General features: G+C 56.8%; 64 protein-coding genes and 1 tRNA gene (1 of these 65 running past the window's edge). 49 read left to right on the top strand and 16 right to left on the bottom strand.

Annotated features, from left to right (window positions below; all coding sequences use genetic code 11):
- The 4 genes from ssb to H5P28_RS01005 form a co-directional block, all read right to left on the bottom strand.
- A protein-coding gene (ssb, locus tag H5P28_RS01020) for a single-stranded DNA-binding protein (protein WP_185673856.1) crosses the window boundary here: on the bottom strand, positions 1-118 show its beginning. The gene continues 335 nt to the left of window position 1, outside the view; 118 of the gene's 453 nt are visible here — the first part of the coding sequence; its start codon is at positions 116-118; its stop codon lies beyond the left edge, outside the window.
- A 66-nt stretch (positions 119-184) separates the two neighbouring features.
- Positions 185-490 (bottom strand): 30S ribosomal protein S6, encoded by a 306-nt coding sequence (locus H5P28_RS01015; protein ID WP_185673845.1) that lies wholly within the window; start codon positions 488-490, stop codon positions 185-187.
- Positions 487-1,077, bottom strand: a complete 591-nt coding sequence (gene pth / locus H5P28_RS01010; protein ID WP_185673844.1) for an aminoacyl-tRNA hydrolase — start codon at positions 1,075-1,077, stop codon at positions 487-489. The genes H5P28_RS01015 and pth overlap by 4 nt, the downstream gene beginning before the upstream one ends.
- Before the next feature lie 33 nt (positions 1,078-1,110).
- Positions 1,111-1,737 (bottom strand): 50S ribosomal protein L25, encoded by a 627-nt coding sequence (locus H5P28_RS01005; RefSeq protein WP_185673843.1) that lies wholly within the window; start codon positions 1,735-1,737, stop codon positions 1,111-1,113.
- A gap of 555 nt (positions 1,738-2,292) precedes the next feature.
- On the opposite strand from H5P28_RS01005, the gene H5P28_RS01000 reads away from it, so the two are divergent.
- Positions 2,293-2,367, top strand: a tRNA-Asn gene (locus tag H5P28_RS01000).
- 339 nt (positions 2,368-2,706) lie between these two features.
- Here the strand turns inward: H5P28_RS01000 and H5P28_RS00995 are convergent.
- On the bottom strand, positions 2,707-3,840 hold the full coding sequence (locus H5P28_RS00995) for a LacI family DNA-binding transcriptional regulator (protein ID WP_221773320.1): 1,134 nt from the start codon (positions 3,838-3,840) through the stop codon (positions 2,707-2,709).
- 232 nt (positions 3,841-4,072) lie between these two features.
- Between H5P28_RS00995 and H5P28_RS00990 the strand changes: the two genes are divergently transcribed.
- The 16 genes from H5P28_RS00990 (at position 4,073) to H5P28_RS00915 (ending at position 22,116) form a co-directional block, all read left to right on the top strand.
- The gene (locus tag H5P28_RS00990) at positions 4,073-5,371 is read left to right on the top strand and encodes a hypothetical protein (protein ID WP_185673842.1); all 1,299 of its coding nucleotides are present in this window, start codon (positions 4,073-4,075) and stop codon (positions 5,369-5,371) included.
- An 11-nt stretch (positions 5,372-5,382) separates the two neighbouring features.
- Positions 5,383-6,108: a prepilin-type N-terminal cleavage/methylation domain-containing protein gene (locus H5P28_RS00985; protein WP_185673841.1), complete on the top strand. Its 726-nt coding sequence runs from the start codon at positions 5,383-5,385 to the stop codon at positions 6,106-6,108.
- A 63-nt stretch (positions 6,109-6,171) separates the two neighbouring features.
- On the top strand, positions 6,172-7,011 hold the full coding sequence (locus tag H5P28_RS00980; RefSeq protein WP_185673840.1) for a hypothetical protein: 840 nt from the start codon (positions 6,172-6,174) through the stop codon (positions 7,009-7,011).
- Positions 7,012-7,166: 155 nt separating this feature from the next.
- Complete coding sequence (locus H5P28_RS00975; protein ID WP_185673839.1) at positions 7,167-7,853, top strand: DUF6250 domain-containing protein; 687 nt, start codon at positions 7,167-7,169, stop codon at positions 7,851-7,853.
- A 372-nt stretch (positions 7,854-8,225) separates the two neighbouring features.
- The gene (locus H5P28_RS00970) at positions 8,226-11,480 is read left to right on the top strand and encodes a glycoside hydrolase family 2 TIM barrel-domain containing protein (RefSeq protein WP_185673838.1); all 3,255 of its coding nucleotides are present in this window, start codon (positions 8,226-8,228) and stop codon (positions 11,478-11,480) included.
- A 57-nt stretch (positions 11,481-11,537) separates the two neighbouring features.
- A complete protein-coding gene (locus H5P28_RS00965) occupies positions 11,538-12,926 on the top strand; it encodes an MFS transporter (protein ID WP_185673837.1) in 1,389 nt (462 codons plus the stop codon).
- 16 nt (positions 12,927-12,942) lie between these two features.
- Complete coding sequence (locus H5P28_RS00960) at positions 12,943-13,950, top strand: hydroxyacid dehydrogenase (protein WP_185673836.1); 1,008 nt, start codon at positions 12,943-12,945, stop codon at positions 13,948-13,950.
- Between the two features lie 130 nt (positions 13,951-14,080).
- A complete protein-coding gene (locus H5P28_RS00955) occupies positions 14,081-14,455 on the top strand; it encodes a hypothetical protein (RefSeq protein WP_185673835.1) in 375 nt (124 codons plus the stop codon).
- Between the two features lie 288 nt (positions 14,456-14,743).
- Complete coding sequence (locus tag H5P28_RS00950; RefSeq protein WP_185673834.1) at positions 14,744-15,736, top strand: ATP-binding protein; 993 nt, start codon at positions 14,744-14,746, stop codon at positions 15,734-15,736.
- The gene (locus H5P28_RS00945) at positions 15,733-15,936 is read left to right on the top strand and encodes a hypothetical protein (RefSeq protein WP_185673833.1); all 204 of its coding nucleotides are present in this window, start codon (positions 15,733-15,735) and stop codon (positions 15,934-15,936) included. Before H5P28_RS00950 ends, H5P28_RS00945 begins: the two co-directional genes overlap by 4 nt.
- On the top strand, positions 15,933-16,370 hold the full coding sequence (locus H5P28_RS00940) for a DUF669 domain-containing protein (RefSeq protein WP_185673832.1): 438 nt from the start codon (positions 15,933-15,935) through the stop codon (positions 16,368-16,370). Before H5P28_RS00945 ends, H5P28_RS00940 begins: the two co-directional genes overlap by 4 nt.
- On the top strand, positions 16,357-17,865 hold the full coding sequence (locus H5P28_RS00935) for a DEAD/DEAH box helicase (protein ID WP_185673831.1): 1,509 nt from the start codon (positions 16,357-16,359) through the stop codon (positions 17,863-17,865). Before H5P28_RS00940 ends, H5P28_RS00935 begins: the two co-directional genes overlap by 14 nt.
- Before the next feature lie 35 nt (positions 17,866-17,900).
- Positions 17,901-20,030: an AAA family ATPase gene (locus tag H5P28_RS00930; RefSeq protein ID WP_185673830.1), complete on the top strand. Its 2,130-nt coding sequence runs from the start codon at positions 17,901-17,903 to the stop codon at positions 20,028-20,030.
- 88 nt (positions 20,031-20,118) lie between these two features.
- Positions 20,119-20,538, top strand: a complete 420-nt coding sequence (locus H5P28_RS00925; RefSeq protein ID WP_185673829.1) for a hypothetical protein — start codon at positions 20,119-20,121, stop codon at positions 20,536-20,538.
- Positions 20,495-21,202 carry a hypothetical protein gene (locus H5P28_RS00920; RefSeq protein WP_185673828.1) on the top strand — a complete coding sequence of 236 codons (708 nt, stop codon included), beginning with the start codon at positions 20,495-20,497 and terminating at the stop codon, positions 21,200-21,202. The genes H5P28_RS00925 and H5P28_RS00920 overlap by 44 nt, the downstream gene beginning before the upstream one ends.
- 275 nt (positions 21,203-21,477) lie before the next feature.
- Positions 21,478-22,116: a hypothetical protein gene (locus H5P28_RS00915; protein WP_185673827.1), complete on the top strand. Its 639-nt coding sequence runs from the start codon at positions 21,478-21,480 to the stop codon at positions 22,114-22,116.
- 3 nt (positions 22,117-22,119) lie between these two features.
- Here H5P28_RS00915 and H5P28_RS00910 read toward each other — a convergent pair whose 3' ends face one another.
- Entirely contained in the window at positions 22,120-22,482 is a 363-nt protein-coding gene (locus tag H5P28_RS00910) for a hypothetical protein (RefSeq protein ID WP_185673826.1), read from the bottom strand.
- A gap of 63 nt (positions 22,483-22,545) precedes the next feature.
- Between H5P28_RS00910 and H5P28_RS00905 the strand changes: the two genes are divergently transcribed.
- The 6 genes from H5P28_RS00905 (at position 22,546) to H5P28_RS00880 (ending at position 26,264) form a co-directional block, all read left to right on the top strand.
- Positions 22,546-24,357, top strand: a complete 1,812-nt coding sequence (locus H5P28_RS00905; protein WP_185673825.1) for a terminase gpA endonuclease subunit — start codon at positions 22,546-22,548, stop codon at positions 24,355-24,357.
- A gap of 75 nt (positions 24,358-24,432) precedes the next feature.
- Positions 24,433-24,648 carry a hypothetical protein gene (locus H5P28_RS00900; RefSeq protein WP_185673824.1) on the top strand — a complete coding sequence of 72 codons (216 nt, stop codon included), beginning with the start codon at positions 24,433-24,435 and terminating at the stop codon, positions 24,646-24,648.
- Positions 24,649-24,668: 20 nt separating this feature from the next.
- Complete coding sequence (locus H5P28_RS00895) at positions 24,669-24,947, top strand: hypothetical protein (protein ID WP_185673823.1); 279 nt, start codon at positions 24,669-24,671, stop codon at positions 24,945-24,947.
- Positions 24,948-24,975: 28 nt separating this feature from the next.
- Complete coding sequence (locus H5P28_RS00890) at positions 24,976-25,314, top strand: hypothetical protein (protein ID WP_185673822.1); 339 nt, start codon at positions 24,976-24,978, stop codon at positions 25,312-25,314.
- Positions 25,315-25,419: 105 nt separating this feature from the next.
- The gene (locus H5P28_RS00885) at positions 25,420-25,782 is read left to right on the top strand and encodes a hypothetical protein (protein WP_185673821.1); all 363 of its coding nucleotides are present in this window, start codon (positions 25,420-25,422) and stop codon (positions 25,780-25,782) included.
- Between the two features lie 38 nt (positions 25,783-25,820).
- On the top strand, positions 25,821-26,264 hold the full coding sequence (locus H5P28_RS00880) for a hypothetical protein (protein ID WP_185673820.1): 444 nt from the start codon (positions 25,821-25,823) through the stop codon (positions 26,262-26,264).
- A gap of 79 nt (positions 26,265-26,343) precedes the next feature.
- On the opposite strand, the gene H5P28_RS00875 is transcribed toward H5P28_RS00880, so the two are convergent.
- Positions 26,344-26,781, bottom strand: coding sequence for a hypothetical protein (locus H5P28_RS00875; protein WP_185673819.1), 438 nt, complete (start codon positions 26,779-26,781; stop codon positions 26,344-26,346).
- Between the two features lie 135 nt (positions 26,782-26,916).
- Here H5P28_RS00875 and H5P28_RS00870 point away from each other — a divergent pair, with 135 nt between their 5' ends.
- Positions 26,917-28,242: a site-specific DNA-methyltransferase gene (locus H5P28_RS00870; protein ID WP_185673818.1), complete on the top strand. Its 1,326-nt coding sequence runs from the start codon at positions 26,917-26,919 to the stop codon at positions 28,240-28,242.
- Here the strand turns inward: H5P28_RS00870 and H5P28_RS00865 are convergent.
- Both H5P28_RS00865 and H5P28_RS00860 read right to left on the bottom strand, forming a co-directional pair.
- On the bottom strand, positions 28,208-28,483 hold the full coding sequence (locus tag H5P28_RS00865; RefSeq protein WP_185673817.1) for a type II toxin-antitoxin system PemK/MazF family toxin: 276 nt from the start codon (positions 28,481-28,483) through the stop codon (positions 28,208-28,210). The two genes, H5P28_RS00870 and H5P28_RS00865, sit on opposite strands and share 35 nt — an antisense overlap.
- A gap of 37 nt (positions 28,484-28,520) precedes the next feature.
- Positions 28,521-28,754, bottom strand: a complete 234-nt coding sequence (locus tag H5P28_RS00860; protein WP_185673816.1) for a type II toxin-antitoxin system RelB/DinJ family antitoxin — start codon at positions 28,752-28,754, stop codon at positions 28,521-28,523.
- Positions 28,755-28,820: 66 nt separating this feature from the next.
- Here H5P28_RS00860 and H5P28_RS00855 point away from each other — a divergent pair, with 66 nt between their 5' ends.
- Positions 28,821-29,075, top strand: a complete 255-nt coding sequence (locus H5P28_RS00855) for a hypothetical protein (protein WP_185673815.1) — start codon at positions 28,821-28,823, stop codon at positions 29,073-29,075.
- Entirely contained in the window at positions 29,072-30,490 is a 1,419-nt protein-coding gene (locus H5P28_RS00850) for a phage portal protein (protein ID WP_185673814.1), read from the top strand. The genes H5P28_RS00855 and H5P28_RS00850 overlap by 4 nt, the downstream gene beginning before the upstream one ends.
- On the opposite strand, the gene H5P28_RS00845 is transcribed toward H5P28_RS00850, so the two are convergent.
- Positions 30,487-30,957: a hypothetical protein gene (locus H5P28_RS00845; RefSeq protein ID WP_185673813.1), complete on the bottom strand. Its 471-nt coding sequence runs from the start codon at positions 30,955-30,957 to the stop codon at positions 30,487-30,489. The two genes, H5P28_RS00850 and H5P28_RS00845, sit on opposite strands and share 4 nt — an antisense overlap.
- A 46-nt stretch (positions 30,958-31,003) precedes the next feature.
- Here H5P28_RS00845 and H5P28_RS00840 point away from each other — a divergent pair, with 46 nt between their 5' ends.
- From H5P28_RS00840 to H5P28_RS00830, 3 genes are read left to right on the top strand one after another with little or no spacing between them, the layout of a single operon-like run.
- Positions 31,004-31,801 carry a S49 family peptidase gene (locus H5P28_RS00840; RefSeq protein WP_185673812.1) on the top strand — a complete coding sequence of 266 codons (798 nt, stop codon included), beginning with the start codon at positions 31,004-31,006 and terminating at the stop codon, positions 31,799-31,801.
- The gene (locus H5P28_RS00835; RefSeq protein WP_185673811.1) at positions 31,798-32,208 is read left to right on the top strand and encodes a hypothetical protein; all 411 of its coding nucleotides are present in this window, start codon (positions 31,798-31,800) and stop codon (positions 32,206-32,208) included. The genes H5P28_RS00840 and H5P28_RS00835 overlap by 4 nt, the downstream gene beginning before the upstream one ends.
- A gap of 44 nt (positions 32,209-32,252) precedes the next feature.
- Positions 32,253-33,161 carry a hypothetical protein gene (locus tag H5P28_RS00830; protein ID WP_185673810.1) on the top strand — a complete coding sequence of 303 codons (909 nt, stop codon included), beginning with the start codon at positions 32,253-32,255 and terminating at the stop codon, positions 33,159-33,161.
- A gap of 108 nt (positions 33,162-33,269) precedes the next feature.
- Here H5P28_RS00830 and H5P28_RS00825 read toward each other — a convergent pair whose 3' ends face one another.
- Positions 33,270-33,881: a hypothetical protein gene (locus H5P28_RS00825; protein ID WP_185673809.1), complete on the bottom strand. Its 612-nt coding sequence runs from the start codon at positions 33,879-33,881 to the stop codon at positions 33,270-33,272.
- A gap of 59 nt (positions 33,882-33,940) precedes the next feature.
- Positions 33,941-34,249, bottom strand: coding sequence for a hypothetical protein (locus H5P28_RS00820; RefSeq protein ID WP_185673808.1), 309 nt, complete (start codon positions 34,247-34,249; stop codon positions 33,941-33,943).
- A 190-nt stretch (positions 34,250-34,439) separates the two neighbouring features.
- Here H5P28_RS00820 and H5P28_RS00815 point away from each other — a divergent pair, with 190 nt between their 5' ends.
- The 15 genes from H5P28_RS00815 (at position 34,440) to H5P28_RS00745 (ending at position 46,516) form a co-directional block, all read left to right on the top strand.
- Complete coding sequence (locus H5P28_RS00815) at positions 34,440-34,757, top strand: hypothetical protein (protein ID WP_185673807.1); 318 nt, start codon at positions 34,440-34,442, stop codon at positions 34,755-34,757.
- Positions 34,754-34,981: a hypothetical protein gene (locus tag H5P28_RS00810; RefSeq protein ID WP_185673806.1), complete on the top strand. Its 228-nt coding sequence runs from the start codon at positions 34,754-34,756 to the stop codon at positions 34,979-34,981. The genes H5P28_RS00815 and H5P28_RS00810 overlap by 4 nt, the downstream gene beginning before the upstream one ends.
- Before the next feature lie 25 nt (positions 34,982-35,006).
- Positions 35,007-35,585, top strand: coding sequence for a hypothetical protein (locus H5P28_RS00805; RefSeq protein ID WP_185673805.1), 579 nt, complete (start codon positions 35,007-35,009; stop codon positions 35,583-35,585).
- On the top strand, positions 35,582-36,016 hold the full coding sequence (locus tag H5P28_RS00800) for a hypothetical protein (RefSeq protein WP_185673804.1): 435 nt from the start codon (positions 35,582-35,584) through the stop codon (positions 36,014-36,016). Before H5P28_RS00805 ends, H5P28_RS00800 begins: the two co-directional genes overlap by 4 nt.
- Before the next feature lie 3 nt (positions 36,017-36,019).
- Complete coding sequence (locus H5P28_RS00795; protein ID WP_185673803.1) at positions 36,020-36,562, top strand: hypothetical protein; 543 nt, start codon at positions 36,020-36,022, stop codon at positions 36,560-36,562.
- A 3-nt stretch (positions 36,563-36,565) separates the two neighbouring features.
- Positions 36,566-37,627 (top strand): leucine-rich repeat domain-containing protein, encoded by a 1,062-nt coding sequence (locus H5P28_RS00790; RefSeq protein WP_185673802.1) that lies wholly within the window; start codon positions 36,566-36,568, stop codon positions 37,625-37,627.
- A 27-nt stretch (positions 37,628-37,654) separates the two neighbouring features.
- Positions 37,655-37,939, top strand: a complete 285-nt coding sequence (locus tag H5P28_RS00785; RefSeq protein ID WP_185673801.1) for a hypothetical protein — start codon at positions 37,655-37,657, stop codon at positions 37,937-37,939.
- Positions 37,872-38,255: a hypothetical protein gene (locus H5P28_RS00780; RefSeq protein WP_185673800.1), complete on the top strand. Its 384-nt coding sequence runs from the start codon at positions 37,872-37,874 to the stop codon at positions 38,253-38,255. Before H5P28_RS00785 ends, H5P28_RS00780 begins: the two co-directional genes overlap by 68 nt.
- Positions 38,256-38,422: 167 nt before the next feature.
- Complete coding sequence (locus tag H5P28_RS00775) at positions 38,423-38,614, top strand: hypothetical protein (protein WP_185673799.1); 192 nt, start codon at positions 38,423-38,425, stop codon at positions 38,612-38,614.
- 6 nt (positions 38,615-38,620) lie between these two features.
- On the top strand, positions 38,621-40,849 hold the full coding sequence (locus H5P28_RS00770; protein ID WP_185673798.1) for a phage tail tape measure protein: 2,229 nt from the start codon (positions 38,621-38,623) through the stop codon (positions 40,847-40,849).
- Positions 40,850-40,853: 4 nt separating this feature from the next.
- Positions 40,854-42,047, top strand: coding sequence for a hypothetical protein (locus tag H5P28_RS00765; protein ID WP_185673797.1), 1,194 nt, complete (start codon positions 40,854-40,856; stop codon positions 42,045-42,047).
- A complete protein-coding gene (locus H5P28_RS00760; protein WP_185673796.1) occupies positions 42,044-43,516 on the top strand; it encodes a phage BR0599 family protein in 1,473 nt (490 codons plus the stop codon). The genes H5P28_RS00765 and H5P28_RS00760 overlap by 4 nt, the downstream gene beginning before the upstream one ends.
- Positions 43,517-43,603: 87 nt before the next feature.
- Positions 43,604-44,059, top strand: coding sequence for an NlpC/P60 family protein (locus H5P28_RS00755; protein WP_185673795.1), 456 nt, complete (start codon positions 43,604-43,606; stop codon positions 44,057-44,059).
- Positions 44,056-46,032, top strand: coding sequence for a hypothetical protein (locus H5P28_RS00750; protein WP_185673794.1), 1,977 nt, complete (start codon positions 44,056-44,058; stop codon positions 46,030-46,032). Before H5P28_RS00755 ends, H5P28_RS00750 begins: the two co-directional genes overlap by 4 nt.
- Positions 46,033-46,051: 19 nt before the next feature.
- A complete protein-coding gene (locus tag H5P28_RS00745; RefSeq protein WP_185673793.1) occupies positions 46,052-46,516 on the top strand; it encodes a hypothetical protein in 465 nt (154 codons plus the stop codon).
- A gap of 125 nt (positions 46,517-46,641) precedes the next feature.
- On the opposite strand, the gene H5P28_RS19845 is transcribed toward H5P28_RS00745, so the two are convergent.
- Positions 46,642-46,767, bottom strand: a complete 126-nt coding sequence (locus H5P28_RS19845) for a hypothetical protein (RefSeq protein ID WP_281398086.1) — start codon at positions 46,765-46,767, stop codon at positions 46,642-46,644.
- A gap of 80 nt (positions 46,768-46,847) precedes the next feature.
- On the opposite strand from H5P28_RS19845, the gene H5P28_RS00740 reads away from it, so the two are divergent.
- Genes H5P28_RS00740 through H5P28_RS00730 form a run of 3 tightly spaced genes read left to right on the top strand, consistent with a single transcriptional unit; the run spans position 46,848 to position 49,070 of the window.
- Positions 46,848-47,351: a DUF2924 domain-containing protein gene (locus tag H5P28_RS00740; RefSeq protein WP_185673792.1), complete on the top strand. Its 504-nt coding sequence runs from the start codon at positions 46,848-46,850 to the stop codon at positions 47,349-47,351.
- The gene (locus H5P28_RS00735) at positions 47,341-48,681 is read left to right on the top strand and encodes a recombinase family protein (RefSeq protein ID WP_185673791.1); all 1,341 of its coding nucleotides are present in this window, start codon (positions 47,341-47,343) and stop codon (positions 48,679-48,681) included. The genes H5P28_RS00740 and H5P28_RS00735 overlap by 11 nt, the downstream gene beginning before the upstream one ends.
- On the top strand, positions 48,678-49,070 hold the full coding sequence (locus H5P28_RS00730) for a hypothetical protein (RefSeq protein ID WP_185673790.1): 393 nt from the start codon (positions 48,678-48,680) through the stop codon (positions 49,068-49,070). The genes H5P28_RS00735 and H5P28_RS00730 overlap by 4 nt, the downstream gene beginning before the upstream one ends.
- 4 nt (positions 49,071-49,074) lie before the next feature.
- Here H5P28_RS00730 and H5P28_RS00725 read toward each other — a convergent pair whose 3' ends face one another.
- The 3 genes from H5P28_RS00725 to H5P28_RS00715 are packed head-to-tail and all read right to left on the bottom strand — an operon-like array spanning position 49,075 to position 52,708.
- The gene (locus H5P28_RS00725) at positions 49,075-50,688 is read right to left on the bottom strand and encodes a type I restriction-modification system subunit M (RefSeq protein WP_185673789.1); all 1,614 of its coding nucleotides are present in this window, start codon (positions 50,686-50,688) and stop codon (positions 49,075-49,077) included.
- Positions 50,685-51,791, bottom strand: coding sequence for an AAA family ATPase (locus H5P28_RS00720; RefSeq protein ID WP_185673788.1), 1,107 nt, complete (start codon positions 51,789-51,791; stop codon positions 50,685-50,687). The genes H5P28_RS00725 and H5P28_RS00720 overlap by 4 nt, the downstream gene beginning before the upstream one ends.
- Entirely contained in the window at positions 51,788-52,708 is a 921-nt protein-coding gene (locus H5P28_RS00715; protein WP_221773319.1) for a restriction endonuclease subunit S, read from the bottom strand. The genes H5P28_RS00720 and H5P28_RS00715 overlap by 4 nt, the downstream gene beginning before the upstream one ends.
- A gap of 88 nt (positions 52,709-52,796) precedes the next feature.
- Here H5P28_RS00715 and H5P28_RS00710 point away from each other — a divergent pair, with 88 nt between their 5' ends.
- Positions 52,797-53,063 (top strand): transposase, encoded by a 267-nt coding sequence (locus tag H5P28_RS00710; protein ID WP_185673679.1) that lies wholly within the window; start codon positions 52,797-52,799, stop codon positions 53,061-53,063.
- Positions 53,057-53,971, top strand: coding sequence for an IS3 family transposase (locus H5P28_RS00705; RefSeq protein WP_185673678.1), 915 nt, complete (start codon positions 53,057-53,059; stop codon positions 53,969-53,971). The genes H5P28_RS00710 and H5P28_RS00705 overlap by 7 nt, the downstream gene beginning before the upstream one ends.
- Positions 53,972-54,023 lie beyond the last annotated feature (52 nt).

The raw sequence follows: 54,023 nt of genomic DNA, 5'->3' as shown, positions 1-54,023 counted from the left end.
TGAAGTTGCGGTTCACGGCCAGTCCAAATTTACAGATGGACATACCGCCGGGTGTGACGCGCACTTCAGGGTCGCGAGTCAGATTACCGAGAAGAATAACTTTGTTGTATGAGGCCATGAAAGGAGCCTGAAGACCCGCCAGCGGCGGGTCAACTGTCATTCAAATTGCCGGAGCGATTTCCGCTCAGTCCTTGGACTGGACGAGGATGCGGTTGACCTGCTTGTCGAGGCGGAACTTCTCCTGGATCTGGGTCGAAGCCGCGGCCGGGCCGGTCAGCGCGTACTGCACGAAGATGCCGCCCTGAAAGTGGCGGTCAGTAGTGCGGACGAAGTCCTTCTGGCCGAGGTTTTCGACCTTGCCGACTTCAAAGCCGATGGCGGTGAAGCCGTCCTTGATCTTTTCGATCAGGGTTTCAACCGCGTCGGTGTAGTTGCGGGTGTCGAGGATGACGGTGGCCAGGTACTGGCTCTGGGTTGCTGTGTCGCTCATGCTGGTTCGGAATGGGATCGGGTGTTAAGTTGATTCATGGCCGTTTCGACGCCCCGTGACAGGAGCAGATGCAGGCCTTTCAGGTAGTCGGGCATCCGGGCAGTTATGAGGGCGTTTTCCGCCTCGGTGAATCTGCCCAGGACCCAGTCTTTTAAGTCCATCGCCGGGTGGCTCTTGCCGCCGATACCGATGCGGTACCGGAGGAATCCCGCCCCGGCATCTCGCAGCAGGCTGGAGATGCCGTTGTGCCCGCCGGCGCTGCCGTTGAGGCTGAGCTTGAGCCGCCCAAGTTCGAGATTGATCTCGTCATAGGCGACAATAGCTGCGGAAGCCGGTTGCCGGTGGAAGCGCAGCCACGCCCCGAGGGCGCGACCACTGTCGTTGACATAGGTCAACGGCTTCATCAGCACCACAGACTGGCCGGCGAGGGAGACCTTGGCGGTTTCGGCCTGGAATCTTTTTTCGTTTTTCCAGGCCGCTCCCTGTTCGGTCGCGAGGGCGTCAACCACCGCGAAGCCTATATTGTGGCGGGTACCGCTATACTCCGGTCCGGGGTTTCCCAGGCCGACGATAACGGCGATAGACATGACTGTAAAAGAACGTGAAGAGGGGAGGGAGGCTTAAGCCTCTTCCCCGGGTTTTTCGCCTTCGGCGGTTTCTTCGCCTTCGGCGGAGTCGGTTGCCTCCTCGGCCATCGGGGCATTGCAAATGACCACAACGGTTTCAGGGTCGCCCTGGTAGGTCACGCCCTTGATCTCGGGGAGTCCCGCCACGTGGATGGTGTTGCCGATGTCGAGGCCGGAGACGTCCAGGTCGATCTGCTCGGGCAGGTCCTTGGGCAGGCAGGAGACTTCCACTTCGTGGAGGGAGATCTCAAGTGAGCCGCCGCCCGTCTTGACGCCCTTGGCTTCACCGTGCGTGTGCACCGGGATGTGGGCGGTGATGGTCTGGTTGGCGCTGACTTCGAGGAAGTCGATGTGTTCGAAACGGTCGGTGCGCGGATTGCGCTGCACGGCCTGGATGAGGGTGGTGGTCTTGCCACCCTTGTCGTTCTCAAGGGTCACGATGGTAGCGGAGCCACCGATCTCGCGCATGAGCAGCAAAAAGTCTTTCTCGGTTACGGCTAGTTTGTTGGAGCCGCTTTTTCCGTAGATGACTGCAGGGATGCTGCCCTGTGCGCGCAGGCGGCGGGCAAAGCCCCGGCCTTGGCCCTCGCGTGTGGATACGGATAGGATGTGTTCTGACATAATCGTTTTTCTGTTGACCGGCCGAGCCGGCGATGTGGAAAAACGGGAAAAGGTAAGGGCTCGACGCCGAAAAGCAAGGCAAACTTTTTCACCGAAGCGAGGGCTGTGTTCGCGTGCAGTGCTTGCCTGGAGAATTCTCGCGTCAATTGTGGCGTTTAAGTTTTTGGCTGCTGTTAGCTCTTGGGCCTTATACTGGCCTGGATGGCTGGACTACGCTGGAAGGGGATGGCGAGAGAAGGTTTGAGGGTGATGTTTCACCACCGATTTCGATTGCTTCTACCCTTGTGCATAATGCCCGGTTGAGACTGGTAGTGGTCTTATTCCATCTGTAGTATCCTACGTATGGTTGGCGGGCTCCCGATGTTGAGAGATTTACTTCGTGAATCCTTAACTGCTTTCAATTCGCCCTTTAGGCGCTCTATTTCCGAGGGATGAATCTCTCGGTATTCGTGACTATAAGGCTCTGGGAGCGCTGTTTTTTTGAAAAATGAAAAATTCATGCTTGCCAAGCCCTTGTGCCTCCCGTTTCTTTTGCCGCTTCCGCAATACAAGAGTTGCCCGGTAGCTCAGCGGTAGAGCAGGTGACTGTTAATCACTTGGTCGCTGGTTCGATCCCAGCCCGGGCAGCCAAGTTTTCCTTTCGGAAACTCTCCCCGCTTCCGATTGACTCCAGAGACCCGAGACCACGTTTGGCTCGGGATTTTTTATATCCCGCTGTCAGCAAAGGGTTACGAAACCCGCCCGCATGGCCACGCCCTCCCTCTCCCCGCCATCGGAGAACCCGGCCTGTTAAGCACTTTTCGCCCACAGTCCCCAAAATGGCCGTTTTTCTCCGTTTCTCAGCCAGAGACCCAAAATAAGTTAACAAGGCGTCAGCCTCGCCCCGAGCCTGCCTGTTTCGGAAGCCATTTTTTGTCGTTATCCAAAGGCGCTTGAAATCAACTATTCTACAGAGTCCCCCGTGACAAGCTATCTCGATTTTATTGTTTTTCCATAGCGCCAATTACCACGGATCAAAGTTTCGTGGAAGATCTCAGGCGGTCCGATTTGATTCGTTTGAAGCATGGTGATTAATTCGCGGACTGCCTGGGCACCAATGTGCCGCTTGTTCTGCCAGATTCCGGCCCAGTCCGCACAGTCGTCATCCAAGGCCAGGTGGGCGACACCAATATCATTGGGTACGCATAATCCGAGTTCAATTAACCACTCTATTATACTCTGGTTCTGCACGACAATGGCGTCTGGATGCTCCTTTGCTATCCAGTCCCTGAGCATACCCAATGGCTTTGCGCGTAAATTTCCCTGATCTGGTTTCTGACTTTCCTCGGCAGCCCATTTGGAAAATTGAATTTCATTGGGAAGCCCCCAGATACTTTTGAAGGTTAAAGGCCGTACCTGCTCATGCTTGGGGAGGTCTTTTTGAAAGTAATGCAGTGCTGCCAAATAGGTGTTTTGGGAACGGCGGTTCTCAAGATTATGCATGAACAAGCCAATACGCCTATAGCCATTTAGGCGTAATACTTTTAGGGCAAGCATTAGGTTGTAGTGATAAGAGGGTGCGACACGGTGAAGGCGAGGGGAATGAAGTGCGCTCTCAAAGGTGATGCCGCATAAGCGTTCCCAATCGAAGGCCAGGTGGGAGACACCCAGGATAGTGGGCGCGGGCGTAATAATGACTCCGCGAATGCCACGATTGATCAGTATCTGCGACATCCGCTTTTCTGTCATGCCAGGCTCATACAGCCAGAAATCGTCCAGCCGGTATCCCAACGCTGCACACTCTTTTTGAGCCCCTTCCATGTAGGGGGTCAACCATTTGTAGTCCCGCCAATACCACCGTTCGGGGGAGGCGTTGAGCCAAGCAAGGGGCTCCTGATAGCGCTTTTTTGCTGCGCGTACGCTTGCCATCACTGCGGAAACACGCGGATCGGGGACATAACCCAATTCGGACGCTTTTTTTCTGATGATAGCGGCGGTACTGGCTTTGACCTTGGGCGAGGAGCGCAGAGCGCAGGAGACCGTAATGCGTGAATAGCCAGTAGCTTCGGCAATGTCCTTGAGACCTACGTTTTTTTTGGAGGCACACATGGCTGATTCCTTCATAAGCCATAACACCCAAGATCTAGGCAAGCATTAAAATCGTATGTACGATTCTGAGTCACTCGACAATTTGCGAAGAACTAGGCTTAATGGCGTAGTAATCACCAATAACCCCATTGCTTGAACATATACCTAGCCGGCCTTTTGGGCAAATACATGATATTCTACGACCTGCAACTGCTTGTATGCGCAGTCAACAGGGCCGTGCGGTAATACATCAACCGACCCCACTCCAATGAGAAAACATATCAAACGCTTAATATCTCCCAGCCTGATTGTAATAGCCTGTTTACTCGCTGGTAAGGCGTTAGCATCTTCCGCGTCCGAATCTGTCAAGGGATCGATGGCCCGGTTGGATGCAATTTACGCGGACACGGTTCCTTGGATACTGCATCTTTATGACGAGGAAACAGGTGGATTCTATCAGGCTGAGAGCCTTAAAGACGGCACCGAAGATCAGCCCTATGAGCCAGACATCCAGTCTACCTTTCAGGCTGTATTTTTCCTAGATAATTGCGGCCAGCTCTCCGTATTGACTGAGGAGCAGAGGGCCAAAATCATTCAGTTCTTTCAAGTGCGGCAAGATCCGGAGACTGGGTACTTTTCGGACCCATTTTACCCTCAGATGAAAGACAATCCCCGTGTTATGGGGCGTGCGCTCATGTTTTCTCTACATGCGCTACGCATACTTAAGGCGGAGCCGCTCTATCCTCTGCCTGGTGACAAAAGCAGGAACACCGAAGGGGAACCGCAGGCGAATAACTCGGTCGATCAGTTGAATTCCAATGGCTCAGATGATGCCAAGGAAGCCTCGCAATCGTCCAACAGAAAAACTAGCAAACAAGCCAATATCCCAGGTTTCCTCGAAAGCAGGGAGGCCTTTCAACTATGGTTGAATGAGCTACCTTGGGACAACTCGTGGAAGGCTCTGGATGCGTTGAGTTCGCAAGCAAGCTTAATCCAAACCCTGGAGCCATCCACTAGGGACGCACTAATAGAACTGGCGTTGGAAAACGTCCGTGATCGTCAGGATCCGCTTACAGGTTTGATTGGTGTCGGTTCATACAATGTGCGTATTTCCGGATCGTTTAAGCTTATAGCCTTTTGTAATAAGCTAAAGCAACCCATTCCACGAGCCAAAGAGTTAAGAGCTTCTGCCTTAGGGTGGTTCAATGGAGACTTGGAGACTGATCAGATACTATTTATTTTTAACGCAACCGAGATGCTGTCCGCCTTGGTAAAGGAGACGGGTGAGCCGCTAAGTGACGAAGAGATTGTAACTGTTATCAATGTAGCCTCCCGAGAGTTGGAGAAATATCGTAGTTCCGACGGTGCATTCCACAGGCGATTGAGTGGTTATCGGATTAGTCCAAATGACCTGTTTTGGCGTACCTCGAATTTTCCTGGCCAGGGAGGCATGAATGCGGTTCATGCCGCACGGGGAGTGCGGGAATCTCTTTATAAGTTAGCGGGGATGTCTCCTCCTCCCCTCAAGGTTGTTGCTCAGAGGGAAGAACAATTCAGTCAAAATTGAGTTTGAAAATAATGAAAACCGCCAAAAGACACTTTGCGACGGGCAAGCGGGGTTTTACTCTGACGGAATTCATTGTTGCGGTCGCAGTGATTGTTGTCCTTACGGCAATTGCCATTCCAGCAATATCGGGGATTATATCAAATGCTCGCATGGCTGGATGTAGCAGCAATCTTCGCCAACTTGGTGCCGCAGGGCTGCTTTATGTGCAGGACAACGGTGGAAAAATGTTTCCTTATCGCAGTGGAGACAACCAGTCCATGGGGTGGAATTGGCTACTGATGCCATACGTCGGCTTTAATAAAAGCCAAGGATCTACCAAAGAGTGCGAGGTGTTTATATGTCCGGAGCGGACGCTGGATGTAAAAAAACCGACATACTATTTGAGGTTTACATACTGTATAAACAATACCTTGGTGGCTGGTCCTGAGGATTCTTCGCCTCCTCTTTTAAATGCGATAACAAGTCCACAGAATGTCATTTTCTTTGCCGACAGCGGACAGGTTCCGCAGTGGTCAGGTAGCTCTTCTTATGCATTTAGGTGGAAAAGAAATCCGCCTCCGCCAGACCCTAAAGGTATATTATCTCCCAAAGCAGATCCGGATGTCGATGATAGTTCAAATTATGGATATTTTAGATACCGTCACAATGGATCATGTAATGCTGTCTTTATTGATGGCCATGTGGATTCTTTTAGGCCTGGTGAGGTATTAAATGAAAATTATTACTCATCATATTGAGTGTATTTTTTTGATAAACTATTTGTGGTAGAAAATATATAAAACAACAAAAACCCTAAGACTATGAGCATTATGAATATTAAATTAGTGAACGTTATCGTTTTATCCGTTGTCATTGCAACAGCAGCCAATGGAGCAACGATTCTAGATGGCGGCTGGTATTGGGTCTCCGGGAGCGATACAAGCGACAGCTCAGTTAGCGAATCGTCTGGAAGCTTGGAGATAAATTTTCCGACTCGCCAGACAGTATATTCAGGAGTTGTAGCTTACTTTCCTGAAGTCTCACTCCAGAATACAGGCGATAGTGTTACCTTGAGCTTTTCACTTACGACCCCAAGTGTTTCTTTCCCTGGCGGAGGATGGGGCAATACCCTCTACTCAGGCCTTTATAATTCCGGCGGCAAGCAATTGACCTCGGACGCTACCACATGGGGGCCGTCTACGGGTAACTTGTTTAAAAACTATTCTGGCTTTGTAACCCAAGGGCCTATTGGAGCTGTGAGCGATATGAGCATTAATTTTCAAGAGCGTAGTTCAGATTCCGGCTACTCTGGTCTTCTTTTTGGGGCGACTACCATTGATTCTGTGAATTACCCCAGTGGTACAATTTCAACAAGCTCCACGTATGATTTTTCCCTTACTTTGACAAGGACATCCAACGGGTTGTCGTATACAATTGCATATGCAGGCGTCAGTTTTTCTGGAACCGATATCGATCCTGTTACCTACGATTTCGATACGTTCTTACTTGGATTTAATCAGCAAGCGTTTGCAAATGATTCGGTGTTTATTCTAAGCGATGTTTCGGTTTCACCGATCCCCGAACCCGCAGGTGCAATGGCTATTTTTCTCAGTGTTGCATTGATTTTGACTCTAGCAGTACGGGTGAAACGCAAGTCGTAAGAGATACTGGTTTTAGGGTAATAACGCCGTTTGGTTGCGTGCTGTTTGTGCGCAACCAAATGGTGCTAATAGGAATATCTCGACCTTGAGGTTGGGATGATGTTATTCGTTGGTGTTGGTGGTGATTCCGTTGTGAATTTTAATGCATTTTAAATATGCTACGTTTATTTAGTTTGGTTTTTATTGCCATGAGTACGTGTGTTGTGAGTTTCGGAGAATGCAAATGGGGCGATAGCTTCGAAGGAGGATTGAATAATTGGGTCATCGAGCAAGCGGGGGACGGAGACATCATATCAGGAGATGGCTGCTTAGAAATCAAAGATAAAGAAGGATGTACTGTATGGTTTCGATACCGATTGAACGCCCCGGTTGTTATTACATACGATGCTGAGGTAATTGACGCCGGAGGTGATTATGACCGATTGTCAGATTTAAATTGTTTCTGGATGGCCAGTGACCCACGTCATCCCAACGATTTATTCTTTGAAAATCATGGCAGGACAGGCGATTTTAAAACATATAATATATTGCAAACGTACTACGTTGGGTACGGTGGGAATGATAATACAACAACCCGTTTTCGCCGCTACTCGGGAAATGGTGAAAAACCCCTTTTGCCAGAGCATGATTTGGGATCCGATGAGTATCTTCTGATGTCTGAAAAGGTTTATCATATTCGCCTGGAAGCTATAGATGGAAAAGTCCGTTATATTAGAGATGGGGACGTGATTTTTGATTTCTATGATCCTGATTTCTTGAAATCCGGATGGTTTGGGATTCGCACTTTTAACAGCCACCTAAAAATAAGAAATTTCCGTATTTTGGCTCATGATCGCAATTAAATAGCTAATGATCATACCATATTTATTGTATGGTATGGTTAGGCAAAGTTGCGATTGGATCTCAGGATTCTGACGGAGGGTAGCGCTGTAATCAATTTGGATTCGTATGTACGATTTAACGTCTATCGACAGTGCCCCTAAATTCCGGCGAAGTAGCGTTATAACCTCCATTAAGATTAATCGTGTGAGCATGAAAAGTCATTCTGAATGTTTATTTGGCGTGTTAGCGTGCCTTTGCATACTCGTTGCATCGTCCAATACCCCCCAATGCAGCCAAAAGGTGGAATGCTTGCGGCAGGAATTCGATTACGGAAAGGGCTGGTCGAGTTTTCTATTTCAGGATTTTGATGCATCAACCGGAGTTGCTCTCCAATGAAAGCATTACTTCGGGATTCGAGTATTTCAGAAAGCTCTGCAAGGACTCACCCTGCGGTCAATGACTCGCTTAAGGGGCTCCCTGAGATTGAGAATCCTCTGGTAACCGGGATCAAAAAACTGCCTCCCCGAAACACCTCGTGGCCAACTCCCGATACGGAATCGGGTTGGGCGAGCACTTATGACCACTCCCCTTGGCTGAAGTCGCTCAACAGCGAGGACGCCTGGTCTTTCTGCTGGTCACCAGAACCTTCGTCCAGACCGGCGCATTTTTACCGGCCAGACTTTGACGCTCAATCGTGGCAGCGTCTGAGAGTACCTGCGTGTTGGCAGATGCATGGCTATGGCGTGCCCATCTATTCGAATCATTGCTATCCATTTCAGCCGGACCCGCCTCGGGTCATGAGCGAGCCTCCTCCTCATTATACTGCGTACACGCAGCGAAATCCCGTCGGCTCCTATCGTCGGTGGTTTGAAGTGCCTGACGATTGGATTGAGGGTAGTGGTGAGCGCGTACTGCTGCATTTTGCTGGAGTGAGCGCTGCCATGTACGTGTGGGTGAACGGACACCTCGTTGGCTACAGTCAGGATTCACGCTCGCCGGCGGAATTCGATATTACTGAATACCTACTCACGCCTGATGTCGGCTCAAACCTATTAGCGGTTGAAGTATACAGCTATTGCGCGGGATCGTATCTGGAGGATCAGGACATGTGGAGGCTCAGCGGTATATTCCGCGATGTCTTTTTATACCGTACGCCAGCGGTTACGGTTTGGGACTTTCATCTCGAAGTTGCATTGGCCGATGATTATGAGGAGGCGTCCATTGCCCTGCATTTTAACCTGAGGCGGTTAGGCCAGAGTATGGCTGCCTTGCTCATCCGCGTATGCCTGCACGACGAGGAAGGTAATGAGCCGTGGGGTGCTCCAGTGATTGCCGAAAAGATTAAGGCCGATGAAGGCGTTAGCAAAAAAGTCACGCTGCAAAATCCCAAGCTCTGGTCCCATGAGATCCCTTACTTGTATTCCGCGCTGGTTGAACTGGTAGATGAAGAATCGGGAATTGTGATCGAGGCAAGGCGAATGGATGTGGGATTCCGCCGTATTGAAGTCCTTGGACAGCAACTTGCGATTAACGGGCGCCCGATCAAAGTCAAGGGCGTCAACCGTCACGAGTCTAACCCGGAAGCGGGCTATGTGGTCTCAGCGGCGGACATGGAGCGGGACATCCACCTGATCAAGCAGGCCAACTTCAATTTCGTGCGCGGATCGCATTATCCAAACGACCCGCGTTGGTACGGGCTGTGCAATCGGCACGGTCTGCTGGTGATGGACGAGGCCAATGTCGAAAGCCACGGGCTGAGTTATCATAAATGTGTACTGCCGGGAGATGATCTGCTGTGGGAGCCGATGACGGTTGAGCGATTGCGCCGGATGGTCGTGCGGGACCGTGGCCAGCCTTGCGTCGTGATGTGGTCGCTGGGTAATGAGGCCGGTTACGGGAAGGTGTTTCTTCGAATGCGTGAGGAGGCGCACCGGCTCGATCCTGAGCGGCGGCTTATCCAGTATGCGGATATGAATCTCGCGGGAGACATCGACAGTCAAACCTACCCGACGACAGAGTGGCTGCTTGATCATTTGGCGGGTAAAGCTGTGCGAAAAGGTGAGCACGGCGAACTTGGTAGTCCGGAGCAGCATGGCATCTATCCCTCGGGGAAGCCTTTTATTGCCAATGAGTACGCGCACGCCCATGGCAATGCGCTGGGAAATTTTAAAGATTACTGGGATATTTTCTATGCGCATCCCGAGTTGTGGGGAGGCTTCATATGGGAATGGGCCGATCAGACGCTGCTCAAGAAGGATGAGGCGGGCAGGCTTTTTCATGCCTACGGCGGAGATTTTGGTGATCAGCCGAACGACGGACGTTTTTGCTGTAAAGGACTGGTAAGCGCCGAGCGGCATCCGCGTCCGCATTATTGGGAGGCAAAAAAAGTCCTTCAGTCGATCAGCTTCCGTTCAAGTTCAGACGATCTTCAGCAGGGGCGGGTACAGATACGCAATCATTACAGCTTTCTTCCTCTTTCGACCTTCTCCGGGGAGTGGGTGATTGAGAAAAATGGATACGCGGTCGCTGACGGAGGGCTTGTTGGTCTGGAGGCCCTGCCCGGGGAAAGTGTATGGGCTACCCTCGATATTTCGCCAGGAGTCATTGACGATCCAATGGCCGAATATTTTTTGACGATGGTCTTTCGCTTGCGCGAGGGGGCATCGTGGGCTTCTGCCGGTCATTGTGTCGCATGGGAGCAAATCCCCCTCCATCTCCCATCGTACTGTGGCGATGGACGATGGGCACCTGCTCTCCTGCGTTTCGACACATGGGAACCGGTGAAGCAAGATGTTCTGCTTTGCGCGGCGGGGGCTGAAGTGCTCGTTGATGCCGCGACAGGCCAAATGTCGTCGATCAAGCTTCAGGGGAAGGAATATCTGCGTGGACCCATCAGACCGTGTTTTTGGCGTGTGCCCACCGACAGCGATATCGGGTGGGAGGTGCCTGAAATAATGGGGGCTTGGAAGATGGCGGCGAATCGGATGACGGTACATGCGTTCGAGCGTGGAGAGGCTGCCGGCGCAGAATCTGTCAGGGTGAGGTTTTTGTTTGAGGACCCTGCTCTGGCTGGCGCATCGATCGCTCTCGTGTATTCACTTTCTCATGACGGTATCTTGAGGATTTTCGGTGAGCTTCGCCTGGGTGAAGGAACGCCAGAGCTTCCACGTTTTGGGCTGGTGCTGCCTCTGGTTTCGCGCTTTAGCCACGCGAAGTGGTATGGGCGGGGGCCACAGGAAAACTACTGCGATCGCCTCAGCGGGGCTCGGGTCGGCATCCATGAGTTGTCTGTGGCGAATTGGCAGACGCCGTACGTGCGCCCTCAGGAGAATGGGCATCGCACCGGTATTCGCTGGCTGGAGTTGTACCCTGAGCAAGGGGAAGATCGACTTCTCCATCTGAAGGCCGCTGCATTACCCTTACTGGGCGTGAGCGTTTGGACCTGTACGGATGAGAATATGGAAAACGCCACGCATGATGCATTTTTGAATAAGGAAGATGCGCTGACGGTTCACGTGGATGGCTGGATGATGGGAGTGGGAGGAGATACCAGTTGGGGGTCGCCCGTGCATGAAGCATACCGGAGCAAGATTCCGGGGACCTATAGCTTTGAATTTGAACTGTCTGCCGGCGCGGGCGCCGGATGAGCCAATCTGACCTAGCTGTATATTCCACGCCGACTTTTTTGACGAACAACTTACATAATGCTCGCGCCTTACAATAAATCGACTCCTCAACAAAGCACGACTACGAGAACTTGGTCTGTCGGGACCCTTGTTTATACCTCGGGCGGATTAGCTATACTTTTCTTCTGGTTGTTGTTGGGAGACTTTTCGTGGTCAATGCGGGATCGGTCTGTCGGGCCATTGTCGCAGTGGTACTTGAGTAGCCTTGAGGTTCCGAATCTAGTATTCGGCCTGATCGTTAGTTCCTTTCCCGCCGCCATCGGATTAATTCTTGGGCCAATTATAAGTGTGAAGTCCGACCGGCATCGTGGTCGCTGGGGACGGCGCATTCCCTTCCTGTTGATAACCACCCCGATGGCAGCCTTGGGGATGATAGGGATCGGGGTGACTCCTTTGATCGCATCTTGGGTACATGGACATTTCCCGGACCAGGAAGAGTGGGTGGTCGCGGTTGCCTGTTTCAGCGTTTTCTGGGCTTTCTTTGAGTTTGCGACCATCGCCGGGCAGGCGGTTTTTGGCGGGTTGATCAACGATGTCGTCCCGAAGGAGTTGTTGGGGCGTTTCTACGGCATGTTCCGTGCCATCAGCCTGATCGACGGGATGATTTTCAACTACTGGATCATGGGCAAGGCTCCTTCGCACTTTACTCTGATCCTGATCGTCGTTGGTGTTTTCTACGGGACTTCTTTCATGCTGGTCTGTTTCAGGGTCAAAGAGGGAGAATATCCTCCTCCGCCGTCCCGAGAAAAAAGCACCTGTGGGATTATTGGGAACTTCTGGAGCGAAGTCAGGTTGTACTGCCGCCAGTGTTTCACCAATCCCTACTACCTGTCCATCTTTGTGATGATGACACTGGCCACGATTTCCTTTTACCCGGTCAACATTTTCGCCCTTCCTTATGCGCGAAGTCTAGATATCAGTATGGATCTTTACGGCAAGGCTCTGGCGTTGACGTACGGGATTTCCCTGTCGATCACTTTCTTTATCGGTTGGCTGGTTGATGTTTTTCACCCGTTGCGTGTGGCCATGGTTTCACTGTTCGGGTATATGCTGGCCACGTTGTGGGGTTCGTTGCTAGCCGATACTCAACAGTCTTTCCTGGTCGCATGGGTCGCGCATGGAGTGCTTTCCGGCTGCTTCTTTACAAGTTCAGCGTCCCTTGGCCAGAGACTGTACCCCCATGAGAAATTTGCCCAGTTTGCTTCGGCTGCCGGTATTTTTACCTCGATGAGTGTGGTGGGAATCGGGCCTCTGGTCGGAACGATCATCGATCTCTCAGGGAATGTCTACCGGTATACATTTACAGCCGGATTGATCCTGTCGGCATCCGCGCTACTGGTCGCATTTTATGTCTATCGCCGATTCACGGAATTGGGCGGCACCGGCAGTTACTCCGCCCCGGAATAATCCACACCCTTTTATCATGAATAAAAAACCTAAAGCCGTTTACCTGCTTCGGCCCTATGCCTACGATCTTATTTATGGGCCGGAGGAACGTCGCGATATTTCCTCACTGGCAGAGGTTTTGGAACCCGTGATGACAATGGAGAACTGGTTGAAATACCCTGGCATATGTCAGCAGGTTGAGGTCATCTTTTCGGGGTGGGACATGCCGCTGGTCGATGAAGTGTTCCTTGGGACGTTTCCCCAACTAAAAGCTATATTCTACGGCGCTGGGTCAATCCGCGGCTTCGCAACGGACTTACTCTGGGACCGAGATATCACAGTCAGCAGTGCTTACCGTGCCAATGCGATTCCGGTGTGTGAATTTACCGTGGCTCAGATTGTTCTAGCGACGAAGCATGCATGGAGGCTCGCATCCGAAACCCGGACGTCGAGACGCTTTGCGGCAAGTAATAGTTTAGTTCTTCCGGGTATGTATAAGTCTGTTATCGGGTTGATTTCGCTAGGTGCCGTCGGACGCATGATAGCCGAAAGACTGAGCCAATATGATGTACAGGTTATTGCTTACGACCCGTTTGTGGAGTCTGCCGAGGCGAAAGCGCTTGGTGTTGATATGTGCTCCTTGGAGGAAGTGTTTCAGCGTTCAGATGTGGTTAGTTGCCATACCCCTTGGATCAAGGAGACGGAAGGTATGCTCACCCATGAGCTTTTCATGTCCATGTCGCATGGGGCTACTTTTATCAATACTGCGCGCGGGGCGGTTGTCGATCAGCCAGGACTAATTGCGGCCCTGTATAAGCGTCCCGACCTCTACGCTATGCTTGATGTGACCTGGCCGGAGCCGCCGCCTCCCGAGTCGCCACTTTATACGCTTCCGAATGTCTGGCTCACACCCCACATTGCGGGTAGCAAAGGGATGGAGTGCCATCGGTTGGGGCGGACGATGGTTGATGAGTTGGAGCGTTATCTGTCGGGAGAACCGCTGAGGTTTCAGATATTGAGAGACAAGGCTATGGTCATGGCTTAAGCGGCATTTAACCCCGCTTTTCTATGTTGATCTATAAAGTAGTTCCTTAGTCGATAGCTTGTTTAGTAATATAATGTGTTAATGAAATAACGCGATTATCATAGCACCTATACGAATACATTCTATTTCTATGAACATTGACAACGAATTGAAACGCCTCGAAGAGGAGAAGAAGAAACTGCAAAAGCAGAAGCAGCAGCTGTTGGAGCAAAAGAGAAAACGGAAGGCGGCGCAGGCCAAGCTTGCCACTCTCGTCAAGCAGAGCGGGTTTGATACGCCCAAGGCACTGGTGGAGGCGTTGATCGAGAAGTATGGCGTTCGTCTTCAGCGTGAGACAGCAGCCCTGCCCCAACGGCGTAAGCACACCAAGGTCACGCCGGAGCTTCGTGATCACATCAAGGGGTTGTTGCATGAAAAGTCGATGAACCGTGTCTCGAAAGAACAGCGGATCAGTTATGCGGTCATCGCCAAGGTGGCTAATGGGGCCTACGACAAGCTCAAGTAAGTTTTTCTTGTTTGTGTCTCATTGTGTCCGGCAGACCACTGGTCGGTAATTCCCGATCATAGACGTATGCCCCCAAGAAAGCCCTTTCGTTGTTCACGGAGGGACTTTTTTGCATACCGACTTCGGGATGTTCAGAGAGCATGGGCATTTCGCCTGTATGTAACCGTGGCTACGCGCCGTTCTAGGTCGGTATTTTGATGAGGCATGGTTGACACCGACCCCGTTACGCCCCGGGCAACTTCTGTCCATGGGTTCCGGGCATATCCGGGCATTCAACCGCCAGTAACCATGCAAGATAACTCCGCAACGGGCCTGCCGCTTATCACCGGTAAGGTCGAAAAACCTCAGCGGGTCGTCATCTACGGCCCCGAAGGCATCGGCAAAAGCACGCTCGCCGCCGCTTTCCCTGAACCGGTCTTCCTCGACACCGAGGGCGGCACTATCCACCTGAACGTTACCCGTTTTGCCCAGCCGCAGAACTGGGAAGACATACTCGACCTCATCGTCCAGCTTGGCCAGAGCGATCACCATTTCCAGACGCTGGTCATCGACACGGTGGACTGGTTGGAGCGCCTTCTGATCGAGCACATCTGCCGCAAATCCCATAAGGACGGCATAGAGGATTTCGGGTATGGCAAGGGCTACACCTATCTATCGGAGGAATTCTCGCGTTTCCTCCAGTCGCTAGAAGCGCTCCGCTCCCGGGGCATGCACCTTGTCATGGTGGCTCATTCCACCATCCGCAAGTTTGAGCAGCCCGACGCCGCCGGGGCCTATGACCGCTACGAGTTGAAGCTCTCCAAGCAGTGCGCCCCTCTCATTAAGGAATGGTGTGACCTGCTTCTGTTCGTGAACTACTTCACGAAGGTCACGGAGACCGATGGAAGAAAGAAGGCTGTCGGCGGCAAGGAGCGCCGCATCTACACTGCCCATTGCGCGGCCTTCGATGCCAAGAACCGTCACGGCCTCGATGATGTGCTTCCGATGGAGTTTGAGGCCATCGCTCATGTCTTCCTTGCAACGGGAACACTGCCTGCTCCCAGTGCGACCCCGTCCACCCCTCCCGCCAGCGGCAAGCCTGCCACTCAGCAACAGATCAAAAACATCCAGGGTCTCTGGCAGCAACTTGGCTGCGGGCAGGAGCAAATGGCCAAGCTGTTCCAGTGGCTAGATGCCGAGGCGTTGGAGGGCGCGGAAAGCTGGGACGATCTCACGATGGAACAGGCCGCCCGGGCCATCAGCTTCCTCTCGAAGAAAGTTTCCGAAGGAGGTGTGGCATGATGGAGGAAGACTTTTACGCCTATGAGCAGCGGGCCGAGCGCCTCCGCGACTACGATCCCGACCTCAGTGAGGCCAGTGCGCTGATGCAGGCCAGATTTGAGGCTCATGGTTCCGGTTCATGCCGGAAAGCAGCGAAGACGGTTGAATCTTCAGCCACCCGGCTGCCCGCCCCCAACTCCAACCCCTCTTCACGGTCATGAAGTACACCTCTCAAAATGCCGACAACCTGCCGCGCTTCGTGCCCAATGGCGACTACCTCGTCACTGTGATCGAGGCGTCGGAGACCCTGTCCAAGGCTGGTGACGAAATGATCAAGCTGAAGCTCGAGGTGGAAGGACACGGCGTCTACCTCTACGATTACCTCGTCGCGACCGAATCGAGTTTCTGGAAGATCGATACCTTCCGCAAGGCCATTGGCGACCGGGTGGTCGAGGGCGAGGAAGTCGAACTGAACGCTTCCGCTCTCGAAGGACGTCAGGGCCATGCCCGGCTTCGCATCGAGGAATACCAGGGCAAGAAGAGCAACAAGGTGGAGTTGTGGATCACGGACAACGTGCCGACTACCACCCTCAAGACAACCCCGCCCGCTACGGCTCAGGCACAACCGAAGGAGGACGAAGATGTCCCGTTTTGACCTTCGCCCTTACCAGCAGGAGTTCCTGTCAGCGGTGCGTCGCGATTTTCGGGAGCATGACCACATCCTCGGGGTTGCGGCCACCGGCGCGGGCAAGACGATCCTCGCTTCTGACCTGATGCGCGGCTGGAACGGCAATTGTCTGTTCCTTGCCGACGCGCAAGAACTCGTCCGCCAGAACGCCGACAAGTATTTCGGGTACGCCGGCGAATTCGCCGGTATCGAAATGGCCGACTCGAAGGCGCTCCTCGGAGACCGGGTCGTGGTGGCCACAACGCAGAGCATCTGCCGCCGCTTGGACAAGTGGCCACGGGATTACTTCGGCCTCGTGATCGTTGATGAAGCCCACCGCAACACGCTCGGGGCGATGGCCGCGCAGGTGCTCTTGCACTTCGAGTCGGCCAAGGTGCTCGGGGTGACAGCCACCCCGTTCCGCTCCGATCGTCGCCAGCTGGGCAGTTTCTATGAAAAGATTTCCGTCGAGATCGGTCTGGCCCGTCTGATCAAGGAGGGCTGGCTTTCGCGCATCGTCATCAAGAGTGTGCCCCTGCCGGTGGACTTGTCGCAGGTGCGCACCACGGCGGGCGATTACAACGAAGGCGATTTGGGCGATGTGATCATGCCCCACTTGCGTCAGGCGGCTCGGCTCATTGCGGAGCACGCTACCGGGCGTCGCACTGTGGCCTTCCTGCCCCTCATCGCCACCAGCCAAGCTTTCGTGAAAGCTTGCCGCGAGGAAGGATTGCGTGCCGTCCACGTAGATGGCAACGACCGCGAGGGACTGCGGGCTTATGAGCGCGGGGAATATGATCTCGTCTCCAACGCCTCCCTCCTGACGACCGGTTGGGATCATCCCCAGACCGATTGCGTCTTCATCCTGCGCCCCACAAAAAGCCTGTCGCTGTTTCAGCAGATGGTGGGGCGCGGCACGCGCATTGCCGAGGGAAAGGAAAACCTGCTTCTGCTCGATCCGTTGTTCCTGAGCGACGATCATTCGTTGATTCGCCCGGCCCGCCTCATCGCCCGTTCCGAAGAGGAGACGACCGAATTAAGCGAACGTCTTTCGGGCGGCGGCGAAGTCGATCTGCTGGAGGCCGAAGAAGAGGTGGAGGAAGTGCGCCAGTCCCGGCTGGAGGAACGCCTCGTTAAGGCCGCTCGCCGGAAGGCCCGCACCATCGATGCCATCGAGTTCTGCCTGAGCCTCAAGGCGGTGGAATTGGCCGACTATGAGCCGGAGCTGCCTTGGGAAGGCAAGCCGCCCAGCGACCGGCAATTGATCACACTAGCCAAGGCGGGGTTCGACACCGATTGCGTGAGCTGCCGGGGACATGCCTCGAAGATCCTCGACCTTTTGTTCATGCGGCGCGAGCACGGCCTGGCTACTCCCAAGCAGTTGAGCTGGTTGCGGAAATTTCACTACCCGGAACCGGAGTTGGCCACCTTCGAGGAAGCCCAGCTTTTCCTCGATGAACATTTTAACCGGAAGGCGATGTGATGACTTATCGTTACACATCGAAGGGCACTTCCGAGATGCCATCCGACTTTCGGCAGGTGGCCGAGGGCGTTGTGGGGCCGGTGGACTGGACCTATGAGCATTCGGGTTATTGCCAGTGCCCCGGTGCCCACAAACATACGACGCCGAGCCGCGAACGCGACTGCCGGGTCTATCTGGACGCCGAGAACGGCTACGCCCCGACGATCCACTGCTTCCACGACAGCTGTAAGGAGGAAATTGCCGCCGCCAACTTTCGGCTGCGCTCCACTATTGGTAAAGTCGCGTTTCGGGCGGGTGATCATCATAACTTCACCCGCCGTCAAAACGGTTTTGACAGCGGGAAGCCCCCCTTTGAAACCTTCCTCAAGGCGTGCTTCAAGGCCGATGATATCCTCTCGCTCGCGCCGGGAACCTTGCCCGATGGCGAGACCCGTGCCATCCCCGAGCACGGCGGCATCAACGTCTTCACCCGCGACCAGTGGTTGGAGCGGGCGGCGGGCAAGGGGGGCATTGAACGCCTGTTCTCCACCCGGCACGGTCTCTACATCCGCATCAACCCCGTCACGCAGAAATCCAACGGCACGGATAAGGATGTGACGGCGTACCGGCACACCCTGATTGAGAGTGACCGCATTCCCAAGGGCGAACAGGAACGCATTCTGCGTGACAGCGGCCTGCCCATTGCCGCGTTGATCGATTCGGGCGGGCACAGCATCCATGCCTGGGTGCGGGTGGAGGCGAAGACCCGCGATGAATACCACGCCCGACGCGAACGCCTCTGGCAGTCACTGCCCGAAGGCTTCGTCATCGACAGCCAGAACCGTAATCCCTCGCGCTTTTCGCGTTGTCCAGGGGGACGACGCGGAGATGCCGTTCAGAAGCTCCTTGCCGTGAACCTCGGGCCACCGTCCTTCGAGGCATGGGAACGCGAGTGCGACGGGCTGGGATTGGCCGATCCCCTACGGGTGTCCCAACTCGGGGACTACGATACCGGCAACGACCCCAACAACGTGCTGGGCAACCGTTGGCTGTGCCGGGGTGGGAGCCTCGTCATTGTGGGCCAGTCCGGCATCGGAAAATCATCCTTCTCCATGCAGCTCGCGGTCATGTGGGCGCTGGGCTTACCCGTCTTCAACATTCGCCCCGTGCGCCCGCTCAAGAGTTTCATCATTCAGGCCGAGAACGATATTGGCGACCTCGCGGAGATGTACCAGGGCGTGCGTATCGGCATGGGCCTGAAGGACGATAACAGCCACCTGCTGGAAGAGAATATCATCTTCTACCGCGACACCATTCACAGCGGTGCGGACTTCGCCAAGACAGCCGACATCCTCATTCAGCGTCACAAGCCGGACCTCGTCTGGGGAGACCCGCTCCTCAATTACATCGGGGACGATGCCAGCCAGCAGAAAGTGATTTCAGAATTCTGCGGGCGACAGTTGAATCCGATCTCCGAGCGCACCGGCATCATCTGGTGCTTCATGCACCACACCGGCAAGCCGCCGTCCGACTCGAAGGCCCGTAGCCATTGGACGGGCTCGGATTATGCCTACAGTGGCCTTGGCTCGTCGGCCCTGACCAACTGGGCGCGGGAAGTCGCCGTGCTCATGCGGGCGAAAGCGCCTGAGGGCCAGCCGCCCACGTTTCGATTTGAGTTGTGCAAACGTCGCCGCCGGGCGGGGATGACGGACACGCAGGGCAACACGACCGAGGCCATCTTCGTGCGCCACGGGCAGACCGGGATCTGCTGGCAGCAATGCGCAGAGCCGCAGGATGAAGAGTCGGCAGGGAAGTACACCGTCGGCGGTAAATCGTCCTCTGGAGGCCGTCCCAAGGCCGTTGCGCCCATCGTGGAATTCGAACGGCTAACCCGTCTTACCCGTGAACGTGAGACGGCTCTTGCTGCCAAATACGACATCTCCACCTCCACCGTTCGCCGTCGCTGGCGCGAGTACCAGCACGAGAATTCTCGTTGCTGTCAAAACCCGTCGTCAAAACCTTCTTACTTTCGACAGCCGCTGTCAAAACCCTCTACTCCCCCCTTAAGGGGGAGTAGTAGGGGTATTTCTGACAGCAGGCAAAACCCTAACCCTTCCGTGACAGCGACGGGAGGTTTTGACAGCGGGGAAAAACCGGAAAGGCAGGTGGGCGATGAGCCGTGGTGATTACGAAGATCGCCAGCGTGAGCGCGATCGTGAGTATGCCGACGCATGGGCCAAGCTCTCGCTCCGGGAGCGCAGACAGCTCGCCAAGATGGGGATCACTGGCCCGGACCTGCCCGTTTACCACACCGGCAAACACGATCAGGACACGCTGCTGGATCGCTGCGGCTCCCCTGTGGTTGCCTCAGTTGATGACGAGGATGTCCATCGGCCTGAGACTGACTTCGGCATGGCCACGGTGGCCCGGCGGATCGTTGGTGAACTCCTCGCGCAGGACAACATCCGCTTGACCGCCGAATGCCTGGCCGTGGTGACCGGTGTGGCCTATGGCGGGAACTCCATGACCGACATCGCACGGAAGTATGGAGTCACCCGTGCTACCGTCAGCAAACGCTGTGTGGCGATCTCCGATGCGCTCGGCCTTCCTCCCTCGCGGGCTCAGCGCAAGTTGACAGCGCGTGCTGTTTATGAGCGAAGAGCACGAGACTGCCATCATCGAGATGACCACTGAATCCTCCGCGTATCGCATCAGTCCTGTTGGCATCGAGTTCCTGTGTGAACTCGACCAGCAGGCCTGGTCCGAACTGGGTGCCAAACTCGGGAAAGCCGGTCGTTCCATCGGCTTCTTGATTGGCGACTGGCTCAACTACGGAGAGGGCAAGGGAGAGTGGGGTAACGCCTACGAGAGCGCCATGCGCATCACCAAGTTGGATTATGGTGTGCTCAGACATTATGCAAGTGTGGCCAAGAACGTCCAATTGTTAACGCGCGTTAACAATTTGAGTTGGGATCATCACCGCAAAGTTGCTCCCCTTAAAACGGAGGAGGAAAAACGGAAATGGCTTCAGGTCGCTTTGCAGGAATGCGACAAGCAAAACGGAAAACCGATGTCTGCCCGCCGTCTGGCCAAGTCCATTCTCCTCGGACGCGTGGCCAAGGTTGAGGAAATGTCAGTCCCGCCGAATGATCGTGGCATTGACAATATGAGTCCCCACGTGACGCGCATCGTTGTGCTGTGGGGAAAGCTCAAACGCTCCGGCTATCTTGAGAACACGTCCATCGATGACATGCTTGATCTTATCGATGAGCTTCAACCGGTGGTGGATATCGTTCAGGAACTGCATGAGGCGGTCTCCGAGGCAGGGGGTGGGTCAGCGGGGTCCCATATCGATTGATGCTCGATGGGGTCCGCCAGCAGCGCCGCGAAGTAGAGAGAGACCCCTTTTTTCGCGCTTTACACTTTCACGCAAAAGGCGGGAGGCCCCGAAAGCCTCCCGCCTTTTATTGATGAGGCATGCAGGGTGACAGACGCGTTTCCCGGTATCGAGAAAGGTGTAAGATGTGTAAAGTAAACCCTGTAAAGCTTTACACCTTCTACGCGGGTGGAGTGTAAAGCGGCCTCGGTTGGGTAGAGGGTTCAGATGGGGGCCGTTGACAGTCTCTGTTCGGTATGGAGACCTCCGACATCCCCGCCAAAGCAACGTCTGGCATTACCCCCGAAGTGGCCGAACGCATCCTCGCCAAGGACTACGCCAACATCGTCAAGAAGGTCACGGAGGGCAAACCGCTCTCGAAGACCGAACGCGATTTGATTCAGGCCAAAGCCGAATCCGTGGCGGACGATTCGATCACGGTGGCAAAGGATTTGACCGAGTTGGCAACGGTCCTCGGGGTTAGTCGCCAGACGGTTCATGCGTGGCGCAAGCTGGAGGGTGCCCCTGCCCCGGCTGCCAACAGTTCACACTCGGTCATTGAGTGGCGTCAGTTCATCCGGGATCACAACCTCAATCCGGGCAAAACCACCACCGATCGTCAGGAGGCTTTGAAGGCTCGCAAGCTGCTGGCCGAGGTTGAGCAACGCGAGATTCGCACCGCGATCTTGAAGGGCGAGTATGTGGCGTTGGAACAGGTTCGTCTCGAGTGGACCACACAGGTGGGCAAAGCCATCGCGCTGATGCGGGCGAAGTTCGAGTCGGAACTGCCGCCGATCCTGTCCGGGTTGGACGCCATCGCCATCCAGCGCGAGTGCGCTGCCGCCATTGATGAGGTCTGCGAGACCCTGCACAGCGGTGGGAACTGCACGCCGTAGCAACTATTCTGTCATCTTCTTGACCCAGTCGGAATACTCACGCTCGTCTTTCTCCACTAGCCTCTGATGTTTCTGCGGATCGTTTTTCTTTAAGCTATAGTTTCGAGACTGCTGTTCATACTCGGCCATCACTAAAAGGTCTCGATAGTCACTACAGGCAATATCTACGAATCCCTGTAGTTTTTCAACGTCAGCCTGAGCTACCTTGATTATTGCGGCTCGGACACGGGATATTTCTCGGTGAAAATCTTCTGTTCCGTATTTACCGAGAAGCGCGATAGCTCGGGAACGTATGTCGGCATCTGGAAACGCTTTTGCGATAACCTTATCCAAGTCTTCGTATGAATTGATGGTGGAAGAGGACATCTTCTCAAATAGAATATAATCGCGGTTTCCTTATCAAGCTTGCGTTGACGCCCTGCCTTGTGCGTGGAGTCTCTTTCAAGTATCTGGCGCAATGCCTGGCGTTCCCCGGACCGACGTCCGCCGTGGCAGTGGTGCGAGGAGTACATCCCGGCCATCCCGTATTCGCCCATGCCGGGACGTTTCCGCTCCGACAATTCCCCCTGGCTGCGGGAAGTGATGGAAGCAATCGTCGATCCGCAGGTGCGGGTGGTGTCGATTCTCGCGTCCATCCAGTCCTCGAAGACGACGGGGCCGGAACTGACCCTTTGCTACATCATCGCCAACCTGCCCGGCCCCACACTCTGGCTGGACCAGACCGACGAGGACGCCAAGGACCAGTCCGAGTCACGCCTTCAGAAGCTGTTCGATGAATGCGAGCCGGTGAAGGCGCTCTTTCCTGCCGACCGCCACAAGCGTCGCAACACCACGATTCACTTCGCCAACGGCATGACGCTGTGGGTGCTGGGTGCCCACAACAAAACCAACCTGCAGCGTCGGTCCATCCGTTGGCTGATTGGTGACGAGACGTGGCGCTGGCCGCAGGGCCACATGGCCGAGGCCGAAGCGCGTGTGACGGCGTTCGGCTGGCTGGGCAAGTGCATCTTCCTCAGCCAAGGCGGCGAGGAAGACGACGACACCCACCGCAAGTTTGAAACCACCGACATGCGCGAGTGGACTTTCGTCTGCCCGCAGTGCGGTACCCGTCAGCCCTTCCTGTGGGAAAACGTCGAATGGTCAAAGGACTGCAAGGACGCGCAGGAGCAATATGACTTTGAAAAGGTCCGGTCCAGCACCGTGCTGCTCTGTCCGCACTGCCAGCATGAGATTGCGGACTCAGACGAGCACCGCCGCAAGCTCAACGCCACCGGGCAGTTCGTTGCCCAGAACCCGAATGCCGCCCGGGAAAACATCGGCTTCCACTGGAACAGCCTGGCGTCCATGTCGTGGGGCAAGTTGGCTGAGCTTTACCTCCGCGCCAAGCTCGCCTCCCGCAAGGGTGACACCTCCCTTCTTCAGCAGTTTTACCAGAAGCGTCTCGCGCTGGCGTGGAGGGAGTTCGTCGAGGATTTCAAGGTGGAGATTGCTACCAGCGCCTACTGCTTGGGCGAGGACTGGTCAGACGAGGCCGCGCTCGGTTCGCGTGGCAAAGTGATCGCCGCCCCCTTCCCTGATGGCGTCACACTGGTGCCCCTGCGTTTCCTCACCGTGGACGTGCAGATGGACCACTTCTTCCTCGTGGTGCGTTCATGGTCCGCCGAGGGAGCGTCGCGCCTGCTCTGGTGTGAGCGCGTGGTCACATGGGAGGAACTCGAAGCGATCCAACAGCGTTTCCGTGTTCACGACAGCCTGGTATTCGTCGATGCCGGGTACAACAGCTATGAGGTTTACCGCCAGTGCGCCCGCCACGGTTGGACCGCCCTGATGGGTGATGCCCACAGCACCTTCGTTCATAAAACACCGCAGGGTTCGGTCCAGCGGTTCTACTCGCCGGTGCGGCGGATCGCGGTGTCGCGGGGGCTCGTCTGCCGGATGCATTACTGGTCGAACCTCCAGATCAAAGACGTGCTCGCCCGCCTGCGCCGGGAGCATACCGCCGATGGCTCTCCGCTGTGGCAGGTGCCCGGCGACATCCCCGAGGACTACCTCCAGCACATGGAGTCCGAGCAGCGCGTTAAAAAGAACAGCAAGTGGATTTGGGAGCAGATCGGCAGCCGACCGAACCACCTCTTCGACTGCGAGGCCATGAGCGTGGTCGCCGCCGTCATGCTCAAGATTATCGGGCGCGAAGCGGTCGCCGTGGAGGGAGAAGATAAATCTGCAAATACTTCAATATAAACGAGTAATAGCCTTGATGGCTTCGCGCATCAGAGCGTCTATGCGTTCAGAAACCACAAGCCATTGGAGAACAACATGAAGCAGAACGCAAACACCCCCATGACCCGCGACGCCCTCCACGCTCTGCCCGCCGAAGCCCTGACGCAGATCCGCGACGCCTACTACAAAACGGGCGAAGGGATTTTGAGTCTGGCCGACAGCGCCAGCCACCTTGGCCCGCAGGAACAGGAAGCCATCCGCAACCTGCGCCGCGCCTTCGAAGCGCTCGATCACCTCGGCGTCAACCTCTGAACCGAAAAGGAAACACCGCCATGAACGATTCCCGTAGCACCTTCACTCCGCTTTGCGCTCGCAAACCCACCACTTGGGACGAGTGCCCCCGGCACCGCCACAGCGAAATGCCCGAATGGCAGCGCAAACTGATCGGCAAGCTTCCGATGATCGGAACCGACGCCGCCTCCCCGATGGAGGCTTTCCTCGGGGATAACCCACCCTTGGAATGCTTCGTCGTGATCACCGGCGGGCGCTGCTTCTACGTCAACTCCGAAGGCTACAACTACGCCCGGTACGCCTTCCGTATCGACGGCTGAATACGATCATCCCAACCCGCGAACGACTATGAACGAAGAGCACAATCCAAACATGGAGAATAAAATGGAGCAGATCCCTGACGCCAACCCTGCAGCCGCGCCGACCGAAGATTACTTCGGATTCTACGGCTACATGAACCGGATCGCCAAACTCGACGCCACTCAGGCTTGGCAGACAGCTTTCGAGGTCCTTCGCGCCTCCCGGTGGAAACCCACCGACATAATCATCCGCACTTTCCTGCGTAGCTACGCCGGGTACGAATTGGGATCGGTCAGCAACCGCTATGTGGGAACGTTGGCTGAGCGCATCCGGCAAGTCCTCGAAGAAGAGTGGGTCGCACAGGAATTCGATCACATTGGGCTATGATTTTAAAAAGTCACAAATACTTAAATATGAATGAGTAATAGACTTGATAGCTTCGCGTATGAGAGCGTGTATGCGTTCAGAAACCACAAACCATTGGAGGACAAGATGAAGCAGAATAGCACCACCCCGAACGCCAACTACACCACCGCCCCGAGCGAGGATTCCTGGGGTTTTTACGGTGTCGTACAACACAACGAGCACATGAACGAAGCCGAAGCCGCGCAGGCCTTTGCCGACGCGTTCGAGATTTTCCGCAGCGCCCCGTGGCAGCCGACCGACATCGCGATCCGCAACTTCCTGCGCAGCCGCTGGGGACGCCACTTTGCCGACTCCACCAGCTTCTACGACGGTTCGTTTAAGAGCCGCATCCAGCAGGCTTCGGGCGAAAAGTGGGTCGCGCAGGAATTCGCGAGCCTCGCCCGGCAGGGCTTCGACACCGAGCTTTTCGAAGACGACGACATCGCCTGAGACCATCACCACAAACCAATCACCAACGTATCAATATCATGAACTGGACCACCAAGACCCTCAACAAACGCGAAGTGCTCGTTAGCGGGGAGTTCAGCATCATCCCTTGCAAAAACGGACGCCAGCAATTACGCGAGTCCGGCAAGATGCGCGGAACCTTTACTGACGCGGACGCTGCCAAGGCGCATGCTGCCTTCATTATGGACCAGCGCAAACCGCCCGCCGCCAAGCGTGAACGCAAGGGCGGCGGTTCTGTCTATCCGAAGATCCTTGGCTTCTCGGCCTGCGCGGTTCTGAAGGCACTTGGACGGGCCGGGGTCAAATACCCCGAGGCCGACGCCATCCTCAAACGCCACGGTATCGAAATGCCCAAGGCTTCCGTCAGCGTCCAGTTGGGCTTCGGGCGCAGCGAGCATACGTGGCAGCGCCACGGCCAACCCGCCCCGCTCACGCCAGAGCAACTCAAGGCATTGAGGCTTTAAGACTAATTTTGTTAACCGTGTAAATCAATGGACGACGCCTTTTTAGGAACAATTCAGAAGCATTATCTTAGCGATATAATCAAAGCCATCCACGCTCTTTCATTTGATTCAATGCCCATGCGTCAGCTTCATTTTCTGACATAGAAGTTGTTTTCATGTGCTTCAGAACTACATGGCCTAGCTCATGAAGGAAAATGAATTCAAAGACCCTTTCAGGAGTCCATAACGAATCTTTGAATCCTTTTTGAGCCAGCTTGATCCTTTGCTTACTTTTACGAAAGCCATCGATATCCAAGTCCATTCTTATAAACATATCAACTCCAGTTTCCCCACTTTCTTCATCATAAAAAAGAACGCACATGCCATATGTGTCGTCGTCAGGGTGGGGTGATTTGCAACCGGCTTCCAACCGCTTAGCGCAGAAATCTTGATAACTATTACAAAAGTAGATTTGGCTTGGAGGGCGGCAAATGTGACAGAAGACGTTCGTAAGAGCTTCTTGCAGGTAGAGGGGCATGATATGCATCTCGAGAAAATCTTAAAAAGTCATATAAAAATCAAAAAGATTATATTGGGGTAAGAGTGTAGCTGTAATGCCTTCGGTAAAATCCGAAGTAATAGCGAGGGACACGTTGACATCACCAGCAACGGCATGAGCGATACGCCTGCCGTTGCCATTTACTGCGCCCACACCGAGTTGGTCGACATCGACAAGCTCGTCGAAAATCCCCGCAATCCGAACCAGCACCCCGAGGCGCAGATCGCGCTCTTGGCGAAGATCATCCGGTCACAGGGGTTCCGTAATCCGGTCGTGGTCTCGAAGCGCTCGGGCTTCATCACCAAGGGTCATGGGCGACTGGCAGCGGCGCGGTTGCTGAAGATGCCCCGTGTACCGGTGGATTATCAGGACTACGAGTCCGAGGCGGCGGAATGGGCTGACATGATTGCGGACAACCGGATCGCGGAACTGGCCGAAACCGATGACGACGCGCTGAAGGCGCTGCTCAAGGAACTCGACGGCCAGATTGATCTCGACCTGACCGGCTTCGATGAGGATTCCCTCGACGACATCCTCGACCGCTTGGAGACCTCGGAAGACGATACGAACACTATCCCCACGCCGCCTGTCGATCCTGTCACCCAACCCGGCGACCTCTATGAACTCGGCCCCCACCGTCTGCTCTGCGGCGACTCGACCGACCCCGAGCACGTCAAGCGCCTGATGAATGGCGAACGCGCCATCCTCTTCGCCACCGACCCGCCGTATCTCGTCGGCTACGACGGCACCAATCACCCTGGCACCCGCCCCAAGACGAATACCGACTGGTCGGAGACCTACGGTCCCACGTGGGATGAGGCCGACCTTGAGCGCAACAACGACCTCTATGACCGTTTCATCAAGGTTGCTGTCGAGCACGCCATCGAACCCTATGCCGCCTGGTATTGCTGGCACGCCAGCCGTCGTCAGATGATGGTTGAGCAGGCCTGGGAAAAGAACGGCGCGTTCGTCCACCAGCAGATCATTTGGCACAAGCCCAACCGCCCGATCCTCACCCGCTCATGGTACCTGTGGGCTCACGAGCCCTGCTTCTTCGGCTGGGTGAAAGGCCAGAAACCGCCCCGCGCCGACAAGGAATACCTGCGCTCGGTCTGGGACATCGAAGGGCTCAACAACGACGAACGCCCGGATCATCCCACTCCCAAGCCGCTGGAGTGCTTCGCCATTCCCATGCGCCAGCACACCCTCCGGGGCGAACTCTGCTACGAGCCCTTCAGCGGGTCCGGCAGCCAGTTGATCGCCGGGGAGCAACTCGGACGGCGGGTCTTCGGCATGGAGATCAGCCCGGCCTACTGCGATGTCATCGTGAGCCGTTATCTCGCCCTTGGGGAAGGTCGCCGGGTGTTCTGCAACGGGCAGGACGTGACGGAAAGATTCTTATCCGTCACAGATCAAGAAGCTCACGAACCGCAGCCTTGACCTCATCATATTGCGCGGTGGTCAGTTTCCCGTATTTCCGGGTCAGCTTGTGCCGGTCGAAGCTCGCCAGCCCTTGGACGTTGACCGCCGAAGGCTTGGGGAGCCACCTGGGATGGCCCAGATCGACCTCGCCGCGCAGGCCGCGAATCTGCGAGGTCAGCGGCGCGACCACGACGAGCGCACGGGCATCATCGGGCTCGGGATACGACAACACCAGCACCGGACGACCTTTCTCGATCATACCGAGATCCGCGAACCAGACCTCCCCCGGCTTGGGCTTAGTATTCACCGAGGGCATCGTTCCAGTTGCGGACCTGTTCCTGATCGGAAATCAGGCGTTCGGGCTGCGCGGTGACCGCGAAAGGCATGTCTTGGCGCAGGGCGACCTGGGCCAGAAACACGTTGATCGCGTCACTGGTTTTCATGCCCAGCCGCTCGAAGACCCGCTCGGCCTTGCGGTAGCGGGCGGCATCGACCCTGGCCCGAACTAAAGTGCTGGCAGTTTTGCTCATGACTCAAATGTGCTCAAAAAGGCTCAAAAGGTCAAGCCGCCTGTTGACAGCGCCCCATGGGCAGTCATGCCGCAGATTGATTACAGCATCGGTTTCACCGCCGCCGAGGTCGAGGAAATCCTCGCCATCCAGAAGTCGGAACTGAAGAAGACGCTCTCGGCCTACGCGGACAACGGGTCCAGCGTGACCAAGCGGCGCATCGACGAAATCCACGCGGTAATCGCTGCCTGCCAGCGTGCCCTGCAGAAGCTCGACCCCGCGAAGTATCCGCCCACGGTTCGGGTTGGAGCCTCGTATGTTGACAGCGATCTGGAGCTGTGAAGCTCCTCGAACGTCTCGGTCGCCTCTTCGGTTCCAGTTCTTATGAAAACGCCAACACCTCTCGTCGGCGCAGCCAGGTGCCGGGAGCCGCGCCCACGGACGCCAAGAAGGAATTGAGCAGCCACACCCGGCGCGAGTTGGTGCGCCGCTCGCGCTACCTCAACAAGAACTCGGGCTTTGCCCGGGAGATGGTGGCGGACATGGCGATCTACTCCACGGGCGACGGTATTCAGCCGCAGGCCATGACCGACGACCTCGAGTGGAACAAAGCTGCCGAGGACTACTTTTCCCGCTGGGCGGCACGGGCCGAGATTACTCAGCGCTTCAGCTTCGAGGAATGCCAGCACCTAGTCTGCCGGGGGTTGGACGTGGACGGAGAATTCTTCTGCCTAAAAGTGCGCGACCGCTTCGGGCGTCCGCGCCTGCAACTGATCGAGGCGCACCGCATCGGGGAAGGATTCGCGTCGAGCGAAACCGCCGATGGCATCCGGCTCGATGCTTACGGGGCTCCCGTTGCCTACCGGCTGATCCTCGACGACAACACCGCCCGCGACATTCCGGCCCATGCGGTCATGCACATCTTCGAGCCGGAGTCGGCCAGCGGTGTGCGCCAGCCGCCGACCTTGCAGCATTCGATCAACCACATCCTCGACGAGATGGAAATGCTCGCGCTGGAAAAGCACGCGGTGAAGGACAACGCCGACATCGCCCGCATCATCAAGCGCGAGAACGGCGGGCTGGAAGAGCTTTCAGACTTTTCGGTCGATACCGGCTCGGAGGATGCCCCTCCCCCGAGCGATCCGGTCAGTCTGCAACGGATCGTGGGCGGAAAGATCGTTTCTCTGCAGCCCGGCGAATCGCTGGAGAGCTTTCAATCGAATCGACCCAGCCCCGTCTTCACTGGATTCTTGGAACACCTGAAGCGAGATTCCGCCGCCGGGATGCTGCCCTATGAGTTCGTGCTCGATGCTGGTAAGATCGGCGGCGCGGGTGTGCGGCTGATCGTGGCCAAAGCTGACCGACGCTTCAGCTACCGGCAGATGATCCTTATCCAGCGGCTACTGCGTCCGACCTGGGGCTACGTCATCGGGGACGCCATCGACCGGGGCGAACTCGCTCCCGCCAAGAACTGGAACCGCGTCGGCTGGGTCTGTCCGCGCCGGGTGACGGTCGATGCGGGGCGCGAGGCCCAGCAGAACCGGTCCGATGTGGAGACCGGGCTCAAAACGCTATCGGATCACTATTCGGAACTGGGCATGGACTTCCGCGAGGAACTGGAGCGCCGGGCGCAGGACGCCAAGGCCATCATGGAAGCCGCCGAGAAGTATAGCGTGCCCGTGAGTATGCTTTGGAAACCCAGCGGCACACAGATGGTGGCAAGTGCAGAGAGTCGATCAGAGGAATCAGGGAGCTAGGCATTCCAACGCGATTCTAGAGCATTATAGTCGGGGATAACGTTTTCACGCACGTAGGGCCCGAACCATCTCCCAGTGGGTTCCTTCGGGAATAACCCAGCCTTTTGAAGCTTTTCCATATGCTCCTTCAGCCCCCTTATCTTACGGTTTGAGTCTTGTGTGAAATAATTTTGGACGGCTCCAACGAAGACTATCAATTCGTCCGGGTCGATATATCGTTCAGAATTCCAGTCAGCCAGGGATATCTCGGGGACAAGAAAACAATACGACAAAGCTCCCCAATTCCATGCAGAAGCGAGCTGCCAGTATTCACTAGTTTTATCGTTACGGTACAAGGCGTGTTCACCATCGGTGTGCTTGGCTATAAGCTGAAGCTCACCGATGATGCCCTTTGTTTGTTTTGCACGCCGCGAGATTGTATCACGTCGAAACTCAAGATGGGGGTATTTGGCAAGAGATGGTCCCATGAGCTTATTATTTTGGCTTCTTGCCTGTTGACAAGCTACCAATGGCGTGCCCTTCGCCCATGCCATTCTCCGTCACGATCCGCTGCTGATTGAGCCGCGCCTGCTGACAGCATTCGTCGAGCGCTGTGGCGGATTTTCCGATACGATCAAGGAATTGTTTGGCGAGCCGCCGCAGGCTCGGGTGGAAAACGGCATCGGGATCGTCCCGATCAGCGGTATTCTCGGTCAGGGGCTGATGCCGATTGAAAAACTCCTCGGGGCATCCGACACGGGGGAGCTGTCGGCCACACTCGATACTTTCGCCGCCGATCCGGATGTTCACGCGCTGCTGTTGGACATTGATTCGCCCGGCGGCACGGTGACCGGCATACCCGAACTGGCCGCGCAAATCGCCGCCTTCCCGAAGCCCACCTATGCCTTCACCGCGAGCGAAGCCTGTTCCGCCGCCTACTGGCTCGGGAGCCAGGCCACCGAGTTCCTTTGCACCCAGAGCGCCACGGTGGGCTCCGTGGGCGTTTATCTCGCAGTGCTCGACGCCTCGGACGCCTTCGCCCAGCGAGGGCTGTTCGTGGACCTGATCAAAGCGGGCACCTACAAGGCGGCGGGCATCCCTGGCACCAGCCTGACCGACGATCAGCGGGCGCTCTTGCAGGAGCGCGTGGACCAGATTCACGGGATGTTCAAGGACGCGGTCAGCGCCAAGCGCCGCTACGTGTCGGCCTCCGCATTGGAGGGACAGACCTTTTACGGGACGGAGGCCGCGAAGCAGAACCTCGTCACCGGCATCGTCCCCAGCCGTGCCGCGCTGATCGCCAAGTTGACATCAACCCTCATGCAATCATGACCCTCGAAGAAAAACTCACCGCCGCCGAGGCGCGAATCGCGGAGCTGGAAACCCAGCTCGAAGCTGAACGCGCCACTGTCACCACGCTGCGCGAGCAACTCACGCAGGCCGAAACCTCCCAAGCCGAGGAATCGGCGCTGGTCACGCAGTTGCAGGGCGACCTCAAGCAGGCCCGTCAGCAGCATCAGGACGCGCAGGCCACCGTCGAGCGTTTGCAGTCCGAGGCGAAAACCGCCGAGGCCCGCGCCGCCGAGATTTGCGCGAGTGTCGGGGTCGAGCCGCAGCCCGTCACCGCGCAGGGAGCCCCCGAGACCGGCGACCTCACCGAGCAGCTCAAGGCGCAGAAGACGCCCGCCGAGCAGACCGCCTTCTGGCGCAAATACAAGGACAAGATCCTCGGGCACTGAGTTCACTTTATGCCACCACCGACCCTTAACCAACCCGATTTACCATGGCCAACACCCTCACTAATTTACAGGACATCCGCATCTCGCAGGCGTTTCTGGAAGCTTTCCGCGCCGCCCTTCAGCCCCTCCGCGCGTTCTCCACCGACTTCTCGTCGGAGTTTCTGGAGCGCGGCAAGACCGTCAATGTGCCCGTCGTGGGCAACGCGCTGCCGGTCAGCTCGGACTTCGCGGGCAGCTACTCGCAGAACGCCGACCGCACGGTCACCACCATCCCCGTCGTCTGCAACCGGCACAAGGTGCGCTCCTTTCACCTGACCGACAAGGAAGCCGCCGAGTCGAGCTTCATCAAGCTGGAGCGGCTGGCCGGTTCCGAGGCCAAGCAACTCGCGCAGGACGTACTGCAGGATATCTTCTCCGTCATCACGCTGGCCAACTACGGCGCTCCCGCCATTGCGGCTGTCGCTGCCGAGGCTTTCAACGCCGCCAGCGTGCTGGGTATTCGCGGGGCTTGCGCTCAGGCCAAGATGCCCACCACCGAGCGTTCGCTCATCCTCGACGACTCCTACTACACGGCGCTCTTGGGCGACGACAAGATCAGCCACAGCTACCTGATGCAGATGAGTCAGCCCTCCCTCATGGAGGCCCGCATCCCCCGCATCTACGGCTTCGATGTTTACGACACCATCGTCCTGCCCGACAACGGCGAACAACTGGTCGGCTTCGCCGCCCACCCGGCGGGGCTTGCGGTCGCCATGCGCTACCTCGCGCCGCTCCGGCCCGAGTCCTACCTGGAGTCCGGCCCCGTCAGCGACCCCGAAACGGGGATCACCTTCGGCTACCGCCGCTTCTACGACAACGACTCGGGCAAGGAAATCGTCGCCTTCGAATGCCTCTACGGCTTCGTTACCGCCATCGCCGCTGGCATCAAGCGCATTGTCGGCCCGGCTGAGTAACTTGGGAATACTGCCCGTCGCTCATGACTCGGGGGCCTCATCGGAGACGGTGGGGCCTCTTCCTTGTCACACTTTTACGTCTAACAACAGTTGATTTAGACTCATACCTTATTCGGGAACATAGAACGCAGCAATATCTTCGATGGATCCGATTTTGATTTCAATACGATCAGGGAGCGTCCTTTTGGGGTCGGTTGCAAAAACAAAACGGAATTCCGCTTGATGCGAATACCGATTCTTCTTCATATAAATTAAATGCTCCTGTTTTGATGTTACTGGAGGGCGATTTTCGTCATAATATTTAACGTCACGCGCATAGAAGTCACAACCGGGAATACCCGCTTCATTTGTTGGGAATTGTCTGCGAACCTCGGTCAAAAGCCGATCTCCAAACTGACCTGGATCAGTGATGATAAGGCAGGAGTCGGCATCAAACTCCGTGAGCAAGTCTTCCGAGTAATCAAGGCTAGAGCACCAGATGTAATACTTTAGGTCGTCTCCATCTCTCCCTTTAAAATGAAAGGAAAAATCAACTCCAGGAGCTAGCGAGAAAACCCGTGTGGTCTCATTGTCTTGTTGTCCTTCGGTAAGCGCAGAGTCGTTGTAGGATGTTGCTACCGCGAACGAAACGACTCCGTTTTTCAGAAGTGGTTCTAAGTAACAACGTTTCCCGAATTTGTGAAGAATTGGTGGTGGTGGGCAGGTAGTTTCACGTTCCATACTTTTCCAATAAACACACTTAAATGGCATTCGTCATGCAGATGAATAACTCACCGCTATTAGTCGTTTTTGGACATGGCATGCTTGAATGCATGCCAGCCTTCCATGTCCAAATCATTGTCGCAATATGTCCTCTCCAAATGTAGCAAAAACGCTTCCTTAGCCCTCTCAGAGGCTAGGAGAAGATTGCAACTATCAATATGGTCAGCTGTAACAATCCAACGATCACCATTCCCTCTGGCAGGAACAGTTTTATAAGATCCCCATGCTTTACAATCTTTCACTGACCGATAAAGAGAATACACTTCATCGTGTCCTTCTGGCTCTGCTCCATCAAGCCATGCGATAAAATCTGTTATTGTTTCCATGTGATTATTTATTCTTATAGATTTATTTTTTTGCTAGTGCTGCCAATTACCAAATTGGATGCCAAAAGTTGATTTCAAAGCTTAGACAGAATATCTATGCTCGTCAATGCTCTGTCAGTTTGAAGAACTTATGCCAAATTTGCGTAGGCCGTTTTTTGAATACTCTTACTTTTGACACCCCTTCTTGGGGATGACGCCCAAACAGTATGACCAGTCTGAAGGCTTTGCCGAATTACTCGAAATCGCCGGTACCTCCCTGGCCTGGAACGACCATTCCTTTACAGCCTTGATCCGTACGCTCCAACCGAAAGCGGAGGGCTTCGACCTTACGCCGGGTGACGATAACACCGTGGGTGTTCGTGTCTTCGCCTCGGCGTTTCCCGATGGGCTACCCGTTGCGGGAGACGGCTTTGAGGATGGGCAGGGCACCCGTTACCGGGTGACGCACATCGTTCGCACGCCCGGCGATCTCACCATAAACTTCGAATGCGAGGTGTCCTACGTATGAACGAGCACGAAGAAATCTTCACCCGCCTGCGGGAGATCGAAAAGCGCCTGACCGTGCTGGAGGTGACGCTCTGGGGGCAGACCGGCGAGAACGGCCTGCGTTCGGACATCCGCGACCTCAAAGGTAAAATGGACATGCTCCTGAAATTCTTTTGGGTGACGACGGCCATCCCGCCGCTGGTGGTTGCCGTGCTCGGGGTGCTGCGGTTCCTCGGGAAGCTGTGAGCTGTTTTGACACCGCGCCCGCTGCATGAATGAAGCGCCGTCCAGTCAGTCCCTGCGTCAGTTCGACCGGGCCTTGCGCGAGTATCTGCGGTATAATCAGCGCGAGGCCGGGCCGCTGATTGAGAACCGGGCCAAGAAGGTGCAGTGGGAACTGTACCGGCAGTTCAAGGCCATCGCTCCGACCCGCGACAAGATTGAGCAGGAAGCCGCCGTCCATGGCTACGCCATTCGCCGCCGTCAGGGCACGGACGGCAAGTCCCTTTCCGTGAAACAGGAACTCGCCCTGCGCAAACGGTCGATCCGCTACCTGTCCGTGAGCTACTTGTTTCGGGCCTGGCGGGCGAACCGCGACGGCCAGAACGCCCGCCACAGCGCCACCTCCCGGCGCAACCGCAAGATCGGTGAGGCCCTCATCCGCACGGCCAAAGGCCAGCGCCATCCCTCCGTCCGCATCAGCAGTTTTCTCGAAGGAGTGATGGTGCAGAACCGCCAGCGTAGTCTTGTGGACAAGGCGCTCCGCGCCCAGGCCGCCGACATGAAAACCTACGTCCGGCGCAAACAGCAGGAAGCCCTCAAGCGGACCGTTGGCCGCATCTTCGCATGAAGCTCTCCGAAGTCATCCCCGCCGTCACGGCGCAGTTGCGTACCGATGCCTTTCTGACCGAACTGGAAATCATCGCCAACATTTCTGCCGACCATAACCGGCGCTTGGAGTCGGCCTTGAAGGAGAAGGGACTCTGCCTCGTGCTGGTTCAGTCTTCTGGTTATGCGTCCAAGGCCGACAGTCCCCGGCTGCTTCTACACAACGAGGTGGTGGTATCCGTTCTGGAAAACCCCACTCAGAGTAAGACGGGCGAGAACGCCCTGCAAGTGGCCGAGCGTGTCTTGGAGGCGCTCCATCAGGCCAGTTGGGCGACCGAACGCGGCCTGCGCCACGTCTTGCAAGTTGACACACCCGCCTACGAAGCCGGACCGCTCGACAGCGGCCTCATCCTATACTTCTGCAATTTCCAGGTAAAAACCATCCAGCCCTAAGCCATGCCCAACCCGAATTTACTCCTGATCGGCAGCGGCGATTTTTCGCTCATCACCGGCGCCACAGTGGTCCCCGAGAGCGAAGCCGCCTACGACGACGCCAGCGCGATGTTCGGCAACGTCAAAACCTTTTCGTTCCAGAATCAGGCCGAGACGAAGGACCACTTCGGCAGCTACCGGAGCGTGAAGATTCTCGACCGTGTATTCACGACACAACTACGTCTCGGCTACCTGCTCCAATTGGAAGAGGTCGATGACCGGGCCGTGGAGGTACTTTTTTACGGTGTGTCCGGTGAGTTGACCGGGACCGATCCTGACTATCGGAAAATCAACCCGCTTCAGCGCCCGCAGAATTTGAACGGCTTCGCCCGCCTGCGGGTGTGGGACGACAAGCACGCCCAGAGCCCGCGCCTGATGCACAAGGACTTTTTCTGCAACGTGCGCCTGAACAACCAGCCCGAAGTGGGGGACGAGTGGTTCGGCTACGAGATGAAAGTCGATGTGCTCTCGCCCGTGGGCACCGTTTATCTACGAAAGGACGCCTGAGCCATGAGTGACTTGAACGAACTTTTCGGCCCGGCTGTCGGTTTGCCTGCCAGTACGCCGGGCACACTTGACTCGTTGACCGGCACTGCCACAGCACTGCCTACCGGCGAGCCCCAGCGACTGGTGGAGATGACGGACAGCATTGCCTCCCGTCCCGAAGGCGAACGAGCCCCGCATCTGCGCATGTGGTGCAACCCGGCCATGACGGGCTTTTACCTGGATGGGGTGAGTGTCAGAGAGTTGCACCTGGAAGACCTCGTTTACCTGCGCAGCATCAACCTCTACGGTTGTCCGCTGGAGCGCTTCCCGGCGATCACACATCTGACCGAAATAACGTCATTGGGGTTTTACTATGGGTGCAAATTTCACCGCATCCCCGACCTGAGCCCGTTGGTAAAACTGCAATCTCTTTACCTTGAGGAGGGGACACTTGAAGATGCCTCGGGCATTGAGGGATTGCTCAACCTGCAAAGCCTGAGTCTGGCCTACAACGATCTCACGCAGATCCCGCCTCTTGAAAATCTTACGTCGCTAAGAGACCTGTACTTGCCGGGAAACCAACTGACGGTATTGCCCGATCTCAGTGCCCAGTCCCAATTGCAGCAGGTCAATTGCGAAAGTAACCAACTGACTGCGCTGCCGCCGCTCAATCACCTCACCGTATTGGCCTACCTCTACTGCCAGAGCAATCAGCTCACGGCATTACCGGAACTGACCGGGATGATCGCCCTCAAGAATTTTTACTGTAACGAAAATCAACTGACAGCACTTCCTTCCCTGACGGGCTTGGCTGAACTCTTCTACTTTGTTTGCAACGACAACCTTTTGACGGAGCTCCCGGACTTAACGGGCTTGACCAAGCTGCGCTATGTCAAGGCGCACAACAACCAGCTTACCGCCGAGGCCATTGACGCCGCCCTTATCCAGTTGGCCGGGGCCACGACTGCAAGCAACGGCCAGTTCAATTACTCCGGCAACCCGGGCTCGGCCAATAACCTGCGTTCGACCGAAGCCGCCGCCGCCAAAACCACCCTCACCGGCAAGGGCTGGACCATCACCGTATAGGTCCGGCTGGACCAGCAATGAAAAATTATGATTGAAACGATTCAGGAAAACGACCTCACGTTTAACCGTGCCAGCGCTCCCGAAGACGGAAAAACCGTATGGCGCTGCATCCACGACGGCCAGCGCGTGCTCAGTGCGTTTGAGACCGACGGCCAGACCGACTCGGTTCACGAGATCGTGGATTTTGACACGAAGGAAGCACTGGAGGCGGGCATTGTCGCCCTCGGCCTCGACAACCCGGTTGATGAATACGACCCCGAACAAGCAGCTCAATATGAACGCGAACAACGCCATCATCAGCGGGGGAATTAACCTCGCCGTGCACACAAACGCCGGAACCGAGGAAACGGTTACCGTCCGGCTTCTCAAGATTCGGGAGTTTCCTGATTATCTACGCCTGGTTGACCAGGAGGAACGTCTCGCGGAATTTCTCTGCGACAAGCCCGAGGGCTGGGCCGACACGCTCACGGTGGATTCGCTCTTGGATATTTGCGAACAGGGCCACGGCATAAATTTCAAGAATGCCTGCCGTTGGGGCGAGCGGCGGGCGCAGGTCAACGAAGCGCTGCTTCCCATCGCCGCCAGCGGCAAGGCGGTGGCTCAACAGTTCCCGCAGGTTCAGGGGTAGGCGCAACGCGCCGTAGGGGCGCAGCCCCTCAATCAGATCAAACGCTGAGCGTTTGCGAGCTGTGCGCCGAGTGCGCCTGCATCCTCGGCAAAGGCGTAGCCGAGGTCGCCGCCACGCTGTCCCTGCCGGAACTGCTCTTATTGATAAGGCAGGATCAACAGCGGCGCATGGAGTCCCTGCGCTGGCACACCCAGTCCCGCGCCTTGGCCGCATCCGCCATTTGGAGCAAACCCGCCGCGCAGGCCCTCGGGCGCTTTGAACGATCCCTCCGGATTGACACTGCCAGAACGGAAACCAAGCCCGCCGACTTGCACCGGCTCTACGGTGGCGCGGGCGTGCCTGTCCAACCCTTGCCGTAAACCTTTATGGATTCCCGTGTCAGTGTCCTGATTGATATCCGCTCCAAGCTTGCCGGGCTGGAACAGGCCACGGCAGGCTTTGGCAAGTTGATCAAGGGCGTGGCGGGTTTCGCCGCCGCCTACCTCTCGGTTCGCACGGTCATCAATGGTGCCCGCGACATCATCAAGCTGGGTGCGGACATGGATCACCTCCACAGCCAAACGGGGGTGGCGGTCAAAGACCTCATCATCCTTCGGCAAGCCTTCGAGGACAACGGCATCAGCGCCGACAACTCCCGGCTCGCCATCAACAAAATGCAGAAGTCCCTCGTGGAAGCGAGCGAGGGCTTGCAGGAGCCGGTCAAGGCGTTCGATGCGCTCGGGTTGTCCTACGAGGATCTTTTAGAGAAAAGCCCGACCGAGCAGTTCAGCGAAATCGGCAACGCCATCCGGGCCATTGAAGACCCGGCTGAACGCTCGGCGGCGGCGATGCGGATTTTCGGACGGGCCGGGGCGGAACTGCAAAGTCTGTTCGTCTCCGGCGACATCGACGATGTGGCCCGTTCGCTCGGAGCCATGCCGGAGGTGATGGAGCGCAACGCCCGGCAATTCGAGCGCATCGACACCCTCATGGGCCGCATCCCCAACAAGTCGCGGCAACTCTTCGCCGGGATCGGGGATATGCTGGCGGACGAGCTGCTTGGCCCGCTGGAAGCGCTCAACTCGATCGACCTGACGGCGGCGGGCCAGCGCATCGGAGGTTTTCTCGACCTGGCCCTGGAATCCTTCCGCGACGGCACCTTTGCGCAGTTCATCGGCCTGTCCATCGAAGCGGGCTTCGAGATGGGCACAGACGCGGCCAAGCGCATGATCGACGACGCGCTCTCGTGGCTGGGGGAGGACGGCGAAGGCTGGAAGGTGGTGCTTAACGGCGTCATGACCTTCGGGGTCAAGGCGGCGGAATTTTTGCTTGATGCCCTCAGCACGCCGGTTACGTGGATCTCGGCGGGCTTCCGCAAAATCGGCTCCGAAGCCCGAGTCATCTTTCAGGAAGCGGTCAACCTGATGGGCCGCGCATTTTCCGCTGTGCTCAACACGATTACCGGTGGCTTCGAGAATCTGCTCAACGGCGTGATCGAGCGGGTCAACGCCATCACCGCCGCTCTGCCGTTCACGGACGGCACACAGATCGGGACCGTCAGCTTTGGCCGTGTGGATTGGGGTAACAGCGTTGTCGAACCGGCGCGGGAGTTCAACGAGCTGCTGGACGAACAGCGTGAGGGGATCAAGGTCATGATCACGCTCATCAAGGAACAGTTGAACGCCAGCCTCGAAGCCAGCCGGGACATCATCGGAGTACAAGGGAACGAACTGGAAAACAACATCCAGGCGCTGGACCGCCTGTTGGTTATGATGGATGAACAGGTGGCTAAGCGTGAGGCGATGGGGAACCTGTCTTCTCCGGACATTGGCTCGGCTGTGACTCCTGCCGATGAGTATTCCGGCCAGATGGAGGCGCTGGGTTCCACGGCGACCGACACCTTTAACAGTATCGACAACGCCCTGCAATCGGGCCTGTCCGGCAGTATGCAGGGTTTGATCGAGCGCACGGAAACCTGGCAGGGAGCCCTCACCAATGTCACCGGTACGATTCGCGGGGCGCTCATCCAGTCGTTCACCCAGATGGCCACAAGCTGGATTGCCGAGCGTCTGCGCATGTTCGTCATGGGCGAATCCTTGAAGCAGGCCGATACGACGAGCACAGTGGCCCAAGAGGCGGTCAAGCAGACCGCGATGGGGCCCACCGCCATGCTCGCCTCTATCGGCTCGTGGGGGTCCGCCGCCATCATCGGAGCTGCTGTGCTGACCGCTGTGATGGCCTCGGTCGGCGGCTTTGCTGAAGGTGGCTACACGGGCTTGGGTGGTAAATACGAACCGGCGGGCGTCGTCCACCGGGGTGAGTTCGTGGTGCCCGCCGACGTGGTTGCCCGTCAGGGACCGGCCTACTTTGACAACCTCGTGGGGCAGTTGCGGGTCAACCGTCCCACACTCCCGAGCCTGCCCGGTTTTGCCGAGGGCGGCTTCGCAGATAGCATGACCTCGACACCTACGCAGTCGCAGGCGAGTGGGCAAGTGAACATCGCCGTCACCGGCACCCGCAACGACCTGCGCCGTTTCCTCGAAACCTCCGAGGGCGAAGCCGTCGTCCTCGACATCATGAGCCGCAACAAACTCAGGCTCGGCATCCCCGGCTAAGACCATGCTTCTCGACAACCACACCTTGGTTCCCTTTGCGCCGGACTGGTCGTTCGCGCTAAAACACCGGCAGGCGCACCGCTCGTCGGTGGCCGAGGGCGTGACCGGATTGGAGGAACGCGCCGCATGGTTCACCCAGCCGCGCCGAAGCGGCAACTACACCATCACCACCGATACCGCTGCCCGGACTTTCGCGGTAGAGGCTGTTATTCGGGCTGCGCAGGAGTCGGCCCAAGCCGCCGTGCCCCGGTGGGGGAGGGAGCAGATTGTCGCACAAGTGGCGGGGAATACCGTCACGCTGGAACGTGCTTCTGCCAACATGACTGTCGGGCAATGGGTCGGGACGGCCAGGCCCTTCGGGGACATCTTCGCTGCCGCGAAGATCGCTTCGGTCTCCGGCCCCATACTCACGCTGGAGGAAGCGCTCCCGTGCGTGGAGGGCGAGGTGATCGTGCCCCTCGATCTTGGCCGTATCGAATCCGTGGATACAGAATTAATCGGAGGCAGTGGCCGGGCCTTTGAAATCAGCTTCAAGGGCGCGACCCCTCTGGAAGCGATCAGTGCGGAGTTTGTCTTCACCGAAACGGACACCGAAAGCAACTGGCTTTCGATTTTGGCCAACCTCTACTTCCTGTTCTTCATCGACACCTCTGGCAGCATGGATGCCGACGTGCCCAACGTTACCGCCGCCGCCAATGACCTGAAGGTGCTCCTGCGAGATGTGATCTACGGAGGCGACCAGGAAAAGGCCGACCACTTCGTGCGTGTCCAGAACTGGTCAAGCGAGCGCTGGCTGGACCGACTGGCATACCATGTCTCCGGCGAGGAAGCCGCCCGTTACGTTTCGCTCGCCTTCATCAACGAGGCCAGTAGCGGCTACCACCGCGTACCGCGCGTCCCGGAGAACGAGCCGACCAGTTCGTTCACCACCGACTACAACAATTTTCAAACGGAATACGCCCGTCGTGAGTTTTCCCGCTGCAAGGTGTATTCGGTCGATCCCACCGAAAGCGGTTGGGAGGACGACAACGAGGCCTTCAACGCTCACCTGGCCTCCGCTGTCACGGGCGCGGGCAATTACGCCGACCTTGGCCCGGCGCTGTCCACGCAGTATGTCCTCTATGAAGTGGGCATCCCTTCGGGACGCACGGCCCAGACTTACCTCAACGACATTTTTACCCTCTTAGGCCTGCGATGAACTATCTCGACCTTCCCGTCTTTCCTCTGGTGGCCGACTTGGGCGAGTCGATACGCCGGACGTTGAACTACGAACCGGAAGTCACCGACATCGGCTTTGGAGCCCAACCTGCTATGCCGGTGCAGGCCAATACACAGGAGCGTCTGCAAATCGTCAGCGTGGCCCCGGACGCTGACGCCCTTGATGCGGTGGAGGCGTTCTTCGCGGCCCGAAGCGGGCGCTTCAAAGCCTTTTGGCTGGCGACCGGCGCAGAGGATGTGACGGTACTGAGTGCGTCGGCCACCGTGTTCATCGACACATCCACCTTCTCCGACTGGTCGCACCTGAAAGGGAAGCACCTCGCATTCCGTTCGTTGGACGGCCAGTACGTTTTTAGAAAGATCCTGCTCGTCGAATCCACCGCCTTCGCCACGCGCTCACAGGTTATGCTCGACGAAGCCTTGCCCGCCAACGCGGACTGTTGGCAGGTCTCGCGCCTGCTCTTGGTGCGGCTTTCCAGTGACGAGATTGAATACGACTTCGAGGCCGACAACCATGCCCGCATCCGCTTCACTGGTATCGAACTGACCGAGGAATACGCCGCCCCCAACTCGCTCGCCACCCGCCACCCGGTCTATCTCTACCGCATCACCCGCCGCTATGGGGTGCGCGACATCTACTCCCTGCACCTGACGAGCCACGACACGCCAGTCAACAGTGGCGTCATCTGGCAGCCGGTCCCCATCGACCACAGCGGCCTGTCCGTCTCCACCGAGGGCGACACCGACAAGCTGAACCTCGAACTCTTCGCCTGGGAGGGGAATCCCTTCGAGGATTGGCTGCCCATCCATATCGGCCAGCCTACCGGTGTCGTCTTGAGCCTCGCCCACGTCGATGAAGCCACCGGCCTCGTGCTGGAGGCCCCGGCCATCCTGTTCCGGGGCATCATCGAATCCGTCACTCGGCAGGGCTACACGCTCAAAGCCAAGGCGGTGAGTCCGCTTTCTTACGGTGAAAAGCGCGTCCCGCGCTTCTTCCTCCAAACCCGTTGCAACTACCAGTTATTCGACGGTTCCACCTGCCGCGTGCCTTCGGCCACCTATCGGCTGACCGGCACCATTGAAGCCATCGACACGGACGGCGGGAGTATCTACTTTGAGTCTGCCGCCCTCGCGGACAAAGCCGCCGACTGGCTGGCGGGCGGCTATCTCGAAATCGGCACCGCCCCGCAGGTCGAGGTCCGCACCATCCGCTATGCCGAAATCCTCTCTGAGACCCGCCATCGGCTCTACCTCAACGCCTCCCTGCGCACCTCGCTAACCGGGGATGCCTGCTCGGCTTGGCCCGGCTGTGACCGCACTCCTGATTGCTGCCGTCAGCGATTTGACAACTTCGTCAATTACGGTGGTCACCCGTTCATCCCCTACGAAAATCCGACCCTCAAAGCCATGCCTCTCGCCAGCACTGCCTCCGGCGGTGGCAAGAAGTAGGGCGCAGCCCTACGACCCTCGATCCTTCGGATCGTGATGGGGCTGTGCCCCATCGCGGCCAGAAAGGCCGCTGCCCCCCTTACTATCATGAGACCCTTCTTTAAAAATGCGGAACGTGTGAAAGCGCTGGAAGCGGAAGCCCGGCGCTGGATCGGCACGCCCTTCGTGCCGTTTCAGGGAGTGTGCCAGGGCGGTTGCGATTGCGTGCATCTCGTGCATCAACTGGCCACCGACTGCGGCTTCCCTCACGAACTGAAGCCGCCCTGCTACACGCTGGATGCCACTGCGCACCGGGAGGATTCTCAACTGCGGGGATACCTGGAGAGCATCCCCAATTGCCTCCGGCTGGATGATGGTGAGCCGCTCATGCCCGGCGACCTCGTGACGTTTATGATGGGCCGCGCCCCGCATCACCTCGGGATGATGGTCACCCCGCCCGTATTCATCCACTCGATACGCGGGCTGGGAACCACCTTCGGCCAGTTGGACGATCCGACCTATGCCCGGCGTAAGGATGCCGTTTACCGCCTGATGGAACGATGAGCTTCCTCTTTCGCAGCACGCAGGCGGTGCCCGCGCCGGTCCAGAGCCTGACCAATGTCCAGGCCGAGCGAGTCGCCACCAACGAAGAGGCCCGTCCGCTCCCGTGGGCGGCGGGCACCGTGCGCCTGAGCCTGACTTGGATCACGCCCGCCATCAATCCGCAGGCCATTCCTATCACGACCACTTACCAGAGCGGCAAGAACAGCACGTCCACTGCCACGGTGGGCTATACCTATCAGGCGGGGCTGGCCGGGGCGATTTGCAGCGGGCCGGTGGATGCGTTGCACGCCATCTACATCGACACGGTGAAGGTCTGGGAAGGCCCCCTTACCGCCGTGGCCGGACAGTTCGCGTTCATCACGCTTCCCAATTACGGACAGGCCCGGTTCTACTGGGGCAGCGACAGCCAGTTGGCCGATTCGCTGCTGGAGCCACTGGGCCATCCGGCTTACCGGGGGCAGTGCTACGTTGTTTTCGATCCGCTCATCTTTGGACGCGACCGAACTAGCGCCCCGCAGGTCGAGTTCGTCGTCACGCGCCGCACGGTCATCCCCGGTTACGCCAATCCGGACCTTTCCGGGGACGTGTGTCCCATCCACGCGGCTATCGAGTTGGCCACCCACCCGCGCTACGGCCTCGGCATCTACCTGTCCGACTTCGACGGCAGTGGCGAAGAGACCTCTGCGAAACTCGTCGAGGCCGACATGGGCATCTCGCCCCTCATCAACAACGCCCAATCCCTTCCGCAATCCCTCGCAGAAATACTCGGTTATTTTGACGGATTCCTCTACCAAAAAAACGGCAAGTATCGCTTCGGCTCGGCCTCGCTGCAGGTGGATTTTACGAATGCGCTGATCATCGACACCGCTGACCAGACCGATTTTCCCGAAATCGACAGCGACGCCTTCAGCCAGGTGAGCAGCGAGACGCGCCTCGTGTACACAGACCGGGACCGTGAGTTCAAAGAATCGGTCGCCATCCACCACGATGCCGCCGCTCATGCCCTCAACGGTACGCAGGAGCCGGTCACGTTCCAGCAGCGCTGGATCACCCGTCAAAGCGTCGCCAACTCCCAAGTGGCCAAGGGGGGACGACGAGCCGCGCTGCCCGAAGTTGGCGGCAAGGTCATGGTGCATTACTCGAAGGGCATTGGGCTCAATCCCGGCGACCCGATCCGCCTGCGTCCCTTTCCGCAGGCGAACTACCTGCTCAACTGCCGGGTGACAGGTATTGCCCACCGCCGCAGCGACGACGCCGAATTGGAGCTTCAATTCGTGCTCGACGTGGCGAACCAGGTCTCCGGAGTCACGCCCGCTCCCTACACGCCGCCCGAGCAGCCGACTTACGACGCCGACCCCATGCCCTTCGAGGCGATGTTCATCCTGCCCGCCGAGTTATCGGGTGTAGTGGAACCGGAGGTTGCCCTCGCGCACCTGGGCGCTCGGGAGCACAGCCTCATCACCGGCTACAACGTTTTTCATTCCGCCGACGACCTGAGCTATGCCTTCCTCTCACAAGCGCGGTTCTTCGCCGTCACCGGCACGCTGACGGCCGATTTGCTCGAAGATGGGGTGGATGCCGTGATTGACGCCCACGCCGTTGACCGGGCCACGCTGGCCACGCAAACGCCGGAGCAGGCCGACGCCGACACCGTGCTCATGTTTCTCGGTGATGAAATCCTGTCTGTCGAAGGCTACGTGGTGGGCGCGGACGGCACCGCGACGCTGACCAACCTTCGGCGCGGGCGCTTCGGCACACTGGCCGTGGACTACGAAATCGGGGAGCGGGCGTTCCTTATCCGACGTGAGCACCTGCATGTGCTGCGCAAGGACGCCTTTGTTCAAAGCAGCACGCATTACTTCAAGTCCACCTCCTACACCATCGCCAAGGAACAGGACATTGCCATTGCCCCCGTCCTGCTGCTGGAGATCCCCGAACCGGAGCCGCCGGTTGACAGCGAGCCCGAGGAGTAACTTCAACCCAAGGAACATTATGGACCCGGTCATAACGGAAATGGCGGCAAGCGCCGTCGCAGGCGGACTCTTTCAGGGAGTTTCCGAAGTCTTCAAGCTCGGTCAGGGCTTCATCACCACGTTGCGCGATGTGGCGATTTCCAACAACGAACAGGCCCGCAAGAATGCGGAGCTGAACAATGCCAACGCCAACGACGCCGCCAAGCGCACTCAGCCTTGGCTCACTGCTACGCTGGCCATCATCGTGATCGTGGCGGCGTTCCTGCTGCCGTTCATCGCCGGTTGGATGGACATGCCCACCCAGATCGTCAGCGACGAGGAACCTTTCTCCATGCTCTGGGGCCTGATCACCTTCGGCGGCGGCAAGATCGTCACGCAGGCTCAGGGCTTTGTCCAGGGACCGGAGTTCTGGAGTACGGTCCGCATGGTCGCTGGCTTCGTCTTCGGCGTGAAGGCCGTCTCCACTGGCAGCCGGTTGTTCTGAGCAATCGCGTTCTCATCTCTCTACAGGCCGGAATGCCCCCAGCATTTCGGCCTGTTTTGTGTCCGGGCCGTGCGCTCCTCGGAACTACCATTCATGTGGTTGACAGATCCCGAATGGGTATGAAGTCACCCCGGATCTACGGCCATGTTGCGGAACTGACGCCTGAGGAGCGTTTTTTGGAAATCCGCGACCTTTTCCTCGGGGCGCTCCGGCGTCTCCACGCCGAGGGAAAATTGTCTCAAGTTGCTCATAATAAGCTGGATATAGATCCGAAAGAGAGCGTCCATGCGTCCCGTTGATTAACACTTAACCCCTTGAAGGAGAAGAAACTATGAACGCAAAAACAAGAGACGCAATCGCCGTGCTGGAGGACATGAGTGTGGGCCAGTTGCGGGAACGCTACCTGGAGGTGTTCGGGGAAATTGCCCGAACCCGCAATAAGCAGTTCCTGCGTAAGCGGGTGGCCTGGCGCATTCAGGCGCTTGCCGAGGGAGACCTTTCGGCACGCGCCCGCCGCCGCGCCGAAGAGATTGCCAACGACGCGGATTTGCGCATTCGCGCCCCGCGCCAAGTGACCACGACGCTGAACACGGAACGCATGGTTACGGCTACCGTCCAGCCGGGCCGCGACCCCCGCCTGCCGATGCCCGGAACTGTATTGAAACGCAGATATAAGGGGCAGGTCATCCGGGCGATGGTCCTCGACAACGGATTCGAGTGTGGCGGCGAGGTTTTTGAGTCCCTCTCCGCACTCGCCACCCATATCACCGGCACGCGTTGGAACGGCTTCCAGTTCTTCGGATTGCGCCAAAAGGGAGGTACCCATGAAGGCTGAATCTTCCACTGCCGCGAAGCCGGTACGCTGCGCGATCTACACGCGCAAGTCCGTGACCGAAGGGTTGGATCAGGAGTTCAACACGCTCGATGCCCAGCGAGAAGCTGCAGAGGCTTTCATCGCCAGCCAGCGCCACGAGGGCTGGGTGGCCTTGCCGGACGAGTTCAGCGACGGTGGCTTCACCGGCGGCAACATGGACCGCCCCGGCATCCAGAAACTGCTCCGGGCTGTCGAGGACGATGAGGTGGACTGCATCGTGGTCTATAAAATTGACCGTCTTTCCCGTAGCCTACTGGACTTCGCCCGTATCATAGAACTTCTCGAAAAGCACAATTGCTCCTTCGTGTCGGTGACCCAGCAGTTCAATACCAAGAACTCGATGGGACGGCTGACGCTCAACATCCTGCTGTCCTTCGCCCAGTTCGAGCGCGAGATTATAGCCGAGCGTACCCGCGACAAGATTGTTGCCGCCCGCAAGAAAGGCAAATGGACCGGAGGCTACCCGGTGCTCGGCTACGACATCGGCAAAGATAAAAAATTGGCATTGAATACCGATGAGGCCGTGACCGTCCGCCAGATCTACGAGTTGTATATTCGACATGAAGCGGTGCTCCCGGTGGTGCAGGCCTGCCGCCAGCACGGCTGGCTGACCAAGGCCTGGATTTCTGGCAGTGGCCGCAGAATGGGCGGGCAGCCCTTCAACAAGCCCCGTCTCTACAGCCTGCTGACCAACCCGCTTTACTTGGGCAAAATCCGGGCCGGAAGCGAACTGACCGAAGGTGAGCATCCGGCGATCATCGACGATGGCGTTTTTGCCAAGGTGCGGTCCCTGCTGGACCGCAACCGGCGCAGTCGGGGAGGGAATGTCCGCAACAAGCATGGGGCGCTCCTGAAGGGCCTGCTTTATGACGCCAAGACCGGTTACGCCATGGCCCACACCTTCACCAAGAAGGGCAACCGCCTCTACCGCTACTACGTCAGCACGCAGGCGGCGAAAGAAGGCTGGGAGACCTGTGCGGGGGCATCGTTTCCGGCCAGCGAAATCGAATCCTTCGTGGTGGAGAACATCCGCCAGATGGGCAAAGACTCCGAGTTACAGCAGGCTGTGCTGGAGGAAACGGATGCCTTCGACCAGCCCGCCCAGAGGGAGGAATTGCTCGCCGCAATGGCGAGTTTCGACCCCTGCTGGAATGAGATGGCTCCCCGCGAGCGCACACGGCTCGTCGAATTGGTCATCGAAAAGATATTGGTGGATTCGGAGGCCGGGAAATTGGCCATCCAGTTCCGGCCCTCAGGCATACGAACCCTGTTGAACGAAGGTAATTCATGAGCACGCTGGTTTTGGATTTTCACTGCCGCACCTCGGACAAGGGGCGGATTCGCATGAAGCGCGGCAAGGCCCCTGCCCCGGTCGAGGTTGGCAGCATCCCCCGTATCTCCAAGCTGATGGCACTGGCCATCCGCTTCGACCGCCTCCTGCGGGATGGGGTAGTTAAGGACTACGCCGAATTGGCCCGCCTCGGCCACGTCACCCGCGCCCGCATGTCTCAGATTATGGGCCTGCTCAACTTGGCCCCGGATATCCAGGAGGAAATCCTCTTCCTTCCCAAGACCGTCAAGGGCCGCGATCCCATCAGCGCTAGAGAGGTCATCCAGATCGCGGCTCAAGAGGATTGGAACGAGCAGAGATTGAGCTGGGGAAAACTCTGCTCGGTATGATCATTTATTCCCCGGGCAACGGCGGTAGTCCAAGTTCTTTGAGGAAAGCATTGTGCTTGTCGCGTGCCGCACGAATTTTCTTATCAAACGACACGAGATCCTTATTTACCGTCTTCAGATCAATCTCTGGCTCGGGAATGGCTGTGCTTATGTAGCGAGAAATATTGAGATTGTAGCCATGGCCCTCAATCTCATCCATCTCGACTCGGCGTGAGTAGCGCTCCTCCTCCTTGCGATACTTGTAGGTGTCGATGATCTTCTCGATATGCTCTTCAGCCAAACGATTCTGGCGTTTGCCTTTTTCGAAGTGTTCTGCGGCGTTGATGAAGAGGACGTCATCGGGCTTCTTGCACTTCTTGAGAACAAGAATACAGACAGGGATACCGGTTGAAAAAAACAGGTTGGGAGGCAGTCCGATAATCGTGTCGATGTGACCATCTGTCAGTAGCTTATGGCGGATTCGTGCTTCCGCACCTCCCCGGAAGAGCACACCATGAGGGAGAATGATGGCCATGACACCTTCCTCTTTGAGGAAGTGGAAGCCATGCAGGAGAAAGGCGAAATCAGCGGCGGATTTAGGGGCCAGACCGTAGTTTTTGAAGCGTACGTCTTCGCCTAATGCCTCATTGGGGGTCCAGCGATAGCTGAAAGGAGGATTGGCGACAACCGCATCGAAATAGGGTTTCTTGGCCGGGTTAAGTTCCCTCAGAAACTCCCAGTCGTTTGTCAGGGTATCGCCGTGGAAGATTTCAAATTCAGAATCCTTCACCCCATGGAGAAGCATGTTCATACGGGCAAGGTTATAGGTGGTGATATTCTTCTCCTGCCCATATATTTTGCCAATGCCATGCGGTCCCATGCGGTTTCGTACATTGAGCAACAGCGAACCAGAGCCGCATGCAAAGTCCATAACACTCTCCAGGTGCTCTTTGGGGCCGGTTGAAGGCTCCTGGCTGTCGAGCGTAACGATGCCAGAGAGGATTCTTGAAATCTGCTGCGGCGTGTAGAATTCCCCTGCTTTCTTGCCAGAACCGGCTGCAAACTGACCAATCAGATATTCATAGGCATCGCCCAGTGTATCCGAATCGGTGGAGAACTCCATCAGCCCTTCGGCAATCTTTGTGATGATGGTGCAGAGCTTGGCATTGCGCTGGAGATAGTCACGGCCCAGCTTCTCCGAAGCCAAGTTGATCTCGGAGAACAATCCTTGGAAGGTGCTTTGGAAGGACTCGTTCTCGATATAACTAAAGCCCGCCTGCAGGTTGTTGAGCAGTTCATCGTCGTGAGTGCGGGCCATTTCGGCAATGTTGCTCCACAGATAGCGGGGCTCGATCACGTAATGGACTTTGCGGCGCATCTGCTTCTCAAATTCAGGGGCGTCATCCAGATTGCACTCGTACCAGATTTGCAGGGGGGATGTGCCGGGCTGATCGCTGTTATCCGGGTAGTCCGTCCCCAGTTCCTTTTGGGCTGCCGCCACGTAGTTGTCCGAGAGGTAGCGCAGAAAGAGAAAGGACAGCATATAGTCGCGGAAGTCGTCCGCGTTCATGGCCCCGCGCAGTTGGTCGGCTATGTCCCAGAGGATTTTGCCCAGTTTTCTTTGGTCTTGGTCGGTCATGATGCTTGTGGCGCTTCAGTTTCGCTGGGAAATAGGTCAGGATTAAAGGGGTATCGGGTAATGAAGTCGTGCAGGATTTTTCTGAAATAGCGTTTATTTTCCTCCAGCATTTCCTGCGGCTCGTACAGAGAATAATTGCTGTGGCTGAGAATGTTCACGAGACGTGTATGAAGGACCCCGTCTTCATCGTCATCGTCTCGTTTTAGGCAGGCGGAAAAGTTCTGGTAGCCGTGAAAGCTCGCCGTTTTTTCCAGAATCGAGCGCAGCATGTTGAAATGGTGGGTATAGAGTTGCCCGCTCCTTTCCGCCTCGTAGAGCTGGGCCAACGCTGCGACATGGTGAAAGAACGGGGTATTCCCTGTTTCGCGAAGGACATAACTGCCGGTTTGCCTGTCGCAACTCAGGAAGTACTTCTGGGCGCGGGTCAATTCGTTGCACAGCACGTTAAAAAACAGCGTGTGGTGGGTTGAAATGACTGTCCTGAGATTACGGTCCGACTGCTTGAGCAGTTGGGCCAGATTACTCGCCACAGTGATGGCGTTGTGCTCGTCGAGAGAGGAAATCGGGTCGTCGATATAGATGTATTTGACCCAGTTGTACGCCCCAGAGCCATCGTCGTCGATGACGAGTTGAACTATGGCCAGGAAGAAGCACCAGATGAAAATATTTTCCTCTCCACGGGATACCTTGATGTTGTCAATGACCTCAGTGGTATCCCCGACAATGACTTCTCTGGAAAAGCGGACGACCCAGGCGTCTGTGTCTATTTTGAAGTCGAAGTCCGCGTAGCGGTCCAAAAAGGGACGGATGCGGTTATCCATTTCCACCTCTTGAAGCCCGTCAAAGAAGCTGGAGTCCGAGTTTATTTTCAAGACCCGCTCGCTGTCGCCATCCAGATCGTTGTCCCAAGAGAAGAGGTCCTCGGTGAAGGCATTAAAATAGAGGGTGTCCCGTTCATCTCCCTGTTTCCCGAGGTCCTTGAAGGCTGTTGAAAGGCGCGTCTTGCCCGTCCCGTTGTAGGCATACAGGAGGGTATATTTCTTGTCCTCCTGCCGCAAGTGGGTCGCCAGTGTATCCAGTCCGGTGAAGGTGGCTGCGCTCATGCGTCAATTTCCTCCGGGATTGGAAATAGCTGTTGCAGCAGTCCCTTCTTATGCTCCTTGAGTGCATCCACTTTTTCGGATTGTACGGCGATCTGATCGTCAAGAGAGGAAAGGCAATTGGCGATACGTTGTTGCTCATGGAGAGACGGAATCGGAATCTCAATGGATTTTATTATCTCGCCTGACAGGTTCCCTTGCCCACCTTGAAGATAGGTCGAGGTAATCCAGTCCTTCTGAAAGCTAAGGTATTGGTAAATGTAGCCATTGCAGGCTTTTGATTTTAAACAAAGTATCGCTTGGTTTATAGCTCCATTAATTTTTGCAAGTGAAACATCCCCACTATTGGCCCCATACAATGCCACCAAGACATCTCCTCTATCTATGAGTTTCGCTGCAGAATTTATGAGCCCATCGTTAGTTAAAAATAGCTCTGTTTGGTTTTTACCGATTTCCGCTGATCTAATAAAAGGAATCTCTCCTCCGTAGTAGTTTGGATTCGATGTGCTGGGAGTGCCTCCGCTAAATGTCTTACATAGACTGCCGATAGCTTTCGCTGCCCACTTGCTAGTGTCTTTGAATTCGGGGAAGCGCAGGCGGGGGGTGGTTTCGCCTTCGCGGGGAAAGAGTTGCTGCATGAGGCCCTTTTTGTGGGCCTTGAGTGCGTCGAGTTGCTCGCTTTCGGCAGCGATCAACTCGTCCAACGAAGCTAAGCAGTCGGCAATTTTCTGTTGTTCGGAAGGGAGAGGGGTTGGGATTTCAACGCCAAAGAAACGTCCTCTGCTGATATTCAGCAGGCCATTGCTGCGTGCTCCGCTTGTGATGTGCTTGGCAAGCTGTTTCCCGTGCATATTCTGCTCGAAGCAGTTCTGAAAAAAGGTATCTGAGTAGCCTTTTTTCAGTCGAAAACAAATAAACACGTTTGGAGCAGCGACCTGCCCCTGGCGTGACCTCCTAGAATCGTACCATTGCGTTTGAGACCCTGGCGGGTAGAACCCGACCAGAAGTATGAAACGAAAGAGATACACCGAAGAGCAAATCGTGGCGCTCCTGCGCGAGGCAGACGAAGGCCGCAGCGTGGACGATGTTTGCCGCGAGCACAATGTGAGCAAAGCGAGCTTCCATCGTTGGAAGAGCAAGTACGGACAGATGGAGCTGCGCGATGTGAAGCGTCTGAAGGAGCTTGAGCGCGAGAACGCCGAGCTGAAGAAACTGGTGGCCGACCAGCTTTTGAACATCAAAGTACTGGAGCAGGTAAACGCAAAAAAATGGTAAGCCCGGGGCACAAGCGCGAAGCGGTGCGCGAGGTGGCCGAGTCGGGAACGTGCTCGTTACGGGCCGCCTGTCGGTATCTTCGTCTGCACTGGTCGAGCTTCTGCTACCGGGCTAAAACCGCCACCGACAAGATGGTTCGCCTCGTGCGTGCGATCATCGCGGTGAGCCGGACCAACCCGCGCTACGGTTATCGTCGCGTACGAGCGCTGCTGGCCAACGAAGGCTGGCAGGTCAGCCGCAAGCTGGTACAAAAGGTACGCCGGGCTGAAGGGCTGGGCGTGAAGCCGCCGCGCCCCCGGCAACGGCGTCAGGGCAAGTCCACCGGCAAGATCCCGACCGCGGCGACGCATCCGCGGCACGTGTGGAGTTGGGACTTCGTGGCGGATCGCACCGACAATGGAGCGCCTCTGCGGGTGCTCAGTCTGATCGACGAGTTTACCCGCCAGTGCATCAGCCTGACGGTGGCTCGCGGGCTGAAGTCAGCCGACATCGTCGCGGCCTTGGACAAAGCCATCGCCAAGCACGGTGCTCCCGAGCACATCCGTTCCGACAACGGGCCGGAGTTTATCGCTACGGCGACCAAGGACTACCTGGAATCCAAACGCATCAAAACCCTCTACATCGAGCCGGGCTCGCCCTGGCAAAACCCTCACGTGGAGAGCTTCCACAACCGCCTGCAGGACGAGTGCCTCAAGCAGGAGTGGTTCCTCTCCCTGACCGAAGCGCGCGTCGTCATCGAAAACTGGCGACGCAAATACAACAGCCAGCATCCGCACAGCCGTTTGGGCTTTATATCCCCCGACGCCTTTGCCAAACTCTGGCATCAAACCAAGGCAGTGCTTGGCTCCGTTCGCCCTACGGGCTCACTGCACCAAGCACTCCCGCAAACCATAACCCAACCAACATAATCCTACCCAGCCAGCGTCTCATCGCTCTGGTACGAAAAGTGGGGGCCGACCA

This window comes from Ruficoccus amylovorans (assembly GCF_014230085.1).
GTDB lineage: Bacteria > Verrucomicrobiota > Verrucomicrobiia > Opitutales > Cerasicoccaceae > Ruficoccus > Ruficoccus amylovorans.
This window is presented reverse-complemented; position numbering and strand designations above follow the sequence as displayed.

Excerpts from the sequence above, each read along its gene's own strand:
- H5P28_RS01015 (WP_185673845.1), bottom strand. The coding sequence starts at position 490 with ATGAGCGACACAGCAACCCAGAGCCAGTACCTGGCCACCGTCATCCTC.
- pth (WP_185673844.1), bottom strand. The coding sequence starts at position 1,077 with ATGTCTATCGCCGTTATCGTCGGCCTGGGAAACCCCGGACCGGAGTAT.
- H5P28_RS01005 (WP_185673843.1), bottom strand. The coding sequence starts at position 1,737 with ATGTCAGAACACATCCTATCCGTATCCACACGCGAGGGCCAAGGCCGG.
- H5P28_RS00995 (WP_221773320.1), bottom strand. The coding sequence starts at position 3,840 with ATGAAGGAATCAGCCATGTGTGCCTCCAAAAAAAACGTAGGTCTCAAG.
- H5P28_RS00990 (WP_185673842.1), top strand. The coding sequence starts at position 4,073 with ATGAGAAAACATATCAAACGCTTAATATCTCCCAGCCTGATTGTAATA.
- H5P28_RS00985 (WP_185673841.1), top strand. The coding sequence starts at position 5,383 with ATGAAAACCGCCAAAAGACACTTTGCGACGGGCAAGCGGGGTTTTACT.
- H5P28_RS00980 (WP_185673840.1), top strand. The coding sequence starts at position 6,172 with ATGAGCATTATGAATATTAAATTAGTGAACGTTATCGTTTTATCCGTT.
- H5P28_RS00975 (WP_185673839.1), top strand. The coding sequence starts at position 7,167 with ATGCTACGTTTATTTAGTTTGGTTTTTATTGCCATGAGTACGTGTGTT.
- H5P28_RS00970 (WP_185673838.1), top strand. The coding sequence starts at position 8,226 with ATGAAAGCATTACTTCGGGATTCGAGTATTTCAGAAAGCTCTGCAAGG.
- H5P28_RS00965 (WP_185673837.1), top strand. The coding sequence starts at position 11,538 with ATGCTCGCGCCTTACAATAAATCGACTCCTCAACAAAGCACGACTACG.
- H5P28_RS00960 (WP_185673836.1), top strand. The coding sequence starts at position 12,943 with ATGAATAAAAAACCTAAAGCCGTTTACCTGCTTCGGCCCTATGCCTAC.
- H5P28_RS00955 (WP_185673835.1), top strand. The coding sequence starts at position 14,081 with ATGAACATTGACAACGAATTGAAACGCCTCGAAGAGGAGAAGAAGAAA.
- H5P28_RS00950 (WP_185673834.1), top strand. The coding sequence starts at position 14,744 with ATGCAAGATAACTCCGCAACGGGCCTGCCGCTTATCACCGGTAAGGTC.
- H5P28_RS00945 (WP_185673833.1), top strand. The coding sequence starts at position 15,733 with ATGATGGAGGAAGACTTTTACGCCTATGAGCAGCGGGCCGAGCGCCTC.
- H5P28_RS00940 (WP_185673832.1), top strand. The coding sequence starts at position 15,933 with ATGAAGTACACCTCTCAAAATGCCGACAACCTGCCGCGCTTCGTGCCC.
- H5P28_RS00935 (WP_185673831.1), top strand. The coding sequence starts at position 16,357 with ATGTCCCGTTTTGACCTTCGCCCTTACCAGCAGGAGTTCCTGTCAGCG.
- H5P28_RS00930 (WP_185673830.1), top strand. The coding sequence starts at position 17,901 with ATGCCATCCGACTTTCGGCAGGTGGCCGAGGGCGTTGTGGGGCCGGTG.
- H5P28_RS00925 (WP_185673829.1), top strand. The coding sequence starts at position 20,119 with ATGGGGATCACTGGCCCGGACCTGCCCGTTTACCACACCGGCAAACAC.
- H5P28_RS00920 (WP_185673828.1), top strand. The coding sequence starts at position 20,495 with ATGAGCGAAGAGCACGAGACTGCCATCATCGAGATGACCACTGAATCC.
- H5P28_RS00915 (WP_185673827.1), top strand. The coding sequence starts at position 21,478 with ATGGAGACCTCCGACATCCCCGCCAAAGCAACGTCTGGCATTACCCCC.
- H5P28_RS00910 (WP_185673826.1), bottom strand. The coding sequence starts at position 22,482 with ATGTCCTCTTCCACCATCAATTCATACGAAGACTTGGATAAGGTTATC.
- H5P28_RS00900 (WP_185673824.1), top strand. The coding sequence starts at position 24,433 with ATGAAGCAGAACGCAAACACCCCCATGACCCGCGACGCCCTCCACGCT.
- H5P28_RS00895 (WP_185673823.1), top strand. The coding sequence starts at position 24,669 with ATGAACGATTCCCGTAGCACCTTCACTCCGCTTTGCGCTCGCAAACCC.
- H5P28_RS00890 (WP_185673822.1), top strand. The coding sequence starts at position 24,976 with ATGAACGAAGAGCACAATCCAAACATGGAGAATAAAATGGAGCAGATC.
- H5P28_RS00885 (WP_185673821.1), top strand. The coding sequence starts at position 25,420 with ATGAAGCAGAATAGCACCACCCCGAACGCCAACTACACCACCGCCCCG.
- H5P28_RS00880 (WP_185673820.1), top strand. The coding sequence starts at position 25,821 with ATGAACTGGACCACCAAGACCCTCAACAAACGCGAAGTGCTCGTTAGC.
- H5P28_RS00875 (WP_185673819.1), bottom strand. The coding sequence starts at position 26,781 with ATGCCCCTCTACCTGCAAGAAGCTCTTACGAACGTCTTCTGTCACATT.
- H5P28_RS00870 (WP_185673818.1), top strand. The coding sequence starts at position 26,917 with ATGAGCGATACGCCTGCCGTTGCCATTTACTGCGCCCACACCGAGTTG.
- H5P28_RS00865 (WP_185673817.1), bottom strand. The coding sequence starts at position 28,483 with ATGATCGAGAAAGGTCGTCCGGTGCTGGTGTTGTCGTATCCCGAGCCC.
- H5P28_RS00860 (WP_185673816.1), bottom strand. The coding sequence starts at position 28,754 with ATGAGCAAAACTGCCAGCACTTTAGTTCGGGCCAGGGTCGATGCCGCC.
- H5P28_RS00855 (WP_185673815.1), top strand. The coding sequence starts at position 28,821 with ATGCCGCAGATTGATTACAGCATCGGTTTCACCGCCGCCGAGGTCGAG.
- H5P28_RS00845 (WP_185673813.1), bottom strand. The coding sequence starts at position 30,957 with ATGGGACCATCTCTTGCCAAATACCCCCATCTTGAGTTTCGACGTGAT.
- H5P28_RS00835 (WP_185673811.1), top strand. The coding sequence starts at position 31,798 with ATGACCCTCGAAGAAAAACTCACCGCCGCCGAGGCGCGAATCGCGGAG.
- H5P28_RS00830 (WP_185673810.1), top strand. The coding sequence starts at position 32,253 with ATGGCCAACACCCTCACTAATTTACAGGACATCCGCATCTCGCAGGCG.
- H5P28_RS00825 (WP_185673809.1), bottom strand. The coding sequence starts at position 33,881 with ATGGAACGTGAAACTACCTGCCCACCACCACCAATTCTTCACAAATTC.
- H5P28_RS00820 (WP_185673808.1), bottom strand. The coding sequence starts at position 34,249 with ATGGAAACAATAACAGATTTTATCGCATGGCTTGATGGAGCAGAGCCA.
- H5P28_RS00815 (WP_185673807.1), top strand. The coding sequence starts at position 34,440 with ATGACGCCCAAACAGTATGACCAGTCTGAAGGCTTTGCCGAATTACTC.
- H5P28_RS00810 (WP_185673806.1), top strand. The coding sequence starts at position 34,754 with ATGAACGAGCACGAAGAAATCTTCACCCGCCTGCGGGAGATCGAAAAG.
- H5P28_RS00805 (WP_185673805.1), top strand. The coding sequence starts at position 35,007 with ATGAATGAAGCGCCGTCCAGTCAGTCCCTGCGTCAGTTCGACCGGGCC.
- H5P28_RS00800 (WP_185673804.1), top strand. The coding sequence starts at position 35,582 with ATGAAGCTCTCCGAAGTCATCCCCGCCGTCACGGCGCAGTTGCGTACC.
- H5P28_RS00795 (WP_185673803.1), top strand. The coding sequence starts at position 36,020 with ATGCCCAACCCGAATTTACTCCTGATCGGCAGCGGCGATTTTTCGCTC.
- H5P28_RS00790 (WP_185673802.1), top strand. The coding sequence starts at position 36,566 with ATGAGTGACTTGAACGAACTTTTCGGCCCGGCTGTCGGTTTGCCTGCC.
- H5P28_RS00785 (WP_185673801.1), top strand. The coding sequence starts at position 37,655 with ATGATTGAAACGATTCAGGAAAACGACCTCACGTTTAACCGTGCCAGC.
- H5P28_RS00780 (WP_185673800.1), top strand. The coding sequence starts at position 37,872 with ATGAATACGACCCCGAACAAGCAGCTCAATATGAACGCGAACAACGCC.
- H5P28_RS00775 (WP_185673799.1), top strand. The coding sequence starts at position 38,423 with ATGGAGTCCCTGCGCTGGCACACCCAGTCCCGCGCCTTGGCCGCATCC.
- H5P28_RS00770 (WP_185673798.1), top strand. The coding sequence starts at position 38,621 with ATGGATTCCCGTGTCAGTGTCCTGATTGATATCCGCTCCAAGCTTGCC.
- H5P28_RS00765 (WP_185673797.1), top strand. The coding sequence starts at position 40,854 with ATGCTTCTCGACAACCACACCTTGGTTCCCTTTGCGCCGGACTGGTCG.
- H5P28_RS00760 (WP_185673796.1), top strand. The coding sequence starts at position 42,044 with ATGAACTATCTCGACCTTCCCGTCTTTCCTCTGGTGGCCGACTTGGGC.
- H5P28_RS00755 (WP_185673795.1), top strand. The coding sequence starts at position 43,604 with ATGAGACCCTTCTTTAAAAATGCGGAACGTGTGAAAGCGCTGGAAGCG.
- H5P28_RS00750 (WP_185673794.1), top strand. The coding sequence starts at position 44,056 with ATGAGCTTCCTCTTTCGCAGCACGCAGGCGGTGCCCGCGCCGGTCCAG.
- H5P28_RS00745 (WP_185673793.1), top strand. The coding sequence starts at position 46,052 with ATGGACCCGGTCATAACGGAAATGGCGGCAAGCGCCGTCGCAGGCGGA.
- H5P28_RS19845 (WP_281398086.1), bottom strand. The coding sequence starts at position 46,767 with ATGAGCAACTTGAGACAATTTTCCCTCGGCGTGGAGACGCCGGAGCGC.
- H5P28_RS00740 (WP_185673792.1), top strand. The coding sequence starts at position 46,848 with ATGAACGCAAAAACAAGAGACGCAATCGCCGTGCTGGAGGACATGAGT.
- H5P28_RS00735 (WP_185673791.1), top strand. The coding sequence starts at position 47,341 with ATGAAGGCTGAATCTTCCACTGCCGCGAAGCCGGTACGCTGCGCGATC.
- H5P28_RS00730 (WP_185673790.1), top strand. The coding sequence starts at position 48,678 with ATGAGCACGCTGGTTTTGGATTTTCACTGCCGCACCTCGGACAAGGGG.
- H5P28_RS00725 (WP_185673789.1), bottom strand. The coding sequence starts at position 50,688 with ATGACCGACCAAGACCAAAGAAAACTGGGCAAAATCCTCTGGGACATA.
- H5P28_RS00720 (WP_185673788.1), bottom strand. The coding sequence starts at position 51,791 with ATGAGCGCAGCCACCTTCACCGGACTGGATACACTGGCGACCCACTTG.
- H5P28_RS00710 (WP_185673679.1), top strand. The coding sequence starts at position 52,797 with ATGAAACGAAAGAGATACACCGAAGAGCAAATCGTGGCGCTCCTGCGC.
- H5P28_RS00705 (WP_185673678.1), top strand. The coding sequence starts at position 53,057 with ATGGTAAGCCCGGGGCACAAGCGCGAAGCGGTGCGCGAGGTGGCCGAG.